Source organism: Streptomyces sp. NPDC050315 (assembly GCF_040655775.1).
Classification (GTDB): Bacteria; Actinomycetota; Actinomycetes; order Streptomycetales; family Streptomycetaceae; genus Streptomyces.
In genome coordinates, this window is record NZ_JBFAKN010000011.1 from 1 (window position 1) to 55,221 (window position 55,221).

Annotated in this window: 50 protein-coding genes, 3 tRNA genes and 1 pseudogene; 26 read left to right on the forward strand and 28 right to left on the reverse strand. The window is 72.5% G+C overall.

Features of this window, described 5'->3' with window-relative positions; all coding sequences use genetic code 11:
* On the reverse strand, positions 1–737 hold a 737-nt coding region (locus AB0I82_RS32315; protein ID WP_363261008.1), incomplete at its 3' end, for a hypothetical protein.
* Positions 738–1,119: 382 nt separating this feature from the next.
* Between AB0I82_RS32315 and AB0I82_RS32320 the strand changes: the two genes are divergently transcribed.
* Entirely contained in the window at positions 1,120–2,007 is an 888-nt protein-coding gene (locus AB0I82_RS32320; protein WP_363261009.1) for a helix-turn-helix domain-containing protein, read from the forward strand.
* Positions 2,008–2,055: 48 nt separating this feature from the next.
* Here the strand turns inward: AB0I82_RS32320 and AB0I82_RS32325 are convergent, their stop codons facing one another.
* The 3 genes from AB0I82_RS32325 to AB0I82_RS32335 form a co-directional block, all read right to left on the reverse strand.
* Positions 2,056–3,567 carry a DUF1996 domain-containing protein gene (locus AB0I82_RS32325; RefSeq protein ID WP_363261010.1) on the reverse strand — a complete coding sequence of 504 codons (1,512 nt, stop codon included), beginning with the start codon at positions 3,565–3,567 and terminating at the stop codon, positions 2,056–2,058.
* Positions 3,564–4,325 carry a DUF4142 domain-containing protein gene (locus AB0I82_RS32330; RefSeq protein ID WP_363261011.1) on the reverse strand — a complete coding sequence of 254 codons (762 nt, stop codon included), beginning with the start codon at positions 4,323–4,325 and terminating at the stop codon, positions 3,564–3,566. Before AB0I82_RS32330 ends, AB0I82_RS32325 begins: the two co-directional genes overlap by 4 nt.
* A gap of 182 nt (positions 4,326–4,507) precedes the next feature.
* Positions 4,508–6,328, reverse strand: a complete 1,821-nt coding sequence (locus tag AB0I82_RS32335; RefSeq protein ID WP_363261012.1) for an AMP-dependent synthetase/ligase — start codon at positions 6,326–6,328, stop codon at positions 4,508–4,510.
* Positions 6,329–6,481: 153 nt separating this feature from the next.
* Here AB0I82_RS32335 and AB0I82_RS32340 point away from each other — a divergent pair, with 153 nt between their 5' ends.
* The 3 genes from AB0I82_RS32340 (at position 6,482) to AB0I82_RS32350 (ending at position 8,686) form a co-directional block, all read left to right on the forward strand.
* Positions 6,482–6,787, forward strand: a complete 306-nt coding sequence (locus AB0I82_RS32340) for a DUF6412 domain-containing protein (protein WP_363261014.1) — start codon at positions 6,482–6,484, stop codon at positions 6,785–6,787.
* Positions 6,788–6,895: 108 nt separating this feature from the next.
* Positions 6,896–7,684, forward strand: coding sequence for a YidC/Oxa1 family membrane protein insertase (locus AB0I82_RS32345; RefSeq protein WP_363261015.1), 789 nt, complete (start codon positions 6,896–6,898; stop codon positions 7,682–7,684).
* A 144-nt stretch (positions 7,685–7,828) separates the two neighbouring features.
* A complete protein-coding gene (locus tag AB0I82_RS32350) occupies positions 7,829–8,686 on the forward strand; it encodes a fumarylacetoacetate hydrolase family protein (protein ID WP_363261016.1) in 858 nt (285 codons plus the stop codon).
* 14 nt (positions 8,687–8,700) lie between these two features.
* Here the strand turns inward: AB0I82_RS32350 and AB0I82_RS32355 are convergent, their stop codons facing one another.
* The 3 genes from AB0I82_RS32355 to AB0I82_RS32365 form a co-directional block, all read right to left on the reverse strand.
* Entirely contained in the window at positions 8,701–9,669 is a 969-nt protein-coding gene (locus AB0I82_RS32355) for a DUF3048 domain-containing protein (RefSeq protein WP_363261017.1), read from the reverse strand.
* Positions 9,670–9,740: 71 nt separating this feature from the next.
* On the reverse strand, positions 9,741–10,214 hold the full coding sequence (locus AB0I82_RS32360) for a heme-degrading domain-containing protein (RefSeq protein ID WP_363261018.1): 474 nt from the start codon (positions 10,212–10,214) through the stop codon (positions 9,741–9,743).
* Entirely contained in the window at positions 10,211–11,341 is a 1,131-nt protein-coding gene (locus tag AB0I82_RS32365) for a Gfo/Idh/MocA family oxidoreductase (protein WP_363261019.1), read from the reverse strand. Before AB0I82_RS32365 ends, AB0I82_RS32360 begins: the two co-directional genes overlap by 4 nt.
* Positions 11,342–11,397: 56 nt before the next feature.
* Between AB0I82_RS32365 and AB0I82_RS32370 the strand changes: the two genes are divergently transcribed.
* The 8 genes from AB0I82_RS32370 to AB0I82_RS32405 all read left to right on the forward strand — a co-directional run bounded on the left by AB0I82_RS32370 (position 11,398) and on the right by AB0I82_RS32405 (position 19,262).
* Entirely contained in the window at positions 11,398–12,552 is a 1,155-nt protein-coding gene (locus AB0I82_RS32370; protein ID WP_363261020.1) for an ROK family transcriptional regulator, read from the forward strand.
* A 34-nt stretch (positions 12,553–12,586) separates the two neighbouring features.
* Positions 12,587–13,351 carry a GntR family transcriptional regulator gene (locus tag AB0I82_RS32375; protein WP_363261022.1) on the forward strand — a complete coding sequence of 255 codons (765 nt, stop codon included), beginning with the start codon at positions 12,587–12,589 and terminating at the stop codon, positions 13,349–13,351.
* Between the two features lie 196 nt (positions 13,352–13,547).
* Complete coding sequence (locus AB0I82_RS32380) at positions 13,548–14,669, forward strand: TIGR03364 family FAD-dependent oxidoreductase (RefSeq protein WP_363261023.1); 1,122 nt, start codon at positions 13,548–13,550, stop codon at positions 14,667–14,669.
* Between the two features lie 11 nt (positions 14,670–14,680).
* Positions 14,681–15,400, forward strand: a complete 720-nt coding sequence (locus AB0I82_RS32385) for a phosphonatase-like hydrolase (RefSeq protein WP_363261163.1) — start codon at positions 14,681–14,683, stop codon at positions 15,398–15,400.
* A complete protein-coding gene (locus AB0I82_RS32390; RefSeq protein WP_363261024.1) occupies positions 15,384–16,493 on the forward strand; it encodes an ABC transporter ATP-binding protein in 1,110 nt (369 codons plus the stop codon). The genes AB0I82_RS32385 and AB0I82_RS32390 overlap by 17 nt, the downstream gene beginning before the upstream one ends.
* Entirely contained in the window at positions 16,486–17,388 is a 903-nt protein-coding gene (locus tag AB0I82_RS32395; RefSeq protein ID WP_363261025.1) for a 2-aminoethylphosphonate ABC transporter permease subunit, read from the forward strand. The genes AB0I82_RS32390 and AB0I82_RS32395 overlap by 8 nt, the downstream gene beginning before the upstream one ends.
* Positions 17,375–18,172, forward strand: coding sequence for an ABC transporter permease subunit (locus AB0I82_RS32400; protein WP_363261026.1), 798 nt, complete (start codon positions 17,375–17,377; stop codon positions 18,170–18,172). Before AB0I82_RS32395 ends, AB0I82_RS32400 begins: the two co-directional genes overlap by 14 nt.
* 28 nt (positions 18,173–18,200) lie before the next feature.
* Complete coding sequence (locus AB0I82_RS32405; RefSeq protein WP_363261027.1) at positions 18,201–19,262, forward strand: 2-aminoethylphosphonate ABC transporter substrate-binding protein; 1,062 nt, start codon at positions 18,201–18,203, stop codon at positions 19,260–19,262.
* 25 nt (positions 19,263–19,287) lie between these two features.
* Here the strand turns inward: AB0I82_RS32405 and AB0I82_RS32410 are convergent, their stop codons facing one another.
* Entirely contained in the window at positions 19,288–20,067 is a 780-nt protein-coding gene (locus tag AB0I82_RS32410) for an HAD-IIA family hydrolase (protein WP_363261028.1), read from the reverse strand.
* Positions 20,068–20,208: 141 nt separating this feature from the next.
* On the opposite strand from AB0I82_RS32410, the gene AB0I82_RS32415 reads away from it, so the two are divergent.
* The 3 genes from AB0I82_RS32415 to AB0I82_RS32425 all read left to right on the forward strand — a co-directional run bounded on the left by AB0I82_RS32415 (position 20,209) and on the right by AB0I82_RS32425 (position 22,542).
* On the forward strand, positions 20,209–20,520 hold the full coding sequence (locus tag AB0I82_RS32415) for a hypothetical protein (RefSeq protein ID WP_363261029.1): 312 nt from the start codon (positions 20,209–20,211) through the stop codon (positions 20,518–20,520).
* A complete protein-coding gene (locus tag AB0I82_RS32420) occupies positions 20,510–21,148 on the forward strand; it encodes a sortase (protein ID WP_363261030.1) in 639 nt (212 codons plus the stop codon). Before AB0I82_RS32415 ends, AB0I82_RS32420 begins: the two co-directional genes overlap by 11 nt.
* Positions 21,149–21,477: 329 nt before the next feature.
* On the forward strand, positions 21,478–22,542 hold the full coding sequence (locus tag AB0I82_RS32425) for a glycoside hydrolase family 6 protein (RefSeq protein ID WP_363261031.1): 1,065 nt from the start codon (positions 21,478–21,480) through the stop codon (positions 22,540–22,542).
* Between the two features lie 75 nt (positions 22,543–22,617).
* Here AB0I82_RS32425 and AB0I82_RS32430 read toward each other — a convergent pair whose 3' ends face one another.
* The 4 genes from AB0I82_RS32430 to AB0I82_RS32445 form a co-directional block, all read right to left on the reverse strand.
* Positions 22,618–24,567 carry a kelch motif-containing protein gene (locus AB0I82_RS32430; protein WP_363261032.1) on the reverse strand — a complete coding sequence of 650 codons (1,950 nt, stop codon included), beginning with the start codon at positions 24,565–24,567 and terminating at the stop codon, positions 22,618–22,620.
* The gene (locus AB0I82_RS32435; RefSeq protein ID WP_363261033.1) at positions 24,564–26,483 is read right to left on the reverse strand and encodes a cellulose synthase catalytic subunit; all 1,920 of its coding nucleotides are present in this window, start codon (positions 26,481–26,483) and stop codon (positions 24,564–24,566) included. Before AB0I82_RS32435 ends, AB0I82_RS32430 begins: the two co-directional genes overlap by 4 nt.
* Before the next feature lie 380 nt (positions 26,484–26,863).
* Entirely contained in the window at positions 26,864–27,544 is a 681-nt protein-coding gene (locus AB0I82_RS32440) for a FadR/GntR family transcriptional regulator (RefSeq protein WP_363261034.1), read from the reverse strand.
* Between the two features lie 119 nt (positions 27,545–27,663).
* A tRNA-Lys gene (locus tag AB0I82_RS32445) sits at positions 27,664–27,737 on the reverse strand.
* 317 nt (positions 27,738–28,054) lie between these two features.
* On the opposite strand from AB0I82_RS32445, the gene AB0I82_RS32450 reads away from it, so the two are divergent.
* The 4 genes from AB0I82_RS32450 (at position 28,055) to AB0I82_RS32465 (ending at position 32,002) form a co-directional block, all read left to right on the forward strand.
* Positions 28,055–29,410 (forward strand): peptidoglycan-binding protein, encoded by a 1,356-nt coding sequence (locus AB0I82_RS32450; RefSeq protein ID WP_363261035.1) that lies wholly within the window; start codon positions 28,055–28,057, stop codon positions 29,408–29,410.
* An 11-nt stretch (positions 29,411–29,421) separates the two neighbouring features.
* Positions 29,422–30,813 carry an SPFH domain-containing protein gene (locus tag AB0I82_RS32455; RefSeq protein WP_363261037.1) on the forward strand — a complete coding sequence of 464 codons (1,392 nt, stop codon included), beginning with the start codon at positions 29,422–29,424 and terminating at the stop codon, positions 30,811–30,813.
* 9 nt (positions 30,814–30,822) lie between these two features.
* On the forward strand, positions 30,823–31,239 hold the full coding sequence (locus AB0I82_RS32460) for an SsgA family sporulation/cell division regulator (protein ID WP_363261038.1): 417 nt from the start codon (positions 30,823–30,825) through the stop codon (positions 31,237–31,239).
* A gap of 169 nt (positions 31,240–31,408) precedes the next feature.
* Positions 31,409–32,002, forward strand: coding sequence for a lytic polysaccharide monooxygenase (locus AB0I82_RS32465; protein WP_363261039.1), 594 nt, complete (start codon positions 31,409–31,411; stop codon positions 32,000–32,002).
* A gap of 92 nt (positions 32,003–32,094) precedes the next feature.
* Here AB0I82_RS32465 and AB0I82_RS32470 read toward each other — a convergent pair.
* From AB0I82_RS32470 to ehuB, 6 genes are all read right to left on the reverse strand, one after another.
* Positions 32,095–32,168: transfer RNA gene (locus AB0I82_RS32470), tRNA-Lys, on the reverse strand.
* Between the two features lie 93 nt (positions 32,169–32,261).
* Positions 32,262–33,020 (reverse strand): IclR family transcriptional regulator C-terminal domain-containing protein, encoded by a 759-nt coding sequence (locus AB0I82_RS32475; protein WP_030250116.1) that lies wholly within the window; start codon positions 33,018–33,020, stop codon positions 32,262–32,264.
* Positions 33,021–33,290: 270 nt separating this feature from the next.
* On the reverse strand, positions 33,291–34,106 hold the full coding sequence (ehuA, locus tag AB0I82_RS32480; protein ID WP_363261041.1) for an ectoine/hydroxyectoine ABC transporter ATP-binding protein EhuA: 816 nt from the start codon (positions 34,104–34,106) through the stop codon (positions 33,291–33,293).
* Entirely contained in the window at positions 34,096–34,746 is a 651-nt protein-coding gene (ehuD, locus tag AB0I82_RS32485) for an ectoine/hydroxyectoine ABC transporter permease subunit EhuD (protein ID WP_363261042.1), read from the reverse strand. The genes ehuA and ehuD overlap by 11 nt, the downstream gene beginning before the upstream one ends.
* The gene (gene ehuC / locus AB0I82_RS32490) at positions 34,743–35,498 is read right to left on the reverse strand and encodes an ectoine/hydroxyectoine ABC transporter permease subunit EhuC (RefSeq protein ID WP_363261043.1); all 756 of its coding nucleotides are present in this window, start codon (positions 35,496–35,498) and stop codon (positions 34,743–34,745) included. Before ehuC ends, ehuD begins: the two co-directional genes overlap by 4 nt.
* Positions 35,495–36,415, reverse strand: a complete 921-nt coding sequence (gene ehuB / locus AB0I82_RS32495; RefSeq protein ID WP_363261044.1) for an ectoine/hydroxyectoine ABC transporter substrate-binding protein EhuB — start codon at positions 36,413–36,415, stop codon at positions 35,495–35,497. Before ehuB ends, ehuC begins: the two co-directional genes overlap by 4 nt.
* Before the next feature lie 282 nt (positions 36,416–36,697).
* Here ehuB and AB0I82_RS32500 point away from each other — a divergent pair, with 282 nt between their 5' ends.
* A complete protein-coding gene (locus AB0I82_RS32500) occupies positions 36,698–37,219 on the forward strand; it encodes a DUF3830 family protein (protein ID WP_363261045.1) in 522 nt (173 codons plus the stop codon).
* A 3-nt stretch (positions 37,220–37,222) separates the two neighbouring features.
* Here the strand turns inward: AB0I82_RS32500 and AB0I82_RS32505 are convergent, their stop codons facing one another.
* On the reverse strand, positions 37,223–38,644 hold the full coding sequence (locus tag AB0I82_RS32505) for an amidase (protein ID WP_363261046.1): 1,422 nt from the start codon (positions 38,642–38,644) through the stop codon (positions 37,223–37,225).
* Positions 38,645–38,737: 93 nt separating this feature from the next.
* Positions 38,738–39,703 (reverse strand): D-2-hydroxyacid dehydrogenase, encoded by a 966-nt coding sequence (locus AB0I82_RS32510; protein WP_363261047.1) that lies wholly within the window; start codon positions 39,701–39,703, stop codon positions 38,738–38,740.
* A 198-nt stretch (positions 39,704–39,901) separates the two neighbouring features.
* On the opposite strand from AB0I82_RS32510, the gene AB0I82_RS32515 reads away from it, so the two are divergent.
* The 3 genes from AB0I82_RS32515 (at position 39,902) to AB0I82_RS32525 (ending at position 42,879) form a co-directional block, all read left to right on the forward strand.
* The gene (locus AB0I82_RS32515; protein WP_363261048.1) at positions 39,902–40,795 is read left to right on the forward strand and encodes a decarboxylase; all 894 of its coding nucleotides are present in this window, start codon (positions 39,902–39,904) and stop codon (positions 40,793–40,795) included.
* An 85-nt stretch (positions 40,796–40,880) separates the two neighbouring features.
* Complete coding sequence (locus AB0I82_RS32520) at positions 40,881–41,609, forward strand: decarboxylase (protein WP_363261049.1); 729 nt, start codon at positions 40,881–40,883, stop codon at positions 41,607–41,609.
* 190 nt (positions 41,610–41,799) lie between these two features.
* Positions 41,800–42,879, forward strand: coding sequence for an LLM class flavin-dependent oxidoreductase (locus tag AB0I82_RS32525; protein ID WP_363261164.1), 1,080 nt, complete (start codon positions 41,800–41,802; stop codon positions 42,877–42,879).
* 37 nt (positions 42,880–42,916) lie between these two features.
* Here the strand turns inward: AB0I82_RS32525 and AB0I82_RS32530 are convergent, their stop codons facing one another.
* Positions 42,917–44,830: an EAL domain-containing protein gene (locus AB0I82_RS32530; protein WP_363261050.1), complete on the reverse strand. Its 1,914-nt coding sequence runs from the start codon at positions 44,828–44,830 to the stop codon at positions 42,917–42,919.
* A gap of 341 nt (positions 44,831–45,171) precedes the next feature.
* Between AB0I82_RS32530 and AB0I82_RS32535 the strand changes: the two genes are divergently transcribed.
* A complete protein-coding gene (locus AB0I82_RS32535) occupies positions 45,172–46,383 on the forward strand; it encodes a M6 family metalloprotease domain-containing protein (protein WP_363261051.1) in 1,212 nt (403 codons plus the stop codon).
* Between the two features lie 78 nt (positions 46,384–46,461).
* Here AB0I82_RS32535 and AB0I82_RS32540 read toward each other — a convergent pair.
* The 6 genes and pseudogenes from AB0I82_RS32540 to AB0I82_RS32565 all read right to left on the reverse strand — a co-directional run bounded on the left by AB0I82_RS32540 (position 46,462) and on the right by AB0I82_RS32565 (position 52,097).
* A tRNA-Lys gene (locus AB0I82_RS32540) sits at positions 46,462–46,535 on the reverse strand.
* Between the two features lie 109 nt (positions 46,536–46,644).
* The gene (locus tag AB0I82_RS32545; RefSeq protein WP_363261052.1) at positions 46,645–47,241 is read right to left on the reverse strand and encodes a bifunctional DNA primase/polymerase; all 597 of its coding nucleotides are present in this window, start codon (positions 47,239–47,241) and stop codon (positions 46,645–46,647) included.
* A 127-nt stretch (positions 47,242–47,368) separates the two neighbouring features.
* The gene (locus AB0I82_RS32550; RefSeq protein WP_363261053.1) at positions 47,369–47,752 is read right to left on the reverse strand and encodes a hypothetical protein; all 384 of its coding nucleotides are present in this window, start codon (positions 47,750–47,752) and stop codon (positions 47,369–47,371) included.
* An 81-nt stretch (positions 47,753–47,833) separates the two neighbouring features.
* Positions 47,834–49,192: an AAA domain-containing protein gene (locus AB0I82_RS32555; protein WP_363261054.1), complete on the reverse strand. Its 1,359-nt coding sequence runs from the start codon at positions 49,190–49,192 to the stop codon at positions 47,834–47,836.
* A gap of 176 nt (positions 49,193–49,368) precedes the next feature.
* Positions 49,369–50,856 (reverse strand): annotated as a pseudogene (locus AB0I82_RS32560) (hypothetical protein); the annotation flags it as partial.
* A complete protein-coding gene (locus AB0I82_RS32565) occupies positions 50,847–52,097 on the reverse strand; it encodes a hypothetical protein (RefSeq protein ID WP_363261165.1) in 1,251 nt (416 codons plus the stop codon). The gene AB0I82_RS32565 and the pseudogene AB0I82_RS32560, both read right to left, overlap by 10 nt.
* 304 nt (positions 52,098–52,401) lie before the next feature.
* Between AB0I82_RS32565 and AB0I82_RS32570 the strand changes: the two genes are divergently transcribed.
* Complete coding sequence (locus tag AB0I82_RS32570) at positions 52,402–52,995, forward strand: histidine phosphatase family protein (RefSeq protein WP_363261055.1); 594 nt, start codon at positions 52,402–52,404, stop codon at positions 52,993–52,995.
* Between the two features lie 13 nt (positions 52,996–53,008).
* Here AB0I82_RS32570 and AB0I82_RS32575 read toward each other — a convergent pair whose 3' ends face one another.
* Positions 53,009–54,427 (reverse strand): tetratricopeptide repeat protein, encoded by a 1,419-nt coding sequence (locus AB0I82_RS32575; protein ID WP_363261057.1) that lies wholly within the window; start codon positions 54,425–54,427, stop codon positions 53,009–53,011.
* 281 nt (positions 54,428–54,708) lie between these two features.
* Here AB0I82_RS32575 and AB0I82_RS32580 point away from each other — a divergent pair, with 281 nt between their 5' ends.
* Positions 54,709–55,110 (forward strand): hypothetical protein, encoded by a 402-nt coding sequence (locus AB0I82_RS32580; protein ID WP_363261167.1) that lies wholly within the window; start codon positions 54,709–54,711, stop codon positions 55,108–55,110.
* Positions 55,111–55,221 lie beyond the last annotated feature (111 nt).

The window sequence follows — 55,221 nt, forward strand, 5'->3', positions numbered from 1 at the left end:
GGGGGCGGCCGCGGGCGCTGTCCCCGGCGCCCCTGGCGGGCCCCCGCCGGGCGCCCCTCAGGGGCGCGGGGAACTGCGCGACCAGCCGTCGCGGTGCCGCGGTCGGCATCGGTGCCGGACCGCCCACCCCGGTGGCCGGCGGTACGCAGCCGGTACGCAAGGGCCAGGGCCGCGGCCGCCACGCACAGGGCGTACCCCGCGGTGACCCAACCGGAGGAAGGGCGCCCCGCGCGCAGGCCGTGCACCAGGGCCGCGCCCCACGCGAGGTACGTGGCCATGTGCAGGGCACGCCACCACCGCGCGGCGGCGCGGCCGGTGAACGCGGTGCGGGCGGCGCCGGTGACCGCGACCGCGAGAAACACATAACCGGCCAGCGTGCCCAGGCCGATCAGCAGCGGCCGGGCGCCATCGGCGAACGGCAGCACCGCGGCGCGGCCGGTGGTCTGCCCGCGGGCCACCTTCACCCCGATGTGCAGCGCGAGGAAGCCGAGCCCGGCCACGCCCGTGCCCCGGTGCACGGCCTGCGCCAGCAGCCGGTGCCGGGAGGCCAGTACCCGGCGGTCGGTGGCGGCCAGGCCCCACAGCACCGTGCCGGTCAGCGCGACCAGCGCGAGCACGCCGGCCCCGAAGTCCAGGAAGTCGGCGGTACGGACCACCGCGCCGGACTGTGCCAGTAAGGCCAGGAAGAGCAGCAGCGCGGCGGGCAGCGCGGGGCGCAGCGGAAGTCGGCGTGCCATCGGGCCTCCAGGAAAAGCCGAAGAATGCGTAAGGTGCGGCAGCATTGCGGACGCGTCCAAGCCCTTCCGGACCTTTATCGCGCTGTGACAAATTCCTGCACCGGCATCGCCGTCGCCCGGCCCGGTGCGGATGATGCCGATTCAGGCACTGGCCTCAGGCACCACGGCCGTATCCCAGCCGCTCCCCGACGGCAGGAACGAGGTAGCGATGTGTGATCTCCTGAACCGCATCTGGTCACGCCCCCGAGGTGAGTGGACCCGGGTTCTGCGAAAGGAACTCCCGTCGCTCGCCGAAAAGATGGTGGAAGAGCTGCGTATCGCTTTTCCCGCCTTTTCCGGCCTTCTCGCGGAATCGTCCAAAGCGGAGGCGGCCCAATGGGCCATGGAACAGGCCCTGTTGACATCGCTCGGTTACCAGGAACGGACGGAGTGCGAACGCCGCCCCGCCGGACTGGTCATCACTCCGATGCCGGTCTCCCGCGCCCGGCAGGTCCTCTTCGCCGCGCTCGCCGGGCAGCGCCCGCCCTCGCCCGCCGCGCTCGCCGAACCGGCCCGGTGCGCCGGCTGGCCCGTACCGGACCGGCTCCAGGCCGTCGTCCTCGGCTCCGCCGCCGAGGCACCGCAACTGGCCGCGGCGCTGGGCGACGCGCTGATCGGCACCGTCGACGGTGACACCTGCCTCTTCGTACCCGACCCGGACACCCAGACCCGACCCCGGCTGGAGGCCGCGCTCAAGGGCCGCCCGGCGGCGGTCGGCCACACCGTCCCGGCGGGCGATGCGGCGTCCTCGCTGCGCTGGGCCCGCGCGCTGCTCGCCTTCGGGCCGGCGCGCGGCGGGCCCGACGTGCGCCCGGTGTTCGTCGACGACCACCTCTCGGCGCTGCTGCTCCTCCAGGACGAGTCGCTGACCAGGGCGCTGACCGCGCGCCGGCTCGGCCCGCTGGACGAGCTGACGCCCCGGCAGAGCGAGCGCCTGGAGGTCACGCTGCTGGCCTGGCTGGAGGGCGGGGGCGCGCCGGAGGCGGCGAAGGTGCTCCAGGTCCACCCGCAGACCGTGCGGTACCGGCTGCGGCAGATCGAGAAGCTCTTCGGTCCCGAGCTGCGGGATCCGCGCACCCGCTTCGAGCTGGAGATGGCGCTGCGCAGCCGGCGGCTGCTGGCGCACGTACGGCGGTACCGCTCCCGGTCCGGGCGCCGGGCGGCCCGGCCGGTGACCTCCGGAATCCGCCCGCTGGGCGTCGCCAGGGAGGCACGGGTGAACGGCCTCTGAGCGCGGCTGCGGCCCCGAACCACACCAGGTCCGGGGCCGCAGTACCGCTCAGCCGCAGTCGCGGCCGCTGTTGATGCAGTCGACGGCCTCGTCCATCAGCTGCTCAGGCATGACGTTGATGAAGTCGCCGTGGTCGGTGACCGGCTTGTGCAGCTGCTCGGGGAAGCTGTCCACCGCGAACTGCTCGCCCGCCGGCACGTCGTAGGTGATCTTCTCCTGGAGCTGCGGGATGGCGCGGAACCCGGCCGGGCAGGAGCCGTCCTCCTGGGCGAACGCCACGTGCGTACGGTGGTTGGCGCTGTCGGTGTTCTGCCCGTCCCAGCAGCTCTGGAAGTTGAAGGTACGGACGACATCGGCGCCGTCCGGGCAGATCGGGTACTTGTCCTTGAGCTGCCGGTCCTCGAAGCCGACGCAGCTCCAGGAGGCGTTGGCGTTGGCGGGGCCGTTGGTGAACGCCTTGGCGTCGCCGGTGATGATGCGCAGGAAGCGCGGCATCGCGGTCACGTCACCGGCCTGGCTGCCGCTGAAGGTGAGCTTGACGTCGGACGGGGTGAGGACGGAGCCCACGTTGCCGTCGTGGCCCGCGCCCGGCTTGTGCTCGGAGGTGCCGTCCAGGGTGCGCAGGACGGGCCAGTAGTACGTGGACAGGTCGCCGTTGCCGCAGGTGGTGCCGGACGCGGCCAGGCTCTCGTCGGTGGAGAAGGCGTCGGTGGACTCGTTGCCGACGTAGTCGTGGGTGTGGTGCGCGCCGTTGCTGACGCCCGGCGTCACGATGACGTTGTCGGAGTTGAAGTGGCCCTCTTCGTTGGTGCCGCACTCGGAGACGAACGTACCGGTCGAGGCGCCGTCGCCCTGTGGCGGCTGCTGGGCGTTGGGCTGGACGGACAGGATGTCGGCGAAGTCGTCGGGGGAGGGACCACCGGGCGGCACCTTCGCGCCACCGTCCTGCCCCTGCTGTGCGTCCTCTTGCCCCTGCTGCGCCGCGTTTCCCTCGCCCTGCTGCCCTTGCTGTGCGTCCTCTTGGTCTTGCTGCGCCGCGTCTTGCTCGCCCTGCTGCCCTTGCTGAGCCGCGTCTTGCTCGCCCTGCTGCTCGCCCACCGATATGGGCTGTCCCGTGGGCTTCAGCTCGCAGGCGCTCATGTTCAGCAGGGCGTCGGGGCGGGGTGCCGACCGGCCGATGGCGTCGGCCATCGTCCCGATCGTCTTCTCGCGCTGCTGTTGCAGCTGCTGGAGCACCGCGTCCGTACCGCCGCCGGGGCCGCCCGTCGTCATCTTCTCGTACGCCGTCGCCACCTGGCGGTCCAGCGCGGCGAGCCCGCGGGAGACCGGCAGTTGCGCACCGCGCGGCACCTGGCGCAGCCGGTCGCCGACGTCCGGACAGGACACGGTCGAGGCCACGGCCGCCGCGCCGTCGCGCTTCCCGGGTCCGTTGTCGTCCGTGCCGTCGGCCGAGGCGCCGGCGGCTATCAGCGCGGTCCCGCCGCCGCCGAGCAGTAACGCGGCGGCCGCGGCCACCAGCCGGGTGGTCAGTCGCGAGCGTTTATGGGCCTGTGGAGTCATGCGATCACTTCGCTTCGTGGGGAGTTTCGTGGGGAGTGGTGAGAAGTGGTGGGGAGAGTGAGGTGGGCGTGCGGCCGGGTGTTCGGGGAAACGTACGGCTGCCGGGGCCGGGCCGCCGCCAGGTTGCCGAAGTCGACCAGGCCGGTACCTTCCAGGACCGTGATGTGGTCCAGGACGACCGCATTCGTACGAGTGGCCAGTCGCCGCACCACCGCGTTGCGGCTCTGCGCCCGGACGAGCGCGACGAGGCCGAAGACCTTGCCGTGCGCGCGGCGCAGCAGCTGGGCGAAGCGCCGGTCGAAGTCCTGGCCGCGGACGGCGTCCAGCTGTCCGAGCCAGCCCTGCTGTTGCGGGGTGGGCTCGTCCGGCAGCGATACGCCCAGGTCACGGGCGGCTTGTACGGAAAGCCGGTCCAGCTCGGTGTGACCGGCCACGAGGTGGTTGCCCGCGGTCCGTACGGCCTTCCGCGTGCCGCGCTCCTGCGCCTGGCGTCCCGCGGGCAGCTCCCACAGCCCGGCGAGCCGTACCTTGCGCACGAAGTCCCGGTCCATGGGGGTGAGCAGGCCGTACGGGGTGCGGACGGTGCCGCCGCCGTCGTCCTCCCAGCCGGCGGCCGCGGCGGCCGTCGAGGTGTTCTGGCCGAAGAGCTGGACGGGCAGCAGCAGCGCGACGAGCGTGGCCACGAGGGCGGCGACGATCAGCCCGGTGGCGAGCGCCCGCGCGGGGACGAGGGGTGCGGGGCTTGCGAGGGGGCGCACACGGAACCTCCCGGTCGGTCCGGCGGGGACGACTCGGACGCTAGGCGGGCGCGGGGCGGCGGAACGCGGGGTTCGCGCGCCTGGACAAGAAAACGCCGGGGCGGCGCGTGCGCTGCTACGGTGCGGCGCTCAGCTTGTGTACGGCGCTGCGTACGGCGTGCCGTTCAGCACGTACGCCCGGCTCACCGTTCGTACAGCGCGTCGATCTCCGCCGCGTACGCCCGCTCGATCGCCGCCCGGCGCAGCTTCAGCGAGGGCGTCACCAGGCCGTCGGCGACGCTGAACTCGCCGGGCAGGATGCGGAAGGCGCGGATGGATTCGGCGCGCGAGACCGAGGCGTTGGCGACCGCGACCGCGCGCTGCACCGCCGCCCGCACGCCTTCCTCCGGCGGATCTCCGGGCCGGGGGTCGAGCAGCCCGCCCCGGTAGCGCCGCCAGTGCGCCAGCGCCTCGGGGTCCAGAGTGATCAGTGCCGCGATGTAGGGCCGGTTGTCGCCGACGACCAGGCACTGCGAGACCAGCGGGTGCGCGCGTATCCGCTCCTCCAGGCCGAGCGGGGCGACGCTCTTGCCGCCGCTGGTGATGATGATGTCCTTCTTGCGGCCGGTGATCACGAGGTAGCCGTCCTCGTCCAGGTGTCCCAGGTCGCCGGTGGCGAACCAGCCGTCGTGCGGCGCGGTCCCGTGCTCGTCGACGTACCCGGCGAAGACCACGTCGCCGCGCACCCACACCTCGCCGTCCTGGGCGATCCGTACCGCACAGCCGGGCAGCGGCCGCCCGACCGTGCCGAACCGCACCCGCCCCGGCGGGCAGGCGGTGACGGCGCCGCTCGTCTCGCTGAGCCCGTACCCGTCGTAGACGGTCAGCCCCGCCCCGGCGAAGATCCGCCCGAGGTCGGCACGGAGCGGCGAGCCGCCCGAGACGGCGGTGCGTACCCGCCCGCCCAGCACCCCGCGGATGCGCCCGTACACCAGTCGCTCGTACATGGCGTGCCGGGCGCGCAGGCCCGGCCCCGGGCCGTGGCCGCGCCCCTGCTCGCGGCGCTCGACGGCGCGTGCGTACCGCAGCGCGGTGGCCGTCGCGACGTCGAACAGCCGCAGCCGGCCGGCCTCTTCGGCGGCCCGGCGCGCGCTGTCGTAGATCTTCTCGAAGACGTACGGGACGCCGAAGAGGAAGGTGGGCCGGAAGGACGCGAGCGCGGGCAGCAGCGCCTGCGGGGTCAACTCCGGCTCGTGGCCGAGCAGAATGCCGCCGCGCAGGCAGGCGACCTGGACCATCAGCCCGTAACTGTGCGCGAGCGGCAGGAACGCCAGGACCGACGGCTGCTCGCCGGGCGGCCCGGTGAGCCGGCCCCAGCCCGCCAGCAGGGTGTCGCACTCGGCGGCGAGGTTCCCATGCGTGATCACACAGCCGCGCGGCCGTCCGGTGGTGCCGGAGGTCTGCACGACCGCCGCGGTGTCCCGCGGGGTGACGGCCCGGCGCAGCCGGTGCACCTCGGCGTCGGGCAGCCGCCCGCCGAGCCCGCTGAGCAGGCCGACGCAGTCCTGGTCCAGCTGCCAGACGCGGCGCAGCGGGCGGTCGGCGCCGCAGGCCGCCGCCACGGTCATGGCGTGCTGCTCGTGCTCGATGACGATGGTGTCGGCCCCGGTCGCGGCCAGCAGCGCGCGCAGCTGCTCGGTGGAGGCGGTGGGGTAGACGGGGACGAGGTGTGCGCCGAGCGACCACACCGCATAGCTGAAGAGCGTCCACTCGTACCGGGTCCTGGACATCACCGCGACCCGGTCGCCGGGCCGCAGCCCGTCCGCGAGCAGCCCCTTCGCCAGCGCCAGTACCTCGGCGCGGAAGGCGGCGGCGGAGACGTGGAGCCAGCGGCCGGGGTCCGCGGGGTCCCGGCGGGCGAGCTGGGCGAGCGCGGGCACCCGGTCGGCCAGGTCGTGGACGGTGTCGGCGAGGCCGCCGGTACGGGCCGCGGTCACCAGGGCGGGCGTGCTGACGTCGCGCACCACACCTCCCTCGTCCACCCCGCCGTACGGCGGGGGTGGACGCAAGTTACCCGCTGGTGGCCCTACTGCGCAGGCTCTCTGGTTACTCTTGAGCGGAAGAGGACAAAACCGAGCGGGACAATCGGCGCTGAGCCGGGAGAGGAGAGCGCACGTATGTGCCGCGTCACCGACGCCTTCCGCCTGTACGTCGGCACGCTCCTGTTCCTCCTGGCCGGCGTGCTGCTCACGCAGAGCGGCCTGACCTCGGCCCTGACCGCCGCCGCGACCACCGCGGCCGTCCTCCTCCTCAGCCGCGCGGTGCTCGTCGCCACGCTGGCCGGCCCCGCCCCGCCGGGCCGGGTCCGCACCGCCATCCGGGACCGGGAACGCCGTACGGCCTTCCTGCCCCAGCGCGATCCCGACGCCGCGGGCCGCCCGCGACCCAGGGCACCCGGCCGCCGTCTCCCGACGGCCGCGTAGGCGCGCTCTCCTACTCCGCGTACGGCTCCGCCCCGCGGCTCGTCACACCGAAATCTCCCTTTTCTCCATTCCTCTTCGGTACTGACGAGACCCCCGGAGGGCTCACCCATGTCCGTCTTCGCCCCGCTCGGCGCCGCGCTCGGCCACCTCGCCGACGCGCTCTCCCCGCTCTTCGGCGCCTCGGCGACCGCCGCCGCCATCGTCGTCTGCACCCTGGCCGTACGAGCCGCGCTGCACCCCCTCGCCCGCGCCGCCGTACGCGGCGAGAAGTCCCGCACCGCGCTCGCCCCGCAGATGGCCGAGATACGCCGCAAGTACGCCAAGGACCCCGAGCGCATGCAGCGCGAGGTGACCGCCCTCTACCGCAAGGCGGGCGCCTCCCCGCTGGCCGGCTGCCTGCCCACGCTCCTCCAGCTGCCGGTCTTCTTCCTCATGTACCACCTCTTCACCTCCCCCAGCTCCGGGCTGCTGGGCGAGCGACTGCTGGACGCCCCGCTCGGCGGCCACTGGACGGACGCCCTCACCGACGGCGGCCCCTTCGGCCCGCACGGCCTGGTCTACCTCGCGCTGTTCGTCCTGGTCGCAGCGGTCGCGACCTGGAACTACCGCCGCGCACGCAAGGCCACGGCTGCGGCGGGGACCGCGGGCGCCGATATGGAGATGCCGGGCATGGGCGCCGTGACCAAGCTGGCCCCCCTGCTCTCCTTCGGCACCCTCCTCACCGTCGCCTTCGTGCCGCTGGCCGCGAGCCTGTACGTGGTGACGTCCACGACCTGGACGGCGTGCGAGCGAGCACTGCTGCTGCGCGACCGTGACCGTGACCGCGTCCAGGGCCAGGCGGCCGACGAGGCGCAGCCCGCTGTGGCTGCCAAGTCCCGCCCCGCTACCGCCGAGTAAAGGTCCAGTACGTGAACGGGGTCTTGCGGGCGGGACCCCGTTCTTGGAGGATCGGCCAAATCGCTCGATGGCCGCACTCCATCGGCCGGCCCGGGAGACCCCTCCCGGGCCGACCCTTCGCATACGACCACGGGAGTTGTACTGATGAAGCTGCTGCGTGTCGGACCGGTAGGGGCGGAACGCCCGGCGCTGCTGGACGAGTCGGGAACCCTGCGTGATCTGTCGGGCGTCGTACCGGACATCGACGGAGCGCTGCTCGCGGACGAGGCGGCGCTGGACCGCGTCCGTACGGCCGCGGCGGCGGGCGACCTGCCGGCGCTGGACGCCGCCGGGCTGCGCAGGGGTGCGCCGCTCGGCCGCATCGGCAAGGTCGTGTGCATCGGGCTGAACTACCACGACCACGCCAGGGAGACCGGCGCGCCGATCCCGGCCGAGCCGATCGTCTTCATGAAGGCACCGGACACCGTGGTCGGCCCGGACGACACCGTGCTGATACCCCGCGGCAGCGAGAAGACCGACTGGGAGGTCGAGCTGGCCATCGTCATCGGCAGCACGGCCCGCTACCTGGAAACCGACGAGCAGGCCCTCGCCGCGGTCGCCGGCTACACCATTGCCCACGACGTCTCCGAGCGCGAGTTCCAGATCGAGCGCGGCGGCCAGTGGGACAAGGGCAAGAACTGCGAGACGTTCAACCCGCTGGGCCCCTGGCTGGTCACCGCCGACGAGATCCCCGACCCACAGTCCCTCGGCCTGCGCCTGTGGGTGAACGGCGAACTGAAGCAGGACGGCACAACGGCCGAACAAATCTTCCCGGTAGCCGAAGTGGTCCGCTACCTCTCCCACTTCATGACCCTCTACCCCGGCGACATCATCAACACCGGCACCCCAGCCGGCGTAGCCATGGGCCACCCGGCCCCCAAGCCCTACCTCCGCGCCGGCGACGTAGTGGAACTGGAAATCGACGGCCTGGGCCGCCAGCGGCAGGAGCTGAAGGACGCGTGACAGGAGGGTGGCTCTCAGCCCTTTGGGGTGAGGGCCACCCAGATGGGGCCCGGGGTGAAGGGGAGGGGGTGGCCTTCGGGGGTGGTGTAGGTGGTGCCGTTGTCGGGGGCGGGGCGGGACCATTCGGCTTGGTATTTTTTGCCGTCGCGGAGGATCAGGGCGTCGCCCGAGCCGACGGTTTCGGTGTACGGGGTGGTGCTGCCCCACTTGTCGTGGAGGCGGGAGGAGCGGACGGTCACGTGCTGGATCACCACCGTGGAGACGGCCAGTTGGCCGGCGCTGGTGGTGCGGAAGGGTGAGCCGTCCATGGCGACCAGCCAGCGGTCCCGGCTCTCGGACCAGGTGAAGGTGAAGCGGGCCGCCGGGTAGCGGACGTCCTGCCGCGACGTCCTCGTGCCGCCTTTCGCGGGGGCCGCGCCGAAGCGGAAGCCGATGTCGGCGGGGGCGGAGGCGTCCGAGGCGGCTTTCAGGGCGCGGGACGGGCGCAGGTACAGGTTGTGCGGCGCGGCGCGGTCCGGGCTGCGGACGTATGCGTCGGGCGCCTCGCCCGGTGGGAGGGCGACGATCGGGGCCGACTCCAGCATGGGGCGCAGTTTGGACTGGGCGCCGGAGTAGGCCAGCGCCGGGTGGCCGAACTGGCGGAGCAGTTCGAGGTCGGACTCGCGGGCGCTGCGGACCGGGCCGACGCGGTCGGGAAGGTGGGAGGCGAAGACGGCCAGTATCCGGGACAGGCCCGCCTCGACCTCCTCGGTATAGAGGATGTCGGCGTCCTCCAGGCCGGTCTGCGGGCGGGCGGCCGCGATGTTGTCGATCTTGACGGCCAGTACCTTGTCGCCTGCGCCGTCCTTGCCGGTGAACGGCGACTTGCCGTCGCCGTCGCCCGTCTGACAGCCCGCCACCAGCGGTGACAGGCCCGCGGCCAGGCCCGCCGCCAGCACGGTCCGTCGCGATCCGGTCCAGCCCGTGCCACCCGTCCACGCCATGGGGGTACCGCCTCTCTCTCGCCGGTTCCCCCACAGCTTTCCCGGTGGACGGGGCGGGCGCACGGATTCCGTCAGGCGGGGCGCAGAAACCGCTCCAACGCCTCGACGACGAGCGCGTGGTCGTCGGCCTGGGCGAGGCCGGAGACGGCCACCGCGCCGATGACGCCGGTACCGCGGAGGCGGAGGGGGAAGGCCCCGCCGTGCGCGGCATACGTGTCCGGGTCCAGCCGGGAGGAGTCCTCGAAGGTCCGGCCCTTGGCGCGGAAGCGGGCGCCGACCAGGAAGGACGCCTCGCCGTACCGCTCCACGACCCGGCACTTGCGGTCCAGCCAGGCGTCGTTGTCGGCGCTGGTGCCGGGCAGCGCGCAGTGGAAGAGGCGCTGGGCGCCGCGGCGGATGCTGATCGTCACGGCGAGGTTCCGCTCCCGGGCCAGGTCGGTCAGGAGGGAGCCCAGTGCCCAGGCGTCGTCGTTGTCGAAGTGGTCGAGGACGAGGCGGTGTTCCTGGGACTCAAGGGTGGTGATGTCGTCGGCGGCGGTGGTCATCGGGTGGGCTCCTCGATCCGGACCGTGCGGCCCTCGGCGGCCGAGCGCTTGGCGGCCTCCAGGACGCGCAGCGCGCCGACCGCCTCCAGGGCGGTGACCGGCGGCTCGCCGCCCGTACGCAGCGCTTCGGCGATGGCGGCGTAGTACGCGGGGTAGTCGCCGGGCAGCGTCGGGACGGGCTCGCCGCCGCCGGTCTGCGGGGACTCGCCGGCGCCGATGCGGCCCCAGGCGGACTCCGGCTCCACGCCCCAGGCGTCGTCCCCCTGGCCGGGCCGGCGGCCCTCGCGCAGCGCCGCCTCCTGCGGGTCCAGGCCGTACTTCACGTAACCGGCCTCGCTGCCCAGCACCCGGAAGCGCGGGCCGAGCTGCGCGGTGGTGGCGCTGACCCACAGGTGGGAACGGACGCCGCTCGCGTGGGTGATCGCGATGAAGGTGTCGTCGTCGGCCTCGGCGCCGGGGCGGCGCACGTCGGACTCCGCGTACACCGAGACGGCCGGGCCGAAGAGGGTGAGGGCCTGGTCGGCGACGTGGCTGCCCAGGTCGTACAGCAGCCCGCCGATCTCGGCCGGGTCGCCGGACTCGCGCCAGCCGCCCTTGGGCTTGGGCCGCCACCGCTCGAAGCGGGATTCGAAGCGCCAGACGTTGCCGAGCGCGCCCTCGTCGAGCAGCTTGCGCAGAGTGAGGAAGTCGTTGTCCCAGCGGCGGTTCTGGAAGACGGAGAGGAGCAGCCCGCGGTCCTTCGCCAGCTCGGCCAGCTGCTCGGCCTCGGCGGCGGTCCCGGCCAGCGGCTTGTCGACGACGACCGGGAGGCCCGCCTCCAGGGCCGCGGTGGCCAGCGATACGTGGGTCTTGTTCGGCGAGGCGAGGACGATCAGGTCCAGCTCGGAGGCGCGGGCCAGTACCTCGTCGGACGTGCCGACCGTGCGCACCTGCGGGTGCTCGGCACGGGCCTGCGCCTGGCGGTCGGGGCTGGAGGTGGAGACCGTGTCGAGGACCAGACCCTCGGTCGCGGCGATCATCGGGGCGTGGAAGACGGAGCCGGCCAGGCCGTAACCGATGAGGCCGACGCGCAGGGGGCTGCCGGGGAGTGCGGTACCGGTACCGGGGGTGTCGCTCGGGCTGCTCATGTTCTCCACTTAAGCAACGCTGTTGCCAAAGTGCAAGCGATACGGACAATGGAGGGGTGACCAGCGAAAAGCCTCCCCTCTCAGACCCGGCCGAGCGCGCGCTCGGCGGCGCCAACCTGCCCCTGCTGCGCGGGCACAACGCGGCCGTGCTGCTCGGGCTGCTGCGCGCGGCGGGGGAGGGTGGCGTGAGCCGGCTGGAGCTGGCCGAGGGCAGCGGGCTCACCCCGCAGGCGGTCAGCAAGATCACGGCGCGGCTGCGGGAGGCGGGGCTCGCCACGGAAGCCGGGCGGCGCGCGTCCACGGGCGGCAAGCCCCGTACGGTCCTGCGGCTGGTCCCCGGCGCCCGGTACGCGATCGGGCTGCACCTGGACCGGGACGAGAGCGTCGCGGTCCTCGCCGACCTGGCGGGCGAGCCGGTCGCGGTCCGTCGCGCGCCGCTGGACCTGGGCGCGGACGCGGAGGAGGTACTGGAGGCGGCCGCGGCTCAGGTCGCCGAGGTGCGCGCCGCGGCCCCCGGGGCGCAGGTGATCGGCGCCGGGGTGGCCTGCCCCGGACCGCTGGATCACCGTACGGGCGTACTGCACCGGGTCACCGGCCTCCCGCAGTGGGACGGCTATCCGCTGCGCGCCGCGCTCGCCGAGCGGTTCGGCCTGCCCGTGGTCCTGGACAAGGACACCAACGCGGCGGCGCACGGACTGGCCCAGCAGGCGGACGGCGCCGAGTCGTTCGGGTATCTGCACCTGGGGACGGGGCTGGGCGCCGGGCTGGTGCTCGGCGGGGCCGTGCACCGGGGGGCGCGCACCGGCGCGGGGGAGTTCGGGCACCAGGTCGTACAGCTGGACGGGCCGCGGTGCGGCTGCGGGAAGCGGGGGTGCGTCGAGGCGCTGTGTCTGGCCGCGGTGGCCGCCGGGGATGCCCCCACGGCGGCCCGGGTGCTCGGCGTGGGCGCCGCCAACCTTGTCGAGTTGCTCGACGTGGACCGGGTTCTGCTGGGTGGCCGTACGGTACTGGCCGATTCCGAGGCATACGTACGGGGAGTCGCCGACTCGCTCGACGGTCAGCTGCGTGCGCATGGCGCGGGGGCCTCCCGTACGGTCCCGGTCGCGCTCGCCCCCGGGGGTGAGCAGGCGGTGGCGCTCGGCGCGGCCCATCTGGTCCTGGCCTCGCTCTTCGCCCCGCCGCGCGGGCCGTTCACGGGTCGGGCGGGCTGAGGTACGAGCCCGGCGGGCGTGCGAGGATCGGTCGGTGGACTACCCGAAGGACCAGGCGCCCGGTGCGCCGATCAGAGCCGGCATCCCCGAGCATGGGCGCATTCCCAAGTACTACGCCGCCAAGGTGCGGATCGCCGAGCTGCTGGACCAGCTCGGCGAGGGGGAGGCGCTGCCGACCGAGCGGGACCTGGCGCTGCGGTTCGAGGTCTCGCGGGAGACGCTGCGGCAGGCGCTGCGGGAGCTGGTCCTCGAAGGGCGTATCCGGCGCCTCGGCCGTGGCACGGTCGTGGCGGGGCCCAAGCTCGAACAGCCGTTGGCGCTGGCGAGTTATACGGAAGGGGTACGGAAGCAGGGGCGGCGCCCGGGGCGTCATCTGATCGGGCTGGACCGCTTTCCGTGTCCCGACCTGCTCGCCGCCGAGCTGGGGCTGCCGGTCGGTGAGCCGGTGTGGCACATGGAGCGGGTGCTGCTCGCGGATGACGAGCGGGTGGGGCTGGAGAGTACGTATGTGGCGGTGGAGCGGGCGCCTCGGCTGGATACCGACTTCGAGCCGGACTCCTCCTTCTACGCGTATCTGCATGATCGGCTCGGCATAGGGTTCGGCGATGCGGATGAGCGGCTGGAGACGGTGCTTGCTACGCCGCGGGAGGCGTTGCTGATCGGGACGCCGGGGGCGTTGCCGATGTTGCTGATTCATCGGGTCAGCCGCGATACGGCGGGGGCGCCGTTGGAGCGGGTGCGGACGCTGTTCCGGGGTGACCGTTTCTCGTTCACGGCACGGCTCGGCGGCGCGCCGTAGAGGTACCGACCTCTGCCGAGTGCCGCCACGTCGTGGCTGGTCGCGCAGTTCCCCGCGCCCCTTACGGGGCGCTGACCCTCACCCCCCCCGTATGTCACGAGAAGATAACGGGTCTAGGCCAAGTTTGACGGCCCGTTAACCGGCTCGTTGCCGCGCGGCCCGCGGTCGGTCATCCGGCGCGACGAGCGTCACCGGCATGCGAGTCATAGTTGTCGGAGCCGGCGTGCTGGGGACCATGCACGCCTGGCATGCAGTCGAACGCGGCCACGAGGTCGTTCACATCGAGCGGGAGGCCGAGGCCCGCGGCGCCTCCGTGCGCAATTTCGGCCAGATCTGGGTCAGCGGCCGCGCGGGCGGCGAGGAACTGGACACCGCGCTGCGCGCCCGCGAGCTGTGGGAGGGGATCGGCGCCCGGGTACCGGGCCTCGGCTTCCGCGCCATCGGCTCGCTGACGATCGTGAAGAACGAGGCCGAGCGGGCCGTCGCCGAGGCCGCTACCCGCCGCCCGGACGCCGCGGCCCGCGGCTACAAGCTGCTGACCGCCGACGAGGCCCGCGAGATCAACCCCGCGCTGCGCGGCGACTTCCTCGGCGCCCTGTGGTGCGAGCGGGATGCCGCCGTCGAACCCCGCGTCGCCCAGCGGGAGTTGAAGCAGGCGCTGCTCGCCTCCGGCCGCTACACCTACCTCGGCGGGCGCGAGGTCCGCGACGTGGTGGGCGAGGCCGCCGTACGGGACGACCACGGCGACATCCACCGTGGCGACGCCGTCGTGCTGTGCACCGGCGCCTGGCTGAGCGGCCTGGTCCGCGAGCTGGTACCGGAGCTGCCCGTCCGCCGCGTACGGCTGCAGATGATGCAGACCGACCCGCTCGGCGAGCCGCTGACCACCTCGATCGCCGACGCGGACAGCTTCCGCTACTACCCGGCGTACGGCAGCGACGCGCTGGACGCGCTGAACGCCACGCAGGCGCAGGCGCCCACCGCCGCCGCGCACAAGATGCAGCTCCTGATGGTCCAGCGCGCGGACGGCGGGCTGACCATCGGCGACACGCACGAGTACGAGACGCCGTTCGCCTTCGACACCGTCGAGGAGCCGTACGAGCACCTCACCGGCGTCGTCGAATCGATCCTCGGCCGCCCGCTGCCGCGCATCCGGCACCGCTGGGCCGGGGTGTACGCGCAGTGCACGGACACGAGCCGGGTCGTGCACCGGGAGCAGGCGAGCGACGGCGTGTGGCTGGTCACCGGGCCCGGCGGGCGCGGCATGACCTGCTCCCCGGCGATCGCCGAAAAGACCGCGAACGAACTGGGATGGTGAGTCAGTTGACGATCACGAACGCCACGGATAACAACAGCATTGAGCTGGTTGTGCTCGACATGGCAGGGACCACCGTTGCCGATGGTGGGCTGGTCGAGCAGGCATTTGATGCCGCGGCGCGGCACCTCGGTGTCGAGCCGGGCACGCCCGACCACGCCGAGAAGCTCGCCTACGTGCGGGCCACCATGGGCGAGTCGAAGATCTCCGTCTTCCGGCATCTCTTCGGTGACGAGGACAAGGCCCGGGTCGCCAACGCCCGCTTCGAGGAGGCGTACGGCGAGCTGGTCGACGGCGGGCTGATCGCGCCCGTGCCCGGCGCCCGCGAGGCGATCGAGGCGCTGCAGGCCGCGGGCCGCACGGTCGTCCTGAGTACGGGCTTCGCGCGGGTCACCCAGGACGCGATCCTCGCCGCGCTCGGCTGGCAGGACCTCGTCCCGCTCACCCTCTGCCCGGCCGACGCGGGCGGCCGCGGGCGCCCCTACCCCGACATGGTGCTCGCCGCGCTGCTGCGCACCGGCGCCACCGACTCCGTACAGAAGATCGCGGTCGCCGGCGACACCTCGTACGACATGCTGTCCGGCCGCCGGGCCGGTGCCTCGGTCGTGGCGGGTGTGCTGACCGGTGCGCACGACAAGGATCAGCTGACCGCGGCCGGCGCCACGCATGTCCTCGGTTCGGTCGCCGAACTGCCCGCGCTGCTGGGAGTGGTACGCGATGACCGCCCTGCCTGACACGGCCGTGGCCCCCGTCGCCGAGCGGACCGCCTCCGGCATCCGCTTCGAGAACGTCTCCGTCGCCTACGGCACGCACACCGTGCTGGACGGGCTCGACCTGACCGTCGAGCCGGGCGAGGTGATGGCCCTGCTCGGGCCCTCCGGGTCCGGCAAGACCACCGCGCTGCGGGCCGTCGCCGGGTTCGTGACACCGGCCTCCGGGCGGGTGCTGATCGGCGGCCGGGACGTCACCGGACTCCCGCCCTACAAGCGCGGCATCGGCATGGTCGTACAGAGCTACGCGCTCTTCCCGCACATGCGCGTCGCCGACAACGTCGCCTTCGGACTGAAGGCCCAGAAGGTGCCGCGCGGCGAGATCGCCGACCGGGTCACCGAGGCGCTGGAGCTCACCGGCATGGCCGGGTACGCCCGGCGCTACCCGCGCGAGCTCTCCGGCGGCCAGCAGCAGCGCGTCGCCATCGCCCGCGCGCTCGCCATCCGGCCCGGCGTGCTCCTGCTGGACGAGCCGCTGTCCGCGCTGGACGCCCAGCTGCGCTCCGGGATGCTCGCCGAGCTGGCGCGGCTCCACCGTGAACTGCCCGACGTGTCGATCCTGTACGTCACCCACGACCAGGTCGAGGCGCTCACCCTCGCCGACCGCATCGCGGTCATGGACCGGGCGCGGCTGCAGGACGTCGGTACGCCGCGCGAGCTGTACCGGGCGCCGCGCACCGAGTTCACCGCCTCGTTCGTCGGCAACGCCAACCTGCTGCCGGTGACGGCCGGTGCGGGGGACGGGACCGTGACCTTCGCCGGTACCGAGCTGACGGTGCGCGGTACGGAGGGCGCGGTGCCCGGCGCGGAGGCCACCCTCTGCGTACGGCCGCACCTGGTCGGCCTCGGCGCGGGGCCCAACGCGCTGCGCGGCCGGCTCGCCGAGCTCCAGTGGCGCGGTGCCACGCACCGGCTGTACGTCGAGGTGGCGGGCCACCGCCTGATGGCCGATGTGCGCGAGCTCCGCGACACCCCGGCCGTGGGCGACGAGGTGACGCTGCACTTCGCACCCGAGGACGCGGTCCTGATACCGGTGGGGGCGGGTACCGATGGCTAGCCTCACCCAGCGGGCGCGCCTCGCCGCCCCGGCCCGGACGCGGGTCCGCGCCCTGCCGCGCGGCCTGTGGGCCCTGCCGGCCGTCGCCGCCCTCGCGCTGGTCTTCCTCTATCCGCTCTTCCTGCTGGTGCGGCAGTCGTTCACACCGGACGAGGGCGGGGCCGCGACGGCCGCGTACGGCGAGGTGCTGGCCGAGGCGTCGTTTCAGGACGCGCTGGTCAACACCGTGCTGATCGCGGGCGGGGCCACCGCCGGCTGTCTGGTGCTCGGCTTCGCCCTCGCCCTGGTCGTCGCCTTCGTGCCGTTCCCCGGCGCCCGCGCGCTCGGCCGGTTCATCGACATCTTCCTGGCCTTCCCGTCCTTCCTGATCACCCTCGCGCTGCTCTTCGTCTACGGCACGACGGGCGTGGCCAACGGGCTGTGGACCTCGACGACCGGCGCGGGCAGCGGCCCGTTCGACTTCCTGCAGACGCCCTGGGGCGTGCTGCTGGCGGAGATCACGTACTTCACGCCGTTCGTGATGCGGCCGCTGCTCGCCGCGTTCTCGCAGGTGGAGACCGGACAGCTGGAGGCCGCCGCGTCGCTCGGCGCCCGGCCCTGGCGGATCGTACGGACGGTGATCCTGCCCGAGGCGCTGCCCTCGCTCGCGGCGGGCGGCGCGCTCGTCCTGGTCATGTGCCTGAACGAGTTCGGGATCGTGCTCTTCACCGGCGCCAAGGACGTGGTCACGCTGCCGGTCCTCGTCTACACCAAGGCCATCCTCGACGGCGACTACACCGGCGCGTGCGTCGTCGCGGTCGTCAACATCGCGCTGTCCGTGGCGCTGTACGCCGGTTACCGCGCGCTGGTGGCGCGCACCGGACGCGAAGGAGGTGCCCGCCGTGCTCGTGCATAGCAAGAAGGCCCGGTGGACCGTCTGGACCGGCTTTCTCCTCCTCTTCCTGCCCCTCTTCGCGCTGCCGTTCGCCGTCATCCTGGCCGCGTCCTTCGCCACCACCTGGAGCGGCGCGCTGCCCTCCGGACCGACGCTGACGCACTACCAGGACATGACCAAGGGCGACTCGCTGAACGCACTGGTCACCAGCCTGCTGACCGCGCTCGCCGCGAGCCTGCTGGCGCTGGCCGCCGGTACCTGGGCGGCGCTCGCCGCGCAGCGCCTCGGCGGCCGGGGCAAGAAGGTCATCGACACCCTTTTCATGCTGCCGGTCGCGGTGCCCTCCGTGGCCGTCGGCCTCTCCCTGCTGGTCGCCTTCTCGCAGCCGCCGCTGCTGCTCAACGGCACCCGGCAGATCGTGATCATCGCCCATACGGTGCTGGTCACCGCGTTCGCCCACCAGTCGGTGAGCGCGGCACTGGACCGGCTGGACCCGGCGTACGAACAGAGCGCGGCGGCGCTCGGCGCCCGCCCGGCGTACGTCCTGTGGCGCGTCAAGCTGCCCCTGCTGCTGCCCTCGCTGACGGCAGCGACCGGGCTGTGCTTCGCGCTCTCCATGGGCGAGCTGAGCGCCACGATGATGATCTACCCGCCGAACTGGCTGCCGCTGCCGGTCCAGATCTTCGCCACCACCGACCGGGGCGCCCTCTTCAGCGGCGCGGCCCTCGCGGTGGCCCTGATGGCCGCGACGCTGCTCGTCCTCTTCGGCGTCTCCCGCATCCGTACCAGAGCCTCGTACCGCTGACCCGCGCTTTCCAAGGAGTCGGACACCCATGCGCAGCCACCTCAAGCCGATCACCGCCCTCTGTACCGCCCTCGCCCTCGGATCCGTCCTCACCGCCTGCGGCGGCACGGCGGCCGACCCGAACGCCAAGGAGGTCACCGTCTACAGCGCCGACGGCCTCAAGGGCGAGAAGGGCGACGGTTTCTACGACAAGGTCTTCAAGGACTTCCAGAAGAAGACCGGCATCAAGGTCAACTACGTGGAGGCCGGCTCCGGCGCGACCGTCCAGCGGCTCGCCCGCGAGAAGATGAACACCCAGGCCGACGTGGTCGTCACCCTCCCGCCGTTCATCCAGCAGGCCGACGGCAAGGGCCTGCTCCAGAAGTACGAGCCCAAGGGGTACGACCAGGTCGCCGCCGCCGACCGGGACCCGGGCGGCAAGTGGACCTCGATCGTCAACAACTACTTCTGCTTCATCTACAACAAGAAGCAGGTCAAGACGCCCCCGGAGAGCTGGCAGGACCTGCTGGACCCCAAGTACAAGAACAAGCTCCAGTACTCCACGCCGGGCGTCGCCGGGGACGGCACCGCGGTCCTCATCAAGGCCATGCACGACCTCGGCGGCACCGACCGGGCCATGGACTACCTCAAGAAGCTCCAGGCCAACAACGTCGGCCCGTCCTCCTCCACCGGCCAGCTCGCGCCCAAGACCGCCAAGGGCGAGCTGCTGATCGCCAACGGCGACGTCCAGATGAATTTCGCCAACATGAAGTCCATGCCGGACCAGGGCATCTTCTTCCCGGCCGCCAAGAAGGGCGGCAAGCCCTCCACCTTCGCGCTGCCGTACGCCGCCGGCCTGGTGAAGGGCGCCCCGCACTCCGAGAACGGCAAGAAGTTCCTGGACTACCTGCTGAGCCCGGAGGTCCAGAAGGAGGTCTCCTCGGTGGGCGGCGGCTTCGCCTCCCGCAAGGACATCAAGGCGACCGACGAGAACGCCACCGAGCTCGAAGAGATCATGAAGGGCGTCGAGATCTTCGAGCCGGACTGGCAGGACATCGACAAGAACCTCGACACCTACATCGACGCCTGGAAGTCGGCCACCGGCAGCTGACCGCTCACCGCGTAGGGCAGGCGGGTCAGATGCGGTCGACCAGGTCCGCGATCGAGTCGACGACGCTGGTCGGCCGGAACGGGTAGCGGTCCAGGTCGGCCTTGCCCGTCAGCCCGGTGAGCACCAGGAACGTCTCCATGCCGGCTTCGAGCCCCGCCAGCACATCGGTGTCCATCCGGTCACCGATCATGGCGGAGGTCTCGGAGTGCGCCCCGATGGTGTTCAGCGCCGTACGCATCATCAAGGGGTTCGGCTTGCCGATGAAGTACGGGTCCTTGCCGGTCGCCTTCGTGATCAGCGCGGCGACCGAACCGGTGGCCGGCAAGGCACCCTCGGGGGAGGGCCCGGTGTTGTCCGGGTTGGTCGCGATGAACCGCGCGCCGTCATTGATCAACCGGATCGCCTTGGTCAGCGCCTCGAACGAATACGTACGGGTCTCACCCAGGATGACGAAATCCGGGTCATGGTCGGACAGAACATAACCGGCATCGTGCAGAGCGGTGGTCAGCCCGGCCTCGCCGATCACATAGGCGGTGCCGCCGGGGTGCTGGGTGTCCAGGAACTTGGCGGTGGCCAGCGCCGAGGTCCAGATGTTCTCGACCGGCACCTCCAGCCCGATCCGGCTCAGCCGGACGTGCAGGTCCCGGGCCGTGTAGATCGAATTGTTGGTGAGCACCAGGAAGGGGCGACCGGCGTCGCGCAGCTTCTTGATGAAGGCGTCGGCTCCGGGGACGGGGATGCCCTCGTGCATCAGCACGCCATCCATGTCGGTGAGCCAGGATTCGATCGGCTTGCGCTCTGTCATGGGCGCCATGCTATGCACTCCCGTACGTGTGCATCAGGGGTGACGGCAGAGCTTCCCGTCACCCCGGCGGCGCAAGCGACGGCCCGCTCAGGATGCGGACAGCGACCGCGGGGCGGACCTTCGTAGTACCGGAGGTTCACCATGCGTCCACCGCGTTTCACCGTCTGCACCTGCACGGCCTTCACCGCCTGCGTGGTCCTCGCCGGCACCGCGCACCCGGCGGTCCGGCTCGACGGGCAGCCCGGGCCGGTCGCCGCCACCGCGGGGGTGACGGCGCGGGCCACCACGCCGCCGCCCGCCGAGTACCGCGCCGTCACCGAGGAACGGCGGCCGGTGGGCGGGATGAATTCGGGCCGGTCGGCGGGGCTGGTGGTGGCCGGCGGCGTGGCCCTCGTCGTGATCGGCCGCATCGTGCACGTGCTGCGGAAGCGGGGTGGCGGTGATGCCGAATGAGGGCCTGTCCGTACTGGGCGGCCACGGCCGGCTGCTGGCCGGCGTGGCGTGGGCACTGCTGCTCCTCGGGCTGTGGGTGTGGGGCCGCGGCCCGGCCGACGGGCAGCTGCCGGGTGCCGCCACCACCGGCGACGTCGCCGCCGTGGGCCGCCCCCTCCTCCAGGAACTCCCGCGGGCACACGCCCCATTGCCGGCCGCTCGCCCCACCGCGGTCGGCATCGGCGCGCTGGGCACGGCCCACGCGGACGTGGTGCCGGCCGCCGCCGACGTACGAAGCGGCGTCCTCGCGCCACCGGCCCGTACGCCGGGCGCCGTGGCCTGGGACGCGGCCGGGCCGCAGCCGGGACGGCCGGGCGTGGCGGTGCTGGCCGGGCACGGTGCGGCGGGCCCGGGGCGCGGCGTCTTCGCCGGGCTGGGCGAGGTCCGCGCCGGGGAGACCGTGCGGGTGGCCCGGACCGACGGCTCCATCGCGGAGTTCACCGTGGAGGACGTACAGGCGTACGCGCCGAAGCGGTTCGACGCCGGGCGGATCACCGGCGCACACGAGCGCGGCCGCGCCGAGCTGCGCCTCGTCAGCGACGACCGGATCGTCGTCTCGGCCTACTTGAGCGCGGTCAGCGGTCCCTGAGGAGGTGAGCGGAGTGCGGCACGGACACGGCAGGCGATCGCCCGGCCTGGCCGGCGGCTCGCTCCCCCCTGAACCGCCGGCCGACCGGTCCTCGACCGCCGCGATTCAGGACTGCGGGAGTTGCCCTGCCGTCGGCGGGAGGCGCCATGAAGTGCGCGTTCCAGGCCGGGGGCCAGGGCCAGACCCACACTTTAGAACGCCTGCGCGCCGCCCGCATAGAGGGCGTTGGCAGCGGGCTGTAACAGGTTGCCCACGGGCCGTCGCCGGTGCACACGGGTGTGCCAGGATTGCTGCGACCGGCCAAGTTCCGTGCTCCGAGGGGGGAGTGGATGTACGGCGAAGTACCGGGGTCCGGGGGGACTTCGAGTGGACGGCGCGCTGACCGCCGCCGATCAAGGGCTGCCGTACCGGCGCTGGCAGCGCTGCTGCTGGCGGCGGGCGCGCTCGCGGGATGTTCCTCGTCCGACGGCCCGGACCGGGGCGGCGGCCCGCCGCAGCAGCGGCCCAGGGCCACGGTGCCGTACTGGGTCAACCCCGACGGCAACGCGGCCCGGCAGGCGGCCGCGTACCGCAAGGGCGACAAGCAGGACGACGCCGCGCTCATCGACCGCATCGCGACCCAGCCCGTCGCGGAGTGGATCGGCATAGAGGACCCGCAGGGCGAGGCCCGCGGCTACACCGAAGCGGCCGCGAAGGCGGACCGCGACGCGCTGCTGGTGCTCTACAACATCCCGCACCGCGACTGCGGCAGTTACTCGAAGGGCGGCGCCGCCGACGGCAACGCGTACCGCGCATGGCTGGACGGCGTGGTCAAGGGCATCGGCGACCGTGCCACGACGGTGATCCTGGAGCCGGACGCGCTGCCGCACATCGAGGACAAGTGCACGCCGGAGGAGTTCCACGAGGAGCGGTACGCGCTGCTGACCGAGGCCGTCGGCAAGCTCAAGGCGCTGCCGCGCACCAAGGTCTACCTCGACGCGGGCAATCCGCACTGGATCAAGGACCCGGGGCGGATGGTGGAGCCGCTGAAGCGGGCCGGCATCGAGCAGGCCGACGGCTTCGCGCTGAACATCTCCAACTACCAGACCACCGAGGAGAACGAGAAGTACGGCAAGCGGCTCTCCGCGATGGTGGGCGGCAAGCACTTCGTCATCGACACCAGCCGGAACGGCAACGGTCCGGCGCCGGGCGGCGACGACCCGGAGAACTGGTGCAACCCGCGGGGCCGGGCGCTGGGCGAGCCGCCGACCGTCAAGACCGACGACGGGCTGGTGGACGCGTACCTCTGGATCAAGCGGCCGGGGGAGTCGGACGGCCCGTGCAAGGGCGGCCCACAGGCGGGCAAGTGGTGGCCGTCGTACGCGCTGGAACTGGCCCGCAACAGCAAGCAGTGACGCGGTGCGAGCCGTGACGCGGTGAGGGGGCGCCCCGAGCAGGGGCGCCCCCTCCGTCCTTACTCGTCCGCGTCGCTAGGGCTGGTCGGCCGCGGGCACCTTCACCCACACCGCCTTCGACGGCGTCCCCGCGTCGTCGACGGCCATGACCATGTACCAGCCCGGCGGGACCAGGGCCGGGTCCTTGGGCAGGGTCACGGTCACCGAGTCGTCCTTCGTGGTGAAGTCCAGCGCGATGGAGCGCTGTTCGACGTTGGTGACATGGGTGAACGAGCCGGGCCTGATCAGCCGCAGCTTCTTGAGGGAGGAGCTGTGCGACGTCCCGAACGTCGCCCTGCCGCCCAGCTGCACGGTCGTGGGGCCCTTGGCCGTCAGCTCGGGGCGGGAGCCCTGGAAGAGGTACGGCGGGGTGTAGAGGTCGATCTGCTGCTCGAAGACGCCCGGCCTGGTGTTGTCCTTGTCGGCGAAGAGCGAGTCCGAGCCGAAGGTCATCACCCGCCCGTCGGGGAGCAGCAGCGCGCCGGAGTGGTAGTTCCGGCCGACCAGGGGGTCGGCGACGCGGCGGGAGGTGTTCTTCGCCGGGTCGTACAGCTCGGCCGCCAGGATGTTGGAGTCGCTGCGGCCGCGGTAGTCGCCGGAGCCGTTGGTGGTCAGCACGGTGTCGTCCGGCATGATCACACTGCTCGGGTACCGGGTCTTCGCGTACAGGTCGGGGCCGTCGCGGAAGCGCGGCTTCGGGTCGGTCAGATCCACGATCCGGGTCCTGGCCGTGGCGCGCGGGTCCTCGCCGACCCCGCCGCCGCCGAGGACCATGTACCGCTCGTCCTGTGCGGGCGGCAGCAGCACGGACATGGACGTCTCCAGGATGTCCGGATCGCTCATCCCGGGCACCACCTGGAACTTGTTGCTCTTCAGGTCCCAGATGCCGGGCGTGCGGCCCTTGTTGTCGGGGCCGTACCCGGCGTTGGAGCCGGTGTAGAAGACCTGGCCCTTGCCGGAGAGGAAGAGCGCCGGGTAGGTCGGGAAGAACCGCTGCTTGGGCAGGTAGGTCCACTTCTTGGTCTTCGGGTCGTAGAGCTCGTTCTTGCCGGGGACGACCTGGCCGATCTCGTCGAGGCCGGAGACCGAGAGGACCTTGCCGTCCTCCATGGAGGTCAGCGTCGGATACCAGCGGGCCTCGTTCATCGGGTCGACGCGGATATACCGCTCGGCGACCGGGTCGAACTCGAAGGTGTCCTTGATCCCCTGGAAGTCCTTCTTGTCGAAGGACAGCTTCTGCGCGATGCCGTAGAAGTTCCGGGCGTCCGCGCCGGTCAGGCCGTGGATGCGGTAGTTGTCCTGGGCGCCCGTGGCGTACTGGCGGCCCTTCCTGCGCGCCTCGACGTAGACCCGGGCCTCGCTGTGCTCGACCCGCACCTTCCCGGTCGCCTTGTCCTTGATCTTCTTCGCCCGCGGCACCACGACCGGGTCCTTGGAGACGAACGTCTTGCCGTTCTCCTTGCCGGTGAAGAGCGTGCCGGCGGGGAAGGTCTTCGGACCGTCCGGGTCCTCGTTGTAGATGATCATCAGGCCGCCGGCCTTCTTCACATCGCCCTTGAGGGTCTCGTAGCGCTGCGTACCGCCGGCCACCAGCAGCTTGCCGTCCGGGAGCTGGGTGTGGCCGGAGCAGAACAGGTCGGTGGGCGTGGGGATGTTCTTGAAGGTGTTCTTCGCCGGGTCCCACAGGACCGTGCGAAAGGACTTGGCCTTGAAGTTCGCCGCGTTGTTGCCGGAGCCGGCGACCAGCAGGACCTTGCCGGTGTGCAGCAGGGCCGCGTGGATCGTGTTGATGCGGTACTTGTCGGGGACGTCCACCACGTCCCAGTGGCCGTTGCGCTGCTTGTACTCCGGCCGGTTGATCTTGTACGCGTGGTACTGCTCCGAGGCGAAGCCGTACACGGCCGGGCCGTTCATCCCGGCCAGCGCGATCACCACCACCGCACCTATCCCCAGACGACGGGTGCGGCGGCTCGGTCGGTATTTCATCGGTTGCTTCCCCCCACGGGAATCTGCACGGTCTGCGCGATCTGCTCTTCGGCGGCCCCGGCCTCGACCTCTCCGGCCACGGTGGCTCCGGCGTCGGCTGCTCCAGGGGCCCCGGCGTCCCCGGCGGGCCGCGCCTCCCGGCGCATCGACCAGCGCCAGAGGGCGATCGGCACGCAGCAGATCAGCAGGGCCAGCACGGCCCAGACGATCATCGCCGGGTGGGCGTGGCCGAAGAAGAAGGAGGCGATCAGCGAGGAGCCGAAGACCAGGAGGAAGAAGAGGTGCACCCGGAAGGTCCCGAAGAGGGTGTCGGGGCTGGAGGAGTCGCCCTTCGGGGTCACCACGAACTTGCTCTTGCGGCGCAGTGCCGCATCGAAGAGGGAGCGCGCGTAGATCGGCGCGGAGAGGGCCGACATCAGCATGCCGGCCACGCCACCGGAGCCCTCGGGCTCATGGGGGGAGACATTGTGCCGGCGGTTCCACACGTACAGGCCGATCTGCAGCGCCGAGGCGTTGCCGTACAGCATCATCCACACGGCCGGATCGATCTGGACGCCGGAGGCGCCGAGGCCGAGGAAGAGCGCGCAGCTGAGGGCCGCGAGTATCCAGTTCAGTGCGGACATCGGGTAGAAGATGACCATCATGGTGTAGTTGAAGAGGCGGCCCGGGGACAGCGTGAAGGGCGCCTTCCAGAACTGCTTGAGCAGCGTTTCGTACGTACCGCGCGACCAGCGCAGCTGCTGGGTGAAGAAGTCCGTCCAGGCGGTCGGGCCCTCGCCTACGGCGAGCACGTCGGGGGTGTAGACCGAGCGCCACTTCTTCCCCGTCGCGGGGTTGCGATGGCGGTGCATCTCGAAGCCCGTGGCCATGTCCTCGGTGATCGAGTCGTACAGCCCGCCGATCTGCTTCAGGGCCGAGATGCGCACCGCGTTCGAGGTGCCGACGAACATGGGCGCGCCATAGCGGTTCCCGGCCCGCTGGATCAGCGCGTGGAAGAGGAACTGCTGCGACTCGGCGGCCTTGGTCACGAACGTGTCGTAGTTGCCGTAGACCTGCGGCCCGATGACGAAGCCGACGTTCTCGTCGCGGAAGTAACCGAGCATCCGCTCCAGGTAGTTGGGCAGCGGCACGTGGTCGGTGTCGACCGAGGCGAAGAAGTCGTAGTCGTCGCCGTGGGCCTGCAGCCAGGCGTTGTAGTTGCCGTGCTTCGTTCTCGCGCGGTGCGGGCCCTTGGCGCGGTTCCACTCCGGTATGCCGTGCCGGGTGAAGTGGCGCACCCCGAGTCTCGCGCAGACCTCTCTGACGGCCGGGTCGTCGCCCTCGTCCAGCAGCCAGACGTGCACCACGCCGCGGTGCCGCACCCGGACGGCGGCCTCCAGAGTCTTCGTCACCATCTCCAGCGGCTCCTTGCCGGGCACGAAGGAGGTGAGGAAGGCGACGCGGGTGCCGTTCTCCGGGACGACCGGGACGGGGTCGCGGGCGACGAGCGTGGCGTGCGCGTTGGAGAGGACGTTCAGACAGCGGAAGAACTCGATCAGGCCGATCGAGACGAGCATGACGACGTCGAGGACGGGGAGGAAGGCGAACTGCGGATAGTCCCGGTGGGTCCAGTGGGCGGGCTGCAGCAGCCAGGCGAGGAGCCCGAGGGAGACCAGCGGGGCCGCGCCGAGCAGCAGGGCCGCGCGCAAGCGGTGCGGCTCGTCGGCGAGCAGGCTGCGGTACCGGACCTTGTACGGCTTGCCGGGCTCGGGCTGCGTCAGCGGGCCGGCGAGCCGGCTGTAATGCTCGTAGTCGTACCGCGGCAGCGGCTTCTTCGGCACCGGTCGCCGGCGCTGGTGGCCGGGCAGGCGTAAGCGCGTCGTCGCGGACGGGTCGTACTGGTGTTCCTGCCGGGCGCCAGTAGGCGTCGACGTCATGACTCCATCCCCCCGCACGCAGTACTGGCTGCGTGTCCGTGTGCTCGCTTCCCGAGTCTTCGGTCCCCCTCGACCGGCTCGGCCCTGTGGTCTCGGCCGCCCACGTCCTCAGACGCGTGCCGTCCGCGTTCCGGTTGCCCGGTCGTGCTCCGCCGGCATGTCAGCGCCCAGAGGTCCCCAACCCCTCGTCCGGCGCAACCGGGCGTTCCTCCCCTTGTGCTCGTCAAGGCCATGTTCGACCCATCCGTCACGTCAGGGTCCCTAACCGGCCTTCATGATCGCAAGGGAGGAATGAGCGCTTACGGGAGGTGTGGGCGTATCGGCGGACTCTGGGTAGTGCGTGGCGGTCCGTGCGCCCTCTCCTTCAGGTGAAGCGCCGGTCACCGCTCGCCGGAACTGCGCAGCCTGTCGCGGATGTTGTCGAAGTGGTCGCGGACCGCCCGCTCCGCGCGGGGCCCGTCGCCGTCCCGCACCGCCGCCAGGATCTCCTCGTGCTGGCGCACCGTGGTCTCCGGGTCGGTGTGCGCCGCGACGAGATCGGTGCGCACCCGGTGGAAGGCGTCCCAGAACGCCTCCAGTACCTCGCTGAGCAGGAGGTTCTCCAGCCCGCGATGGAGTGTGGCGTGGAATGCCCGGTCGGTCTCGGCCCGGACGCCGCCGGCCGCCGCCTCCGTCCGCATCCGCGCCACGATCGCGTCCAGCTCGGCCAGGTCGGCGGCGGGCACCCGCCCCGCCAGCCGCGCGATCAGTCCGGTCTCCACCGCCTCGCGCAGCTCCAGCAGCTGCAGCAGGCTGTCCTCGCCCCGGTAGTGCCCGGCCACCGTGCGGAAGGTCAGGCCCTCGATCATCGGGGCCATCGACATCGGCCCGACGTACGTGCCGAAGCCGTGCCGGATCTCCACGATGCCCATCGCCTGCAACGCCTTCAGCGCCTCACGTACGGAGTTCCGGCTGACCCCGAGCAGCTCCATCAGCTCCGGCTCCGTCGGCAGGGACGCCCCGGACGGCAGCCGCCCATCGATGATCAGCCTCTTGATGCGCTCCTGGATGTCCCTCGCCATCCCGTGACTCTGCACCCCGGCGCACCGTTTTGACCAGCACTTCCGCGCGGTCCCGCGCAAGGAAGCCGTAAAAAATGACCGAGGCCCCCTCGTCGTGACGAGGGGGCCTCGGTCCTACGTGCGCCGCCAGGGACTCGAACCCCGGACCCGCTGATTAAGAGTCAGCTGCTCTAACCAACTGAGCTAGCGGCGCGCGCTGACCTGGAAAACTCTACACGAACTCCAGGGGTGCTCCGGACCGCGGAAGGCCGTCCGGCGACCCGCCGAATGTGTGAGGTGTAACACTCCTGCCGGTATGGGCGTCGACCGGCTTTTCTCCCGCGTGTCGCATTCCCCGCCGCGACCGATTGACGCAATTTCGCCCGACGGTTCGCCGGTTTTGCTCCGGGGAAGAGGGGTTCCGTGTGCAAGGTCATCAGTTGCCCCGTCAGCATGCGATATGTACCGGTAGTTGAGAAGCTGTGCCCGTGTGAGGCCAATGAGGACACAGTGGCCGAAAGGGGAACGGGAATGACGGTGCCGGTGTTCATCGAATTCGAGCCCGCGGTCGACTGCCCCTGCGCGGGTTGCGCGCAGCAGCGGCGCGCCCTCGCGCAGGCGGCGCGGCTCCGGGACGGTGGCCACCCCGCCGCGCACGGCGCCCGCCGCGCGCTGGTGCTGGCGGCCGCCGCCGGCACGGTCCTGGCCACCCCGGCCGCCGGTGCCCTCCCGACGGCGGAGGGCGGCCGCCCCGCGGCGGGCCCGGCCGGCGGCGCGGCGGCGGGCACGGGACCGGCCCCGGCCCCGGATGCGACGCCGGGTACGCAGGGCCAGGTCAGCGGCTTGTACGGCAGCGCGGGCAGTGGACGCGCGCGCCCCGCCGAGGAGCCGCGCGCCACCACGCGCGCGGCGATCATCGCCCGGGCGAAGGCGTGGATCGCGGCCCGGGTGCCGTACAACATGAACGGCTACTGGTCCGACGGCTACCGCGAGGACTGCTCGGGCTTCGTCTCGATGGCCTGGGGGCTGGGCAGCAACCAGTGGACCGGATCGCTCAGCCGGTACGCCGTGCGGATAACAAAGGACGAACTGCGGCCCGGCGACATCCTGCTCTACCACAACGCGGGGAACCCGTCGGCGGGCTCGCACGTGACGGTCTTCGGCGGCTGGGCGGACGCCTCCCGGAAGAAGTACGTCGCGTACGAACTGGCGCCGCGACACGCCCGGAAGAAGGTCACCCCGTACGCGTATTGGAGCAACGCCGACAAATACGTGCCCTATCGCTACCGGAACCTGATCGACGACGGGGCTCCTGACGGCGGTCTCCCGGACAGCGGGCTTCCCGAGAGCGGGCTCCCGGACGGCTTCTCGTCCGCTTTCCCGGGCCTGGGGCACTTCGGGCCCGGCGCCGACAACCGGTGGGTGACCGAGCTCGGGCGGCTGCTGGTGGCCCGCGGCGCCGGCGCGTACTACCGCTCGGGGCCCGGGCCGCGCTGGAGCTCGGCCGACCGCGACGCCACCCGGGCCTTCCAGCGCGCCCAGGGGTGGCGCGGCGCGGAGGCCGACGGCCTGCCCGGGCCGGACACCTGGGCGTACCTGACCGGCGGCAAGGGCCGGAACGTCGGCGGCCACGCGGCCGCCGAGAAGGCGGGCGGCTTCCCCGGCGTCCGGCACTTCCGGCCCGGGGAGAGCGGCGACCACATCACCCGGCTCGGCCGGCAGCTCGTGAAGAAGGGCTACGGCAAGTACTACACCTCGGGCCCCGGACCGCGCTGGTCGGAGGCGGACCGCAGGAACGTCGAGGCGTTCCAGCGCGCGCAGGGCTGGCGCGGCGCCGAAGCGGACGGCCGTCCGGGCCCCGAGACCTGGCGGCGACTCTTCCTATGACGGAGCACTACATGGCAGGCAGAACGGACAGCGGACAGCCGGAGACGGTGTTCCCGGCGGGCGCCGAGGCACAGGGGTACGGACCGGCGCCGCGAATGGTCCCCTTGATGGACCCGGACACGGGACTCCCCTTCGTGGACGAATTCGGCGTCCCGGCCGGGCCGCCGCCCACGGGCTCGGCGGGGTCCGCGCCCACCGGCTCGCCGGGGTCCGCGCCCACGGGCTCCGAGCCGATGCCCGACCCGGCGCCCGTACCGAAGCCCGAACCCGAACCGGTGCCGGAGCCCCAGCCGGACCCGGGGCCGCAGGACCTGCCGCCGACGGCCGGCATCGAGGCCGCCGAGGAGCTGCTCGACACCGCCGAGCGCGCGGTACTGACCGACGCCCTCGGTGTGGTCGACGCCGGCAGCCGGGTGACCTCCCCGGCCGCCACCGGGGAGACCGGCCCGGGCCGCCCCGCGTCCGTACGGCCCGGCAGCCGGCGCGTTCCCGACGAGGACCCGGACCTCACCGAGCGGCGCGGCCCCTCGCTCCCCGGCGCGCCCGTGCTGTGCGCCGGGCTGCTCGCCGCCGCGTGCTGCGGGGCGCTGCTGTGGTGGCACGGGATGCTGCCCGACCAGGCCGTACGCCTGCTGCGGCTGCCCGCCCGGGCCGCCGCGCCGCTGTCCCCGCGCGACCTGGCGCTGCTCGTACTGGGCTGCGCGGCCACGCTCTTCGCGCTCGGCGGGCTGACCCGCGGCCGGGTCGGCGGCGCCTGCGTACTCAGCCTCTTCGGGCGCTACCGCGGCACCGTCCGGCGCACCGGCCTGGTGTGGATCAACCCGGTGCTGCGCCGCCGCCGGGTGGACGTGCGGCTGCGCCACTGGCGCAGCGAACCGATGCCGGCGGTGGACGCGGCCGGGGTGCAGCTGCGGGCCGTGGTGCTGGTGGTCTGGCGGGTCGTGGACGCCGCGCGGGCCCGCTTCGCGGTCGACGATCACGTCACCTACCTGCGCGAACAGGTCGAGGCGGGGACCGCGCGGGTGCTCGGCCGGCTGCCCGCCGACGCCTTTCACGACGAGTCCCCGAGCCTGCGGGACGCCGACGCGGTGGGCGACGCGCTGACCGCGCAGCTCGCCGCCGACTGCCGCCCGGTGGGCATCGAGGTGTTCTCCGCGCAGCCCACGCGCATCGAGTACGCGCCGGAGGTGGCGGCCGCCATGCATCGCCGGCAGATCGCCGCGATCGACGCCCGGCACCGCAACACGGTGCTGACCTCGGTGGTGGACGCGGTGGACGACACGGTACGGCGGCTCACCACCCGGGGGCTGGTGGAGTTGGACGACTACGAACGCAAGGCGCTGGTCAAGGACCTGACCGTGGCGTTCTACACCGCCCGCGGCAGCGCGGCGGCGCAGGAGTGAGGCGCCGTGGTGGCCGCCACGACGCGCACCCTTGAACTGCAGCTGCTGCTCGGCCCGGACACCGTCGTCCCGGTGGCGGGCCGGTTCGGCTACCGCAGCGACCGCCCGTACGAGGTGCGGGTGGCCTTCGTCAGCCAGGGCCGTACGGTCACGACCTGGGTGTTCTCGCGGGAGCTGCTGCTCGCCGGGCTGCGCGGCCCGGCGGGCGAGGGGGACGTACGGATGCGGCCGTTCCGGGACGCGGTCGGGCTCCGCCGGGTCCACATCGAGCTGCGGACCGCCGGGAGCGCGTGCGCGCTGACGGCCGAGGCGACGGACCTGGCGGCCTGGGTGCGGGCGACGGCCGAGGTGGTGCCGCCGGGGGAGGAGGGCCGCTTCCTCGACCTGGACGCACACCTCGCGCGGCTCTTCGCTGAGCGGAACTGAACTGAGCGGAACTGAGCACCTTGCGCCGGCCTGAACGGGCGGCGGGGAGCGGGTGACAACCGGTCGGCAATTGGTCTGGACAAGTGCAACGCCCGTCATTACGCTGCGACTTGGTCTAGACCGCAATGCACGGCTCTCACGGAACCTCCCCCACGTTCAGGAGCGAAGCATGCGCAAGAAGGTCAGCGTCGCCATGATCACCCTCGGTATAGCCGGTGCCTCCCTGCTCGCCACCGGCAGCGCCTCCAGCCATGGATACGGCACCCAGCCCCCGAGCCGGCAGTCGCTCTGCGCCGCCGGCACCGTCAAGGACTGCGGCGCCATCCAATGGGAGCCGCAGAGCGTCGAGGGCCCGAAGGGCTTCCCGGCCGCGGGCCCCGCCGACGGCAAGATCTGCTCCGCCGGCAACTCCTCGTTCGCCCCGCTCGACGACCCGCGCGGCGGCAACTGGCCCGCCACCGCCCTCAAGGCGGGCCAGGGCTTCACCTTCACCTGGAAGATGACCGCGCGGCACGCCACGACGGACTTCCGGTACTACATCACCAAGCAGGGCTGGGACCCGAGCAAGCCGCTCACCCGGGCGGCACTCGAATCGGAGCCCTTCATGACCGTGCCGCTGGGCGGCAAGCAGCCGCCGGAGGTCTGGTCCCAGCAGGGCACCATTCCGACCGGCCACACCGGTCGCCATCTCATCCTCGGCGTGTGGAACATCGCCGACACCGGCAACGCCTTCTACTCCTGCGCCGACGTGAACCTGTCGTAACCGGCGGGCGGTGCCGCGTACGACTAAGGCCCTGCACGACCAAGGCCCTGCATGACGAAGGCCCTCACCGGAGTGAGGGCCTTCGCTGTCTGTGCGCCGCCAGGGACTCGAACCCCGGACCCGCTGATTAAGAGTCAGCTGCTCTAACCAACTGAGCTAGCGGCGCCTGCTGACGAAGTAAATACTACCTGGTCCGCAGGGGTGCTTCCGACCATGTGGCCCCGGCCACACCGCCGGGGCCCTTCCGCTCGGATTCCGCTCAGAGCGCCAGCGACAGCAGGACCGGAGCCGCCCTGCGGTTCAGCGTGTCCGCCGCCTTGCGCAGCCGGTGGGCGTGCTCCAGCGGCATCGACAGTGCGAGGCAGCCCACCGTCGCGCCGGCGGTGATCGGGACGGCCGCGCAGACCGTGCCGACGGCGTACTCCTGGAGGTCCAGGACGGGGACGGAGGCCGGCTGGCTGTCGAGCTTGTGGAAGAGCACCTTCTCGTTGGTGATCGTCCGGGAGGTGAGCCGGGCGGTCTTGTGCCGCGAGAGGTGGTCCCGCCGGCCGTCGTGGTCGAGCTGGGCGAGCAGGCACTTGCCCATCGCGCTCGCGTGCGCCGTGCGGTGGAACTCCGCCCATTCGTTGACCTTGGGGGTCTGCGGGCCGTCGGCGTAGTGCAGGATGCGCACCTCGCCGTCGATGTAGCGGCTGATGTAGACCGCGGCGCCGACGGAGTCGCGCAGCTCGTCGAGCGAGGTCTGCAGCTTGTCGTTGAGCGCCTGGGCGCGGTCGACGCCGCCGCCGAGCAGCGACAGGGAGTCCCCGACCACGTATGCGCCGTCGGAGAGCTGGTCGAGATAGCCCTCGCGGCGCAGCATCGCCAGCATGTGCGTGAGATGGGCGGCGGGCAGACCGGTCTCCCGCGCTATCTGCGCATCGGTCGTGCCGGTGGGGTGCCGGGAAACCGTTTCGAGCACACGGAGTGCATAGCGCACCGAGTGGTAAGGCGCGGTGGGCTCGTACGTCGGCGCCACGGTGTCCCCCTAGCAGGTTGTGACCGTTTGCATCGTCACCGTCGCCAACCGTCACGGACACCATGCGTCGCGTGGCCTTACCGGGTGGCGGGGCTCGTACCACGATAGCGGCCAACCGGGCTTACAGGAGGGGGGCTTGAGTGAAAATCGTCGTTCAGCACGCTCCTGTTCAGCGATTCACCACCATGGCATATGCCAAAGGCACGATTTCGGAGCGCAAAACGGCCCGCCGCCCTACGTATAGGGCGGCGGGCCGAGGGCCGTTGAGAGTCAGAGCACCGCGCTCAGGAACTCCCGCGTCCGCTCGTGCTCCGGCTCCGTGAAGATCTTCTCCGGCGGCCCGGATTCGATGACCCGGCCCGAGTCGAACATCAGGACGTCATCGGAGATGTCCCGCGCGAAGTTCATCTCGTGCGTCACGCAGAGCATGGTGATGTCGGTCGTGTGCGCGATGTCCCGCAGTACGTCCAGGACGCCGGCCACCAGCTCCGGGTCGAGCGCGGAGGTGACCTCGTCCAGGAGCAGCACCTGCGGCCGCATGGCCAGGGCGCGCGCGATGGCGACCCGCTGCTGCTGGCCGCCGGAGAGCTGGGTGGGGTACTTGTCCACGTGCTCGGTCAGGCCGACCAGGTCCAGCAGTTCGTGGGCGCGCTCCTCGGCCGCCTCCTTGGGCATGCCCAGCACGTGCACCGGCGCCTCGGTGACGTTGCGCAGCACCTTCATGTTGGGGAAGAGGTTGAACTGCTGGAAGACCATGCCGATGTTCTTGCGCACCTCGCGGGTGTGCTTCTCGCCGGCCGGGACGAGCTTGTCGCCCTTCTTCTCGTGGGTGAGGTACTCCCCGCCCACCCGGATCGTGCCCTCGTCCGGCTTCAGCAGCGTCATCAGCAGCCGCAGGATCGTGGTCTTGCCGGACCCGGACGGGCCGATGAGGGTGACGTGCTTGCCCGAGGAGACCGTGAAGTCCAGCGAGTCCAGGACCGTGTTGGTCCCGAAGCGCTTGGTGACGTGGTCGAAGCGGATCAGCTCGCTGCCGTCCACCGCCGGGTTGGCCGTTTCTTTCGAGGTGTTGCTGTCAGCGGACAAGACGACGCTCCAGGGCTCGCAGGAGAAGGGAAGCCGGGTAGGCGATGACGATGAAGGCGAGGCCGACGACCGTGTAGGGCTCGATGGTCTGGAAGGTCTGCGAGGAGAACTGGCGGGCCTCGCCCAGCATCTCCAGCACGCCGATCACGAAGATCATCGGCGTGTCCTTCAGCATCGCGACGACGTAGTTGCCCAGTGCCGGGACGACGCGGCGGATCGCCTGCGGCAGGATCACCGCGCCCCAGGTCCGCATGCGCGGCAGGCTGAGCGCGGTCGCCGCCTCCCACTGGCCCACCGGGACGCCGTCGATGCCGGCGCGGTAGACCTCGGCGGTGTACGTCGAGTAGTGCAGGCCGAGGCCGATCACGCCGGTGGTCAGTGCCGAGAGCGTGATCCCCCACTCGGGCAGCACGTAGTAGAGGAAGAAGAGCTGGACGAGAAGAGGGGTGTTACGGATGAACTCGGTGACTCCCACCACCGGCCAGCGCACCACGGCGTGCTCGGAGCGCTGCGCCATGGCCCAGAACAGCCCGAGGACGAAGGCGATCAGCGAGCCGAGCGCCAGGGCCTCCAGGGTGACCAGGAGGCCGTGCAAGAACATCGGCATGAAGTCGCCGACCGCGTTCCAGTTCCAGTTCACTGGCCGGCACCTCCCGCCGGGGCCGCGCCGGAGCGCGTGATGTCGCCGACCTGGCCGGCGCTCAGCTTGCTGCGCAGGCCCTCACGCTTCGTGGGGGTCTGGCCGATCCCGGCCTTGGCCTGCCGCTCCACGACCCGCATCCCGCGCGTCAGCAGGAAGGCGAGGATGAAGTACATGACCAGGATGATCGTGTAGACGGGGGCGCTCTGGCCGGTGGCGTTGCGGACCAGCGAGGCGCCGAAGGCGATGTCGGCCACGCCCATGATCGAGACCAGGGCCGTGCCCTTGAGCAGCTCGATCAGCAGGTTGTTGAACGGCGGGACCATCTCCGGCCAGGCCTGCGGCAGGATGATCTTCCGCAGCTGCTGGGCGGGGCTGAAGCTGAGCGCGATGCCCGCCTCGCGCTGGGCGGGAGCGACGGCGTTCACGGCGCCGCGGACGACCTCCGAGCCGTACGCGCCGTAGCTCAGACCGAGGGCGAGGGTGGCGGCCCACATGGGGACCAGCTGCCAGCCGAAGCCGATCGGCAGGACGAAGAAGATCCAGAACATCAGGATCAGCGCGGACGTGCCGCGGAAGACCTCGAAGTACGCGCCGGAGAGGAAGCGCACGATCCACAGCCGGTGGGTACGGGCCAGCCCGATGACGAAGGCGACCACGGCGGCGAGTGCGGCGCTGAAGACCGTCAGCTGAACGGTGATCCAGACGCCGTAGAGGAGGAGTTCCCACAAACCCCAGCTGATTTCGCTCATGGCTTGCACTTCTCCTTAGCGGTGATGGTCGTCATCTGCTCCTTCGTGAAGCCGAAGGGCCGCATGACGTCCAGGAGTTCGCCGCTCTTCTTCATCTTGTGCAGCTCGCGGTTGAAAGCGTCCCGGAGATGCGTCTCCGGGCTGCGGAAGGCGAAGCCGCCGACGTCGATGACCGGCTTTCCGTCCATGTACGGCGTGACTTCCCCGGTGGCCTCCGCCTTCGTCGTCTCGGTCTCGCGCACGACGTTCCGCACGGTCACCGCGGTGCCGGCGAACACGTCGATGCGGCCCTGCTCGACCGCGAGCAGCCCGGCGAGCGCGTCCGGCAGGGTCGTGATGTGCTTGACCCCGGCCTCCTTGGCGTAATCGATCTCCGCGAAGCCGACGCCGGTGGCCATGTGGGCGCCGGTCCTGGCGATGTCCTTGTAGTTGCGCAGGTTCTTCGGATTCCCCTTCGGCACGATGAAGGCATCGAGCATCTGGTATTCGGGATCGGCGAAAATCACCTGCTCGCAGCGTTCCGGATTGATGTACATTCCGGCCGCCACGACATCGAACTGGAGGGAATTCAGCCCGGTGATCAGCGAGCCGAATTCCGTGGCGAACGGCTGGACGCTCGGCACGCCCAGCCGCTTGAAGATCCGCTCGGCGATGGCCGGCGCCGAGCCGGTCATCTTCCCGTCCTTCCCGATGTAGCTGTACGGCTGCTCGCCCGCCAGGCCCAGCCGTACGGCGCCCTTGGCGCGCAGCTGCTCCAGCAGGTGCCCGCCGTCTCCGGTGTCGGCCGTCGAGACCCGGCTGCAGGCGCTCGTCGCGCCCATCGCGCCCGCCGCGCCGAGCGCCGCCACCCCCGCGAGCAGCGTGCGGCGTCGGAGGCCGTTTCCGGAACTTCGCCTGATTTCTTTGGTGTTCCCCATTGGTGGAGCCATGGGCGCGCGACTACCCGAAGGCCGCGTACCTATGCCGATCGTTTCCGGCCCTTGATGCTTCCGGTACCGAAGGGAAGGTACACGGAGTTGCGCGGGAGACATACGCGTAACAACAGCTATGTATGGGGCGGTTGGGGCGGGAGGGAAATGACTTCTCCCGCGTCGCCCGGGGAAGTCTCCGGGGACGCCCTACGCTCGGGGTGCCGGGTGATACATCACCAATGACCGGCAATGACCGGTAAGCATGGTAATCAACCAAGAGGGGTCATCATGGCCGACCGCTTCATCGAGGTCTCCCTGGACAAGCGCGGCGTGCGCTGCACGGCCAAGCTGCTCGACGACCGCGCGCCCGTCACCTGCGCCGCCGTCTGGGACGCGCTCCCGCTCGGCGGCGACGTCTACCACGCCAAGTACGCCCGCAACGAGATCTACGCCCTGGTGCCGCCCTTCGCCCCCGAGGAGCCGCCGCTGGAGAACCCCACGATCACCCCTATCCCCGGCGACCTGTGCTACTTCACCTTCACCGACACCCAGCTGGCCACCTCCTCGTACGGATACGAGGCGGCGGCCGAGCGGCAGGGCGCGAAGGCCGCGCACGCCGAGCGCGCCACCGTCGTCGACCTCGCGCTCTTCTACGAGCGCAACAACCTGCTGATCAACGGTGACGCGGGCTGGGTCCCGGGCATCGTCTGGGGCTCCGTCGTGGACGGCCTGGACCGGATGGCCGACGCCTGCCAGGACCTCTGGCGGGCCGGCGCGATCGGCGAGACGCTCAGCTTCCGCCGGGCGTAGTGCTCAGCTCCCGTCGGGCGCGGCGATGAGCGCCGGGGCCGGGATGTCCGCCACCCCGGTCCCGTACAGGGCGTGCGCGGCGCGCAGTACCAGCGCGTCCGCGTGCCGCGCGCCGACCAGCTGCACCCCGATCGGCAGCCCGTCGCCGTCCACGCCGCACGGCAGCGACGCGGCGGGCTGCTGCGTCATGTTGAAGGGGTACGTGAACGGCGTCCAGCCGGTCCAGCGCTCGTGCCCCGACCCCTTCGGCACCTCCACGCCCGCCTCGAAGGCCGTGATCGGCTCGGTCGGCGTGACGAGCAGGTCGTACGTCTCGTGGAACCGCCCCATCTGCCGTCCGAGCGCCATCCGTACGTCCATCGCCGCCAGATAGTCCAGCGCGCTGTAGCGCGCGCCCTGCTCGCAGACCGTGCGCAGCGCCGGCTCCAGCAGCTCGCGCGCCTCCTCCCCGAGCGGCTGCACGACCCGGGCGATCCCGCTGAACCACAGGGTGTGGAACGCCTCCACGGGGTCCTCGATCTTCGGGTCGACCTCCTCCACGTGCGCGCCCAGCTCCGCCAGCTTGTCCACGGCCCGCCGGACCGCCGCGGCGACCTCGGGACGTACGGGCACGTCCCAGCCGAGCGTCGGGCTGTACGCCACCCGCAGCCCGGCCACCGGACCCGAGAGCTGCTCCACGAACGAGCCGGACACCGGGCCGAGCTGCGACCAGTCCCGCCAGTCCGGGCCGGAGATCGCGTCCATCAGCAGCGCCGCGTCCGCCGCATCCTTCGTCATCGGCCCGACGTGGGCCAGCGTCCCGAACGGGCTGGAGGGATACATCGGCACCCGCCCGTACGTCGGCTTCAGCGCGAAGACGCCGCAGAAGGAGGCGGGGATGCGGACCGAGCCGCCGCCGTCCGTCCCCAGGCTCAGCGGCCCGGCGCCCAGCGCCACCGCCGCCGCGCCGCCCCCGCTGGAGCCGCCCGCGGTGCGCTGCGGGTCGTACGGATTGCCGGTGATCCCGTGGAGCGGGCTGTCGGTGACGCCCTTCCAGGCGAACTCGGGCGTGGTGGTCTTCCCGATGAAGACCGCGCCCTGCTCCCGCAGCCGGGCGACCGAGGGCGCGTCCTCGTCCCACGCCTGGTTCGCGCGCACGGTCCGCGAGCCGCGCAGCGTCGGGCCGCCGCGCATCAGGATGATGTCCTTCACGGTGACCGGTACGCCGTCCAGCGGCCCGGCCGGGGTGCCGGCGCGCAGGCGTTCCTCGGACTCCTTCGCGGCGGCCAGCGCCTCGTCGGCCTCCAGCCGGGTGAAGGCGTTGACGTGCGGCTGCACCCGCTCCGCCCGTTCCAGCGCGGCCCGCACCGCCTCGACCGGAGAGAACTCGCCGGCCGCGTAACCGGCCGAGAGCCGCAGTGCTGTGAGATCCGCCAGTTGAGTCATCAAACCCTCCATCGGGGGAGTGGAGCGTGCGGAATTCCCGTCCCCGGCGGGTGGCCGGGCGCGGGCGGCGGGGCGCGCTGCAGTACGGACGGGCTACTGCACCGGCACGTACCCCAGCCGCTTGTCGACGACGTTCAGCAGCGGCTCGCCGGCCGCCCAGCGGTCGTAGTTGTCCACGAACTGCTCGGCGAGCGCGTCCCGCCAGCCGAGGGTGTCCCCGCACATGTGCGGCGAGATGATCAGGTGCGGGACGTCCCAGAGCGGGCTGTCGGTGTCCAGCGGCTCCTGCTGGAAGACGTCCAGCGCGGCGGCCGCGATTCCCCAGCCCCGGAGCGCCTCGACCAGATCCTTTTCGATCACCATCGGCCCGCGTCCGACATTGATGAATCGGGCCGATTCCTTCATCCGGCCGAACGCCCGCCGGTCGAAAAGGCCGCGGGTCTCCTCGGTGAGCGGCGCGGCGCACACCACCCAGTCGGCGGTCGGCAGCAGTCCGTCCAGCGCGTCGCTGGCATGCACCAGTCCGAACTGTGGATCATCCGGCCGCTCCCGGCGTCCGACCAGGTCGACCTTGATTCCGAGCGCCTTCAGGGTCTGCCCGATGGCCCGCCCGATCGGCCCGGAACCGACGACGACGGCCCGCGATCCGGCCACCCGCAGCGTTTCCCTGTGCTGCCACCGGCGCTGCCGCTGGAGTTCCCAACTGCCATAAAAATCCTTGGCCATCGCGATCACCAAACCGGCGACGTACTCCGCGATCGGTTGCTCGAATACGCCCCGCGCATTGGTCACAACGGTCTCGTCCTCGATCAGCCCGGGGCACAGCAGCCGGTCCACGCCGGCGCTCGCGGTGTGCACCCAGGCGGGCCGCGGGCCGCCGGCGGCCCAGGCGTCGCGGATGGCGTCGGAGGTGAAATCCCAGGCCAAGAGCACATCGGCGGTGGGAAGTTGACCGGCCAGCGTGGTCTCGTCCGCGAAGATCACTTTGGCGCGGCCGGACAGTCTGTCGAGCTTCGGCGGTGGGTCGGAGCCAAGGACAAGGACGGTGTTTTCGGTCATGGGCCAGAAACCGTTCTGAAACGAGTGCCCCTTTAAATGAAGGAGGCGCCGACAGATGCCTGAGATGCGAGGATTGACCACGCTAAGAAGTCGTATCTACCGTGTCAACAACGGCTCTGTCCCGACGTCCCGGCTTGTGCCGGCAGTTTCATTATCCCTGGCCAATGGCCTAGCCCTTCGTTCTTCTAGGGGCCATTCATGGACGTCTCTTTTCTCGGGGGCCCGCAGCCCCAGTGTGGCGTGGGCGTCGTCGCGCCCTTCGACTTCGCGCTCGACCGTGAGCTGTGGCGCTGGGTACCCGACGACGTGTCCCTGCACCTCACCCGCACCCCTTTCGTACCGGTCGAGGTCTCGCTCGACCTCGCCCGGATGGTCAGTGAGCACGAAACGCTCCGGGAGGCGGTCCAGGCGCTGTCCGCGGTCTCGCCGCGGGTGGTCTCCTATGCCTGCACCTCGGGCAGTTTCGTCGGCGGCGTGGCGGGCGAGCGCGCCATGTGCGCCGCCATGCAGCAGGCCGGTGAGGTGCCCTCGATGACCACCTCGGGGGCGCTGCTGGACGCGCTGTGCGAGATCGGCGCGCGGCGGGTCGCCCTGGTCACGCCGTACACCAAATCCGTCACCGACTCCCTGGAGGAGTATCTGGCAGAAGCCGGCATCACGGTCACGGGCCGCGCCTACCTGGGCCTGACCCGGCACATCTGGAAGGTGCCCTACCGCGACGTGGTCGACATGGCGCGGCAGGCGGTGGTGGGCGCGACCGACGCGCTCTTCATCAGCTGCACCAACCTCCCGACGTACGACGTGATCCCGCAGCTGGAGGCCGAGCTGCGGATGCCCGTCCTGTCGGCCAACCAGGTCACCATGTGGGGCGCGCTGCGTGCCATCGGCAGCCACGCGGTAGGCCCGTACCAGGCGCTGCTCGACCCCGTCGCGAGACGCGGCCCCGCGGCGCTGTCCGGATCGCCGGACGCCGTGCCGCACCACCGGCAGGAGCCCGAGGCGGCCTTCGCCGGGCCGCCCGCGGCGCCGGAGGCCGAGGCGGTCGAGGGGCTCGACGCCCCGCCCTTTCCGGACGATACGTACGACGCCTGACGGCCTCTCGGCCGCAGGCGCGTACGCCGGCTGAACAGCACGTCGCTCCGTACCCCCGCACCCGCACCACGGATGGGAGATCTGCATGGCCACGGTCGGCTTCCTCTACCCCGGCTACTCCGCCGAGGACGACTACCCCCGTATCGAGTCCCTCCTGGGCGCCGGCGTCCGGCTGCCGCTCGTCCATACCGACATCGGTGAGGACGCGCACCGAGTGGACGCCCTGCTCGAAATGGGATCGGCGGCGAGGCTGGCCGCCGGGGTCGCCGACCTGAAGGACCAGGGTGCGGAGGCCGTCGTGTGGTCCTGCACGAGCGCCAGCTTCGTCTTCGGCTGGGAGGGCGCGCAGGAGCAGGTCCGGGAGCTGTCGGCCACCGCCGGGCTGCCCGCCTCCAGTACCTCCTTCGCCTTCGCGCGGGCCATCCAGGCGCTGGGTGCCGAGCGGGTGGCGATCGCGGCGACCTATCCGGAGGACGTGGCCGAGTACTTCCACGCCTTCCTGAAGTCCGCCGGTACGGAGGTCGTCTCGACCTGCGGCAGCGGCATCATTACCGCCGCCGAGGTGGGGACGTGGGGGCTGGACGAGGTACTGCACCTCGCCCGTACGGGCGACCATCCGGACGCCGAGGTGGTCCTGCTGCCCGACACCGCGCTGCACACCGCGGCGTACCTCCCCGCTGTGGAGGAGGCGCTGCGCAAGCCGGTACTCACCGCCAACCAGGTCACCGTGTGGGAGGGCCTGCGACTGCTGGACCGCGAGATCGTCCGGCCGGAGCTGGGCACCCTCTTCGCGGGGCCGCGGCGGGAGGGCTGACCGGAGACCGGCGGGGCCTACCGGGCCCCGCGAACCGGCCGCCGGGAATAACCGGAGTTCTACTCCGGTTGGTCGCGGGGAAGACCCGCAACCTAGGAGGACCCGCACCGTGAGCGGCCACCACGACGACAGCCGGGGCCCGGCCCCTGAGCCCGACCGGGCCTCCGGCACGCCCGCCACCGACGACGAGATCCGGGGCACGGCGCACGGCACCGCACCCGTACCGCTGTCCGTACTGGACCTGCTCACCGTCGGCGCCGGCAACACCGCCACCGATGCGCTGCGCACCGCCGCCGCCATCGCACAGACCGCCGAGCGCCGCGGCTACCACCGTTACTGGGTCGCCGAGCACCACTCCATGCCCGGCGTCGCCTCCTCTTCACCGGCCGTCATCCTGGCCCACCTGGCCGCGCAGACCGAGTCCATCCGGCTCGGCTCCGGCGGCGTGATGCTGCCCAACCACGCTCCGCTGGTGATCGCCGAGCAGTTCGGCACCCTCGAAGCGATGGCCCCCGGCCGCGTCGACCTCGGCCTCGGCCGCGCGCCCGGCACGGACGGCGCCACCGCCGCCGCGCTGCGTCGCACCGAACGGCTCAACGAAGGCGCCGACGATTTCCCGCAGCAGCTCGCCGAGCTGCTCCGCTTCCTGGACGACGACTTCCCCGACGGGCACCCCTATGCCCGGATTCACGCCGTACCGGGTCCCGTCCAGGCCACCTCGCCCGGCGGCGTGCAGTCCGCGCACCGCCCGCCGGTCTGGCTGCTCGGCTCCTCCGGCTTCAGCGCCCGGCTCGCCGCCCAGCTCGGCCTGCCGTTCGCCTTCGCGCACCACTTCTCCGCGCAGAACACCATCCCCGCGCTGGACCTGTACCGCGAGACCTTCCGCCCGTCGGCCGTGCTGGACGAGCCGTACGCGCTGATCGGCGTCGGGGCGCTGGCGAGCGAGACCGAGGCGGAGGCCCGGCGCCAGGTGCTGGCCGGGGCGCTGTCCATGATCCGGCTGCGCACCGGCCGGCCCGGTCTGGTGCCCACGCCGGAGGAGGCGGAGAGCCACCCGTACAGCATGGTCGAGGAGGACTTCGTCGAGAGCTGGCTCGGCAACGTCGTGTACGGCACGCCCGACGCGGTCCGCCAGGGCCTGGACGACCTCGCCAAGCGCACCGGCGCCAACGAGCTGATGATCACCGCCAACGCCCACGGCGGCGCGGCCCGCCTCCGCTCGTACGAGCTGATCGCGGACGCGTACGGGCTGCCGGGCGCGTCGGCCTAGACGGGGGACGGGGCTGCCGGGGCGGTGACGGGCCCCGTCAGCCCCGGTTCCCCTCTTCGGGGTGTGCCGGGGCCCCTGCCAGCAGTGCCGGGACCCGGTCGGCCGGCAGCGGGCGGGAGTACAGCCAGCCCTGGCCGGTGTCGCAGCCGATGCGGCGCAGCCGTGCGGCCTGCTCGGCGTTCTCCACGCACTCCGCCGTGACCGTCAGACCCAGCCGGTGCGCCAGCGCGACCAGCGCCTCCACGATCGTCTCGTCCGCCGGGTTCGGATGCTCCTCGGAGCGGAAGCCGCGGACGAAGGAGCCGTCCAGTTTCAGTACGGAGACCGGCAGCCGGCTGAGGTACGCGAGGTTGGAGTAGCCCGTGCCGAAGTCGTCGATGGCGATGCGGACGCCCATGTCGCTGAGCGCCTGCAGTGCTTGGAGGGGGCGGCCCGCCGAGCCCATCACGGCTGACTCGGTCAGTTCGAGTTGGAGGAGGTCGGGCGCCAGTCCGGTCTCGGCCAGGATGCCCGCCACGTCCGCGACCAGGTCGGAGTCCCAGACCTGACGGACGGCCACGTTCACGCTCACGAAGAGCGGCGGCTCCTCGGGGCGCGCGAGCTGCCAGGCGCGCGCCTGGTGGCAGGCGCGCTCCAGGACCCAGCGGCCCAGCTCGACGATCGCGCCGTTCTCCTCGGCCAATCCGATGAACCGATTCGGCGGAAGTGTCCCGAACTGTGGATGCCGCCACCGTACGAGCGCCTCCACGCCCTGCGCCCGGCCGTCGCCGAGCCCCACCAGCGGCTGGTACTCCAGCGTGAACTCGCCGCGGTCGACGGCCGGGCGCAGCGTGCTGGAGAGCGCCTGCCGGGTCATCCGGTGCGCGTTGCGCTCCGGGTCGAAGAGCGTCCAGCGGGCCTTGCCGTCCGCCTTCGCCCAGTACAGCGTTGTGTCGGCGGCCTGCATCAGGCCCGTCGCCGTCGTGCCGGCCGCGGCCCGCTCGACCACTCCGATGCTCGCCGACACCGACAGCCGCTGGCCCGCCAGGTCGAACGGGCGCTGCAGCGCGTCCAGTACGGACTGCGCCAGGTCGGCCAGCTGTTCGGTACCGGTGGAGTCCTCGACCAGCAGCGCGAACTCGTCGCCGCCCAGCCGGGCCACGAGCTGCCCGCCGCGCCCGGCCCGGCCGGAGGGGCGCTCGCCGCAGCGGGTCAGCCGCTGTGCCACGGCGCCCAGCAGCCGGTCGCCGACGCGGTGCCCGAGCGTGTCATTGACCGCCTTGAAGCCGTCCAGGTCGAGGTAGCACAGGCCGATCCGGCCCGTGCCGCCCCGGTCGTACGTCGCCGACTCCAGGGCCGCGGCCAGCCGCTCGAAGAACAGGGCGCGGTTGGGCAGTCGGGTCACCGGGTCGTGCATCTGGAGGTGGCGCAGCCGGGCCTGCAGGTCGTGCCGGTCGCTGACGTCCGTGACCGAGAGCAGGACCCGGTCCCCGCCGGGCAGCGGCTCGACGCTCACCTCGGCCCAGAGGGAGTGGCCCTCGGGGTGCTTCAGGCGGCGGGTGCAGCGCAGCCGGTCGCTGCGGCCCGCGAGCACATCGCGGTACGCGGTCCAGATGTGCGGGTCGCCCCCCAGGTCGGTGAGGTCGGCGGCGGAGGCGGTGATGAGCTCGCGCGGATCCTTGCCCAGCAGCTCGCCGAAGGCGGGGTTGGCGGCGGTCACCAGCCCGTCGCGGCCGAGGACGGCCATCGGCAGCCGGGCGGCCTCGAAGGCGGCGCGGTAGCCGCCGGGGGAGACGCGGAGGGGAGCGGGGGCGGTGCCGGAGGGCGTTCCCGGGGCGTCGTCCGGGGCGGCGGTGTGCTCGGCGCCCGTAGGCGCGTCCCCTTCGCATTCGTTGGCCGCTTCGTCACCCTCCGTGACCGAGGGCAGTGTCGCTCCGGGCGCGCGGCTCGTGCCGTCGGAGTGTCCGCTCACTGCTCGCTCCCGCTGGCGCTGGTCCGGTCGGTCGATCTCGGGGAAGGGGAATCCGCGGTGTAAGTGTGGCGATCATAGAGGTTTCCCGGACGGCCTAGCCAGCAACACCACCGTGATGATCGGCATCGATGACAGATGTTTGGTGGTTTCTGTGCGCGCCTGTTCGACGCTCGTTTCCGACCGATCGATTGTGACGTTCCGTGATCACGGAGCGGTGCGCGGCTGTCACTCAACTGGCCCCATGGAACAGGACGAACCCCAACGAACCGCCACAGGGTGGATGGGGTGTTCCGAATCCGTTCCGGGAGGTCGATGTGCCGCACTCCCAGACACTCCAGGGGGTGGACCGCGGACGGCTGCGGCGGTTCGCCGCGATCGCCACCTCGCTGGTCGCCCTGGTCGCCACCTCCCTCGTCGCCGCCCCCGCCACCGCCTCCGAAGCCACCCTCTCCTGCGCCCTGCCGCGCGCCGACGTCCACCACTCCGAGGGCCTGGACTCCTGGAACGGCACCTACGCGCGCCCCGTGCGCACCCTCGACGCCGTCATGGTCTTCCTGTCCTTCCCCGACGCGCGGCCGCACGTCGCCCCCCGCCGGCTCGCCACGGAGTACTTCCCCGCCACCACCCGCTTCTTCGACACGGCCTCGTACGGCAGGTTCCGGCTGCGCCCGCACGTCCAGCGGCACTGGGTGAAGATGCCGCGCACGTCCACCGCGTACGGGATACAGCGCGACTGGGACGCCGCGGGGCGCAGCGCGTACCTCGACGACGCGGTGGCGGCGGCCGACGCGGAGATCGACTTCGGCCGGTACGACATGGTCTACCTGGTCGCCGACCCGGACGCGCCCGGCGTCGACTCGGATGCGACCAAGGTCGTCAACCTCGACCAGCCGCTGACGGCGGACGGCGCCCCGCTGCACCGTTTCGTCACGGTCTTCGAGAACAACCCGCCCGACCACAACGTCCTCGCCCACGAGACCGGCCACGTCTTCGACCTGCCGGACCTCTACCACCGGCCGGCCGACGGCATGGGCGACTGGGACACGTACGTGGGGGACTGGGACCTCATGGGCAGCCAGTTCGGGATGGCTCCCGAGCCCTTCGCCTGGCACAAGTGGAAGCTCGGCTGGCTCTCCGACCGCCACGTCGACTGCATCCCCACGACCGGGAGCGCGGTGCGCACGCTGCATCCCCTCTCCGCGCCCATGCGCCCCGGCGACCGGCAGCGGTCACGACTGCTCGTGGCCCGGACAGGGGAGGAGGGCGCGATCGCCGTGGAAGTACGGAACGCGGCCGGCAACGACCGCGGCATCTGCCGCGAGGGCGTGCTCGTCTACCGCATCCGCAGCGCCACGCCCTCCAGCGAGGGTCCGGTGCAGGTGGTCGACGGCCACCCGCACACCTCGGCCTGCTGGGGCGCCTCGGTCCACCCGCCGCTCGCGGACGCGCCGCTGAGCGTCGGCGAGAGCGTGGACGCGGGGGACGGCGTACGAGTGGCGGTCACGGGCCGGACATCGGCGGGCGACTGGACGGTCAAGGTCACGCGCGAGTGAGCGGATGGCGGGCTGTTCCGCATACGACTCCGCATACGACGAAGGCCCTCACCGGAGTGAGGGCCTTCGTCTTGTCTGTGCGCCGCCAGGGACTCGAACCCCGGACCCGCTGATTAAGAGTCAGCTGCTCTAACCAACTGAGCTAGCGGCGCCTGCTGACGTGGAAACCTTAGCACCCTGATCGGGGAGGGCAAAAATCGATTCGCCGCTGGTGATCGACTCGGCTCCGGGGGCGCAACGGGGCCGCTCGGGGGCGTGCGCTCAGGGGCGGGCGCCGGCGCCCGTCGCGGCCGGGCGTACGGCGTCGGGTGCGGCGGGACTCTCCGAGGGGGCCGTGCGGGCCGCTCGTACGCACGCCCACAGCAGCACGTCCGGGCCGGGCAGCCAGGGATCCCGTACGTCGGGCGCGACCAGCCAGCGGGAGGACGGCGGCGGGGCGTCCGGCGCGGTCCGCCCGGGGTGCAGCGGCGGGATGCTCACCGCGTCCCCCGCGCCGTGGCACAGCAGCGGCGGCATCGACCGCGCCCACTCCTCCCAGGAGAGCAGCGCCGGCAGCCGCTGGGCGGTGCCGCGCGCGGCGAACAGCAGCAGCCGCCCGCGGTGTATCGCGACGGGCCCGGAGCCGGGGCCCGCGGCCCATAAGCAGTCGGCCATCCGGCGGCCGAAGAGGGCGGGGACATTGATCACGTCGAAGACGGTGCCGCAGGGCAGCACGCTCGGTGCCGTGGGACGGGTGGCCCACAGGTGGTGCATCCGGCGGGGGTGCGGACTCGCCGAGGCGAGCCAGTCGGCGCCGGCGAGCGTGACGAAGGACGCGGGGTGGCGGTCGGGGGCCGGGGGCTGGGGCCAGTCGCTCATGACGTCAGGTCTACCGGTAGAGGAGGTTCCGTTTCTGTGAATTGCCGGAAAACGGGACACGGGAGAGTGAGACGGAGTATCTTCCGACCCGCATATGCCAACGGCCCATGGTCACCGGTGGGCCGGGCTAGCCGATCTCGTCCGGGTGGGTGCCGCCGTCCCGCAGCAGCGAGCGGCCGAACTCCACCATCTTGCGGGCGTAGTCCTCGGTCCAGCCGGCCCGCTCCGCGAGCACCGCCAGCGGCAGCCGGTCGAACCGCCGCGGATCGGCGAGCTGCGCCGCCGCCACCGCCTGGTACTCCGTCGCCCGGTCGGCCGCCGCGCGGAAGGCGAGCGCCAGCTCCGTGGAGCGGGACAGCAGCTCGCGCGGATCCTCGATCGACTCCAGGTCGAAGAAGTGCTCGGGGTCCGCCGTGGCTTCGGGCGGCTCGAACAGCAGCGGCGCCGGTTTCAGACGCCGGGGCGCGGGGGCCGCACCGCGCGGATCAGGAGCCGACTGCGGCTCGGACATGTACCTACCTCCAGAATCGTCTGCCGCGTCCCATTGTCCCGCGCCGCGCAAGTACGCCCCGGACAGCCGTGACCCCCGCCGCTACGGCCGCCACGGCACCCGGTGCTCCGCCAGATGTGCCAGCACGGCGTGGTTCGCCTCCCAGCCGTCCGGGAACTTCACCGTGACGCCGAGCTGGACCGGCTCCGTGGACGGGTGCTCGTCCAGGAGCTGGGTCACGCCCTCGCGGCATACGACGATGCAGGCGTGGCGGTGCCGGGAGGCCAGTACGCACAGGCGGCCCGTCTCCAGGTGGAAGGCCGTCGCGTCCGGGCGGCCGGACAGCGGGTGCAGGACGACGGTGACGTCGAACTCGCGGCCCTGGAGGCGGTTCGCCGTGTCCACCGCGACGCCCGTGACGCCCAGCCCGGACAGCGCGGCGCGCACCGCCGCCGCCTGGTCACGGTGGGCCGTGCCGACCGCTATCCGGTCGGCCGTCAGCGGCGCCGGGTCGGGCCCGCGCTCGCTGACCGTCGCGCCGCCGCGGTCCAGCAGCCGCCGCACCACCCGGGCCACGGCCTGCACCGCCTCGGGGTCGGTGCGCGGCGTATGGCGCGCGGGCAGTTCGAGGAAGCCCCAGCCGGTCTCCGCCGCCTCGTCCACCACCCGGTCCACCGCCGAGCCGTCCGACGGTACGCCCAGCGTCAGCCGCCGGTCGCCGTAGCCGGTGCCGCTGCGGAACGGGGTGTACGGATAGAACGCGTGCGACACCAGGGGCGCCGCCGACGCGGGCAGCCGCCAGGACACCGGGAGGCGGTGCTGCGGGAGGTCCGGATTGTGCGCGAGGAGGGTCGAGACCGCGCTCGCCGACGGGTCGTACGACAGCCCCGCCCACTGGTCGGCGCCGACCACGCTGAACGGGTCCAGCTGGCCCGGATCGCCGACGAAGAGAGCCCGCTCGAACAGCCCCGCCACAGTGAGCAGCGCGTCGGAGCGCATCTGATACGCCTCGTCCACGATCGCGTGCGGCCAGGGCTCGTCCACCTTCGTGTAGGCCCACTTCGCCGCGGTCGCGACGACGATCGGGAGGCCCTTGAGGTCGGCGATCTTCGCGGCCGTACGGACGGAGGGGACGTCCTCCAGGGCCGGGTCGTAGGCGCCGGGCTCGCTGCTGTGCAGCCGGCCGACGGGCAGCTCGGGGTCCTTCTCGGCCAGCCGCAGCACCAGGTCGTCGACCTGCGCGTTCGTCTGCGCGACGATCATCAGCGGGCGTCCCGCCGCGGCCAGCTCGCGCGCGGCGCGCACCACGAGCGTGGACTTGCCCGCGCCCGGCGGCGAGTCCACGACGACGCCGCGCCGGTCGCCGTGCAGCGTGTCGCGCAGGATCGCCTCGGTCGCGGCGGTGGCCGCGGCACCCGGGTCGAACGCCGTACCGGCCGGCGCGGGAATTCCGCGGCTCACAGGAAGTCCTCCGCGGTCACGGGGTCGGGGTCGGGGAGCGGGGCGGCGGCGGGCGCGGGGGCCTGCGCGGGCGTGAGCGCGGGATCGTGCGCGGGCGCGGGATCGTGCGCGGGTGTGGATGCCGCGGCCTGCGCCGGGACAGTCGTACCGCCGTTACCGCCCTCGCCGCTGCCCGGTGGCGGCCCGCCGTGCGTCCACGGCGTGTCCTCCGGATCGGGCAGCTCGGGGCCGCCGCGCGGCGCGTGCTCGAAGAGCGTCCAGCACACCCGGTCGCCCTTCTCCGGCACCGAGCCGGGCTCCGGCGTCTTCCCCCGCCCCATGCCGCCGGTCAGCCGCACGACCAGCGTTCCCGGCTGCTCCGGTACGTACGCCACGAACTCCGCGGTCTGCGTCTTCCCGCCGTCCAGCGGGCGGTACAGCTTCGCCCGCTCCTCCAGCTGCGGCCGGTCGCCCGTGCGCAGCGTGACCAGCGGCCGGGGCATCGGCCGCTTGCCCTCGGACATCGCCATCTCCACCTCGGTCACCTCCCCCTCCAGCGCCTCGCCCCGGAGCCGCCGCCCGGCCATCGCCAGCGGGTCGTCCAGCGCCTCCTGCGCGTCCAGCTGGGCCTGCGCCGTCTCCCGGGAGGCGAGCTTCTGCGCGGCCGTGACCGCGTCGTCCAGCCGGGGCTGCGGCGGCTCGCCGGACCGCACCCGGTCCCGATGCGCGGTGTAGGACCAGCGGTCCCGCCGCCAGCGGTCGGCCACCCGCGCCCCCTCGGGCAGCGCGCGCAGCAGACCGACGCCGCGCCACACCGCGTCCCAGGTCGGCCGCAGCACGCTCGCCACCAGCGCGTCGAACTCCTCGCGCGCGCCGGGCAGTCCGGCGTCGTACCGCGCGATGGCCGGCGCGAGCAGGCCGTTGTCGAACGCCGGGTCCGTCGCGGGCCCGGCCGGCGGGCACAGCAGCTGCCCGGCCGCGTCCCGGGCGGTCTCGGCACGCAGCGCCGCGTCCTGCCCCGACTCGCCCTCCGGCGGATCGATCCAGGCGAGCAGCGCGCCCAGATGCTGGTCCTCGGCGAGGCTCTGGCCGGTCGCCCAATGCCGGGACAGCAGTCCGGTCATCGGCAGCAGCAGGCTCGCACCGGGCACCCGGGCCCGCTCCCCGAAGTGCGTGAGCCAGCGGCCCAGCAGCGGGACGTGCGGCGGCGCGGGATGCGGGGTGTCCGGGTCCTGCTCGGCCGTCCGCCGGAAGCGCATGGACCGGCCCAGCAGCCGTACGAAGTCCACGCCCGCCGCGCTCGGCACGATCACCTGCGGCGCGTCCGCGCACAGCTCCGTCTCGACCGTGACCCGCTTGCCGGTCTGCGGGTCGGTCTCCTTGCGCTCGGCGGGCTCGACCGCGTCGGCGAAGGAGTCCACGTACGGCAGGACGGCGGCGGCCAGCTCGGCGAAGAACGCGAACCGCAGGTCACGGTCGCGCGGCTGCGGCACGGTCAGCAGCAGCGGCGCCTCGGGGCCCGTGCCGACCAGCGCACCGAGCGGCGCACCGGTCTCGCCGGCGGTCGTCAGCGGGACGAACACCAGGGGGCGCGGGGAGAGATGGCGGTGCCGTACGGTCGCCAGCGGCGTGGCCCGGCCCGCCGCCACGGCCTCCATCCTGGCCAGCACGTTGATCAGCGACATTCCGCCTCCTCCCGGGGCGCCGGGGCCTGCGCCGGTACGGGAGCGGAGGCCGCGGCCAGCGCTTCGGCGCGCAGGGCAGCGGCGCGGCGCAACGCCTCGGCCGCGGGATCGTCGTCCACGGGGGCGTCGTCTGCGGCGTACGTACCGGTCGGGTCCGGGGGCGTCCGCTCGCCGTCCCCCGAGGCCGCCGCCAGTACCTCGCCGACCGTACGCAACCCGCCCAGCTCACCGCGCACGCCCCGGCCCAGCGACTCCACCAGCCCGGCCTCACGGGCCCGGCCGCGGCAGTGGAAGGCCAGCTCGCACGCGGCCAGGCACTCCGGTGCGTACGCAGCACTGACCGACTCCACGGCCTCGGTCAGCTCCTCGGCCGGGCGGGTCGCGGTCTTCCCGTCGTCCGCGAGGCGCAGGTCGAAGGTGGTGTCCTCGGGGAGCGCGGCGGCCAGCTCGTCGACCCGGGTGAGCCGGGCCAACTGGCGACGCGTCGTGGCCAACTGCTTGCGCAGGTCCACCGGGGCGGCCGCCGGGAGGTTCGAGAAGTCCTTGGGGCAGACCAGCAGGGCGCGGTCGCCGACCCGCGGCGCCCGCTCCGCGCCCTCGGGATCGTGCCGCGCCACCTGCTCGGCGATCTGCTCCAGCGCGAGGGCGTACACCGCCGACTGGCGGGCCGCCGCGCCCACCTTGGCCGTGTCGGCCGTCCCGTCGATCATCGGGAACGACTTGATCTCGATGACGCTCCACAGCCCGTCCGGGCGGACGACCACGGCGTCCGGCTCCAAGTACGCCGGCGAACCGGCCACGTCCAGCGCGAGCATCGGATGGTCCAGGAGCGTCCAGCCGCCGCGCGCGGCGGCCTCGCGCAGCGCCAGCGCCGTCCGCGCGGCGCGCCCCTGCGGACCGGCCGCCGACAGGTCGGGCGTGACCGCGGCGCCGGGCTCCGGGGCCTCCGCACCGCCCCCGAGATGCTCGGCGGCCAGCCGGATCAGCTCGGCGCCGCCGTCGGCCTTGACCCGCGCCTCGAAGGAATGGCCGCGCGCTATCGCGAACTGGGACTGCCCGAAGGGCGCCGGTGAGCCGAGCGCCCGGGCGAGCGCGGCCTTGTCCACGCCCGCGCCGTCCAGCAGCGCGCGGCGCCGGCAGCCGGGGTTGGCGGCCAGCGCGGCGAGCGCCCTGGCGTCCAGCGGACGGGGCGGTACGCCGGGGCCGCGCAGCTCGGCCAGGCGGGTGCGCAGCCCGGCCACCGGCCGCGGCCGCGCCTCGCGCGCCGCCGCCGGCCCGGGCCGACTGTCGCGGAATTCGTTCACCTGCGGAAGTCTCCCATCCACCACCGACATTCGCGCGAAGACCAGGCGCACCACCGCACGCACGGACAACGATCACGCCACACGCAGCTCGGAGTGGCGCCTCCAGGGGCCCGCGTGGCCCGTGGAACGCATGCGCGATGATGGACCGGACGGAACGAGACGTACTGCCGCCGGCCCCGTACGGCGGCACGATCGAGCAAGGCCGGCGGCGAGCGGGTTCGCGCCGGTGAGAGGTAATCCCATGGCACCGCGCATCCTGCTGGCCCGGCACGGGCAGACGGAGTGGTCCCTGTCCGGCAAGCACACCGGGCGCACGGACATCCCGCTCCTCGAAGAGGGCCGACGCGGCGCCAAGCTGCTCGGCGAGCGGCTGCACCGCGCTCCCTGGGACGGACTCCCGGACGTCGAGGTGCGCACGAGCCCCCTGGTCCGCGCCAAGGAGACCTGCGAGCTGGCCGGCTTCGGGGACCGCGCGGCGGACTGGGACGCGCTCATGGAGATCGACTACGGCGCGTACGAGGGGCTGACGCCCACCGAGATCAAGGCGGACCGGCCCGACTGGCTCATCTGGCGGGACGGCGTCCCCGACGGCGAGACGCTCGCCCAGGTGACGCAGCGCGTGGACGGCGTCATCGAGGAGGTCCGCTCGGGCGGCCGCGACGTGCTCGTCTTCGCGCACGGCCACATTCTGCGGTCGCTGTGCGCCCGCTGGCTCGGCGAGGACATCTCCTTCGGGGCCCGCATCCGCCTCGACCCGACGTCCCTCTCGGTGCTCGGCTGGGCCTACGGGGCCCCGGCCATCGAGCGCTGGAACGACACGGGCCACCTGGGCTGAGCGCCCGGGGCGCTCACGCCGGCCGGGCCGCCAGGGCATGCCGGTCCAGGAAAGCGGCGACCTCCGGGACGCGGCGCTGCGGGCGCAGCGCCTTGGCCGTACCGGCCAGCATCGTACGGATACGGGCCGAGCCGACCTCGCCCAGCAGGTCCAGCACGCGGAGCCCGGCGGCGGCCGCCTCGTCGGGCACGCCGCTGCCCGCCAGATCGCCCGCCAGCTCCGCCGTGAACAGCGCGATGTTCCGCGTGAAGTGCGGGTTCTGGAGCGCCACGGCGCGGCGCGCGTGCTCCGCAGCGCGCCCCCGTTCCCCCAGCGCCGACCAGCACTGCGCCTCCAGGCCCGCGAGTTCGGCGTCCCCGTAGAAGGACATCCACTCCGGGTCGGCGTCGGAGGGCCCGTGGGCGAAGAGCCGGCGCGCCCGCAACAGCGCCTCCTCGCAGCCCGCCCGGTCGCCGAGCCCCGCCCAGCCGCCCGCCTCGCGCAGCGCCAGCAGGGACAACAGGCGGCGCGAGGAGAGGTGCTTCGCGGCGTGCTGGGCGGCCTGCGCGGCGCGTACCGCCTCCCGCGGTCGGCCCGCGTCCCGGGCGAGGAACGCGGTGTTGCAGAACGCGTGCGCCTCCAGGGCCGGGTCGCCCGCCACCCGCGCCGTCGCCAGCGCCTCCGCGTAGTGCGAGCGGGCGTCCCCGAAGCGGCCCGAGTCATGGGCCAGCCAGCCCACCGAGATGGCCAGTTCACCGGCGCCCGCGTACAGCCGGTCGGCCACCGACTGGCGGTGCGTCCCGGCGTCCAGGAGCTCGTAGGCGGCGCGCAGCGGCTGGGCCGCGCGCTGGTAGATGCCCTCGGCGCCGTGCCGGTCGTCCAGCAGCCGGATGCGGCGCACCGCGTCCTCCACGGCCGCCGCCTCGGCTCCGCCCGCGCGTCTCCCGCCGTCCAGGAGAGGCGGTACGGACTCTGCGGTCCCGAGGGGCGCCAGGCCGGCGATCCCCAGCGCGGCGGCCGGGCCGCCGGTCATGAACGCGCGACGCAGCACGTCGCTCTCCTCGTAGCTCTGAGTGGATGTTTCGCGGTGGCGCTGAGTGGTGGTACGGGTGTGCTCGCGCGGCCCCGGGGGCGCGGCGTCCGCGTGCGCCCGCGCCCCCCGTCCGCGTACCGTCTCGCGCGGCGCGAACCCCATGTCGGCCGGTGTCAGGCCGGGGAACATGTGCCGGAACACCCGCTCGTAGGCGTAGTTGGGGCAGCGGATCTCGCCGGCCTCGACGCGGCCCACGTAGCGCGCGTCGCACGAGACCTGCTCGCCGATCTCACGGGCGGCGCGGCGCACGGCAGCCGCGAACTCGCCGGGTGACAGCCGGCCGCGCAACTGCCGGAAGGCGGTGTTCGGGCGGGCCGGCAGGTCGCGGGCCGGCGCTGCTGGACCTGTGGGCGACGTCATGGCGGACCCTCTCCATGCCATCCGTGCGGCGATGCCGCACGCTGGGCGGCGCGGCGGGACGACCGTACCGTCCGTGACACCCGCGATACGGAGAGTTTGTTTACAAAAGGGATATCTCACCCGGCATCCGCCATGAAGTGCCATCCTTTACGGCGTTCTGACGCCGTTGCTGTTGACGCGCTTTCGCGTTGCATCAGGTGTAAGGAAGCGGCGCGTCAGGAGGAGGGGTTTCCGTGCTGAAGACCGGCGGGGGCAAGGGTGTCGTCGAGACCGCTTCGGGTGTGCCGGGCGGTGCAGGGGCAGCCGTCACCGGGACCGCCGAGCCGCCCCGCGACCTCGACCTGGTCACGGTGCCGGCGCGGCAGGGTCTGGAGGCGGTGGACATCCTCCGGCTGCGCGATGGCGTCGGTCCGGTCCTGCACGACGGCGCGTGCGACACCCTCGGCTTCCTGGTGCCGCCGGGCACGGCCGACGGCTGGGACCTGCCCGGCAGCGCCTGTACGCAGACGTACGGCGGCGGGCGGGGGAGCGGCGTGCGGGGCGCGGCCGAGCCGCCGGTCGCCGGCACGGGCTGGCTGGTCCCCCCGGAGGGCGCGTTCGCCGCGGCGACCGACCCCGCGGTGCTGCGCGCCGCGCTCGGCGAGGCGGCCCGCACGATCGAGGCCGTCGACCGCTGCTGCTGAGCGGCGTCCCTGCGGCTTCCCCCCTGTGGCCTCTCTGCGGCCTCTCTGCGGGCCTCCCCTGGTGGCCCGCAGGCGGCCCGCGGCCGGTCAGGCCCCGTCGGGGATACTGGC

What these genes read in the sequence shown, in the direction of transcription:
- AB0I82_RS32505 (WP_363261046.1), bottom strand. Translation starts at nt 38,644, where the DNA reads ATGACTCAACTGGCGGATCTCACAGCACTGCGGCTCTCGGCCGGTTAC.
- AB0I82_RS32380 (WP_363261023.1), top strand. Translation starts at nt 13,548, where the DNA reads ATGCGAGTCATAGTTGTCGGAGCCGGCGTGCTGGGGACCATGCACGCC.
- AB0I82_RS32405 (WP_363261027.1), top strand. Translation starts at nt 18,201, where the DNA reads ATGCGCAGCCACCTCAAGCCGATCACCGCCCTCTGTACCGCCCTCGCC.
- ehuC (WP_363261043.1), bottom strand. Translation starts at nt 35,498, where the DNA reads ATGAGCGAAATCAGCTGGGGTTTGTGGGAACTCCTCCTCTACGGCGTC.
- AB0I82_RS32520 (WP_363261049.1), top strand. Translation starts at nt 40,881, where the DNA reads ATGGCCACGGTCGGCTTCCTCTACCCCGGCTACTCCGCCGAGGACGAC.
- ehuB (WP_363261044.1), bottom strand. Translation starts at nt 36,415, where the DNA reads ATGGGGAACACCAAAGAAATCAGGCGAAGTTCCGGAAACGGCCTCCGA.
- AB0I82_RS32450 (WP_363261035.1), top strand. Translation starts at nt 28,055, where the DNA reads ATGACGGTGCCGGTGTTCATCGAATTCGAGCCCGCGGTCGACTGCCCC.
- AB0I82_RS32515 (WP_363261048.1), top strand. Translation starts at nt 39,902, where the DNA reads ATGGACGTCTCTTTTCTCGGGGGCCCGCAGCCCCAGTGTGGCGTGGGC.
- AB0I82_RS32465 (WP_363261039.1), top strand. Translation starts at nt 31,409, where the DNA reads ATGCGCAAGAAGGTCAGCGTCGCCATGATCACCCTCGGTATAGCCGGT.
- AB0I82_RS32550 (WP_363261053.1), bottom strand. Translation starts at nt 47,752, where the DNA reads ATGTCCGAGCCGCAGTCGGCTCCTGATCCGCGCGGTGCGGCCCCCGCG.
- AB0I82_RS32575 (WP_363261057.1), bottom strand. Translation starts at nt 54,427, where the DNA reads ATGACGTCGCCCACAGGTCCAGCAGCGCCGGCCCGCGACCTGCCGGCC.
- AB0I82_RS32570 (WP_363261055.1), top strand. Translation starts at nt 52,402, where the DNA reads ATGGCACCGCGCATCCTGCTGGCCCGGCACGGGCAGACGGAGTGGTCC.
- AB0I82_RS32430 (WP_363261032.1), bottom strand. Translation starts at nt 24,567, where the DNA reads ATGAAATACCGACCGAGCCGCCGCACCCGTCGTCTGGGGATAGGTGCG.
- AB0I82_RS32345 (WP_363261015.1), top strand. Translation starts at nt 6,896, where the DNA reads ATGTCCGTCTTCGCCCCGCTCGGCGCCGCGCTCGGCCACCTCGCCGAC.
- AB0I82_RS32395 (WP_363261025.1), top strand. Translation starts at nt 16,486, where the DNA reads ATGGCTAGCCTCACCCAGCGGGCGCGCCTCGCCGCCCCGGCCCGGACG.
- AB0I82_RS32545 (WP_363261052.1), bottom strand. Translation starts at nt 47,241, where the DNA reads ATGAGCGACTGGCCCCAGCCCCCGGCCCCCGACCGCCACCCCGCGTCC.
- AB0I82_RS32415 (WP_363261029.1), top strand. Translation starts at nt 20,209, where the DNA reads ATGCGTCCACCGCGTTTCACCGTCTGCACCTGCACGGCCTTCACCGCC.
- AB0I82_RS32435 (WP_363261033.1), bottom strand. Translation starts at nt 26,483, where the DNA reads ATGACGTCGACGCCTACTGGCGCCCGGCAGGAACACCAGTACGACCCG.
- AB0I82_RS32340 (WP_363261014.1), top strand. Translation starts at nt 6,482, where the DNA reads ATGTGCCGCGTCACCGACGCCTTCCGCCTGTACGTCGGCACGCTCCTG.
- AB0I82_RS32365 (WP_363261019.1), bottom strand. Translation starts at nt 11,341, where the DNA reads ATGAGCAGCCCGAGCGACACCCCCGGTACCGGTACCGCACTCCCCGGC.
- AB0I82_RS32350 (WP_363261016.1), top strand. Translation starts at nt 7,829, where the DNA reads ATGAAGCTGCTGCGTGTCGGACCGGTAGGGGCGGAACGCCCGGCGCTG.
- AB0I82_RS32325 (WP_363261010.1), bottom strand. Translation starts at nt 3,567, where the DNA reads ATGACTCCACAGGCCCATAAACGCTCGCGACTGACCACCCGGCTGGTG.
- AB0I82_RS32355 (WP_363261017.1), bottom strand. Translation starts at nt 9,669, where the DNA reads ATGGCGTGGACGGGTGGCACGGGCTGGACCGGATCGCGACGGACCGTG.
- AB0I82_RS32360 (WP_363261018.1), bottom strand. Translation starts at nt 10,214, where the DNA reads ATGACCACCGCCGCCGACGACATCACCACCCTTGAGTCCCAGGAACAC.
- AB0I82_RS32410 (WP_363261028.1), bottom strand. Translation starts at nt 20,067, where the DNA reads ATGACAGAGCGCAAGCCGATCGAATCCTGGCTCACCGACATGGATGGC.
- AB0I82_RS32425 (WP_363261031.1), top strand. Translation starts at nt 21,478, where the DNA reads ATGTACGGCGAAGTACCGGGGTCCGGGGGGACTTCGAGTGGACGGCGC.
- AB0I82_RS32420 (WP_363261030.1), top strand. Translation starts at nt 20,510, where the DNA reads ATGCCGAATGAGGGCCTGTCCGTACTGGGCGGCCACGGCCGGCTGCTG.
- AB0I82_RS32320 (WP_363261009.1), top strand. Translation starts at nt 1,120, where the DNA reads ATGGAACAGGCCCTGTTGACATCGCTCGGTTACCAGGAACGGACGGAG.
- AB0I82_RS32440 (WP_363261034.1), bottom strand. Translation starts at nt 27,544, where the DNA reads ATGGCGAGGGACATCCAGGAGCGCATCAAGAGGCTGATCATCGATGGG.
- AB0I82_RS32510 (WP_363261047.1), bottom strand. Translation starts at nt 39,703, where the DNA reads ATGACCGAAAACACCGTCCTTGTCCTTGGCTCCGACCCACCGCCGAAG.
- AB0I82_RS32500 (WP_363261045.1), top strand. Translation starts at nt 36,698, where the DNA reads ATGGCCGACCGCTTCATCGAGGTCTCCCTGGACAAGCGCGGCGTGCGC.
- AB0I82_RS32455 (WP_363261037.1), top strand. Translation starts at nt 29,422, where the DNA reads ATGGCAGGCAGAACGGACAGCGGACAGCCGGAGACGGTGTTCCCGGCG.
- AB0I82_RS32390 (WP_363261024.1), top strand. Translation starts at nt 15,384, where the DNA reads ATGACCGCCCTGCCTGACACGGCCGTGGCCCCCGTCGCCGAGCGGACC.